Source organism: Rhodococcus opacus (assembly GCF_012396235.1).
GTDB classification, from domain to species: domain Bacteria; phylum Actinomycetota; class Actinomycetes; order Mycobacteriales; family Mycobacteriaceae; genus Rhodococcus_F; species Rhodococcus_F opacus.
Genome location: NZ_JAAXPA010000017.1, coordinates 1 through 57671, shown reverse-complemented (window position 1 = coordinate 57671; position 57671 = coordinate 1). Strand labels below are relative to the sequence as shown.

The following is a 57671-nucleotide window of genomic DNA, read 5'->3' as shown; positions in this document are numbered from 1 at the left end:
CCCCGGCAGCCCGTCGGACGAGTCGCCGCGCAGCAGGGCGAGTTCGGCGTAGGCCTCACCGGCCCGGTCGGCGGGCACCCCGTATTTGGCTGCGACCTCTTCCGGCCCGAGCAGTTCGGCCTTGGCGAGGCCGCGCACCACGTACAGCACCCGCACCGGCACGGGGTCGTCCGTGACGACCTGCAGGAGGTCGCGGTCGCCGGTGACGACGATGGTGGTGTCGCGAGTCTCGGTGGCGGCCAGGGTGCCGAGAACGTCGTCGGCCTCGAGCCCTTCCGCACCGGCGGTCGCGATTCCGGTGGCGGCCAGGACATCCAGGATCATCGGGACCTGCGGCGACAGGGTGTCGGGCACCTCTTCCTCCGCCCCGCCGGTGTCCTCGGCGACCCGGTGCGCCTTGTAGGTGGGCACGGCCTCGACGCGGAACGCGGGCCGCCAGTCGAGGTCGAGGCACACTGCGAGCCGGGTCGGTTGGTGCTTGGTGATCAGTGCGGCCACCATGTCGGTGAACCCGCGCACCGCGTTGACGGATCGACCGTCGGGTGAGGTGATCGAGTCGGGTAGCGCGTAGTACGCGCGAAACCACAGGCTGGCACCGTCGAGGAGAAGCAGAGGCCCTGTCATGACCCTCATCCTGCCAAACCGGTTTAGCCTGAAGCCATGAGTTCCCTCGGCGCATCGACTTCACGCTTCCCGACCACCATCTATGCCGACCGGATCGCTCGCGCAGGCGCACTGGCCCGCGACGCCGGACTCGACGGCCTCCTCATCACCCCGGGACCCGACCTGCGGTATCTGCTGGGTTCGCGCGCGGAGTCGTTCGAACGGCTCACCTGCCTGGTGATTCCCGCGAACGGCGACACCGCGTCCGTGGTCGTGCCGCGGCTCGAACTGGCGTCGCTCACCGAGTCGGCGGCGTCCGAGCTCGGGTTGACGATCCGTGACTGGGTCGACGGGGTCGACCCGTACGCGTTGGTGTCGGGACTGCTGCCGTCGCCTGCCCGGACCGCCGTCACCGATGCGATGCCTGCGCTGCACCTGATTCCGCTGTCGGAGGCGCTCGGTGCGCTGCCGGTCCTGGCCACCGGGGTGCTGCGGGAGTTGCGGATGGTCAAGGACCAAGCGGAGATCGACGCGTTGCGCCGGGCCGGTCAGGCCATCGACCGGGTCCACGCACGGATGGGGGAGTTCCTGAAGGTCGGCCGCACCGAGGCCGAGGTGGCGGCGGACATCACCGCCGCGATCCTGGCGGAGGGGCACACCGAGGCGGCGTTCGTCATCGTCGGCTCGGGACCGCACGGAGCCGACCCGCACCACGAGGTGTCCGAGCGGGTCGTCGAATCGGGTGACGTCGTGGTCATCGACATCGGCGGGCCCGTCGAACCCGGCTACAACTCCGACTCCACCCGCACGTACAGCATGGGTGAGCCCGATCCGGGTGTGGCAGCCAAGTTCGCGGTCCTGGAGGAGGCGCAGGCGGCGGCCGTCGACCTGGTGCGTCCCGGCGTCACCGCGGAGGCGGTCGACGCGGCCGCCCGCGACCTGCTGGCCGCGCAGGGGCTGGCCGAGGTATTCGTGCACCGGACCGGGCACGGAATCGGGTTGTCGGTGCACGAGGAGCCGTACATCGTGTCGGGTAATGCGATCGAGCTGGCCGAGGGGATGGCGTTCAGCGTGGAGCCCGGCATCTACTTCCGCGGGGAGTGGGGTGCGCGGATCGAGGACATCGTGATCGTGACCGCTGACGGCTGCGAGCCGGTCAACACCCGGCCCCACGGGCTGACGGTGCTCCCCGGCTGAGCACCGGGAGCGTGCGGGGGCGGTGCGGCGCTGGTAGTAACATCTTCCATTTGTTCACGACCGCACTCGCCGCTGCACGTCCGCGGAGAGTCGGGATCACAGATCACGCGAAGGTGTCATGGAAAGCGTCGCCCCGAAGGTAACCGTCGTCGTACCGACCTACAACGAACGCGACAACCTGCCCAAGATCGTCGAGCTTCTCGCGGCGTCGGAAATTCCGAACCTGCATGTGCTGGTCGTCGACGACAACTCGCCGGACGGCACCGGTGAGGTCGCCGACACGCTCGCGCAGAGCGGTCCTATCCCGGTCGGAGTCCTGCACCGGACCGTGAAGGACGGCCTCGGACGGGCCTACGTCGCCGGGATGACCCGGGCGCTGGCCGAGGGCGCGGACATCGTGATCCAGATGGACGCCGACCTGTCGCACCCCACCGAGGCCATCCCGCGGATGGTGCAGACCCTGGCGACGACGGATGCGGCCGTCGTCCTCGGCTCCCGCTACGTGGCCGGTGGCGCGGTCGCCAGCGACTGGCCCTGGCATCGCAAGGCGCTGTCGGCGTGGGCGAACTTCTACGTCAACGCGATCCTGCGGTTGCGCGTCAAGGACGCGACCGCCGGGTTCAAGGCGTGGCACGCGGACACCCTGCGGGCCATCGACGTCGACGGTGTGCAGAGCAACGGGTACGCGTTCCAGGTGGAGATGAACTACCGCACGGTGCAGCGCGGCATGACCATCGCGGAGGTCCCGATCCGGTTCGAGGAGCGCACCGACGGAGTGTCCAAGATGAGCCTCGCCGTGCAGATCGAGTCCGCGCTGGTCCCGTGGAAATTGCGGTTCAGTGGTGACGCAGCGCAGCCGAGCCGAGTACGCGGCTGACGGCGATCTCCACGACCACGCGGGTCGGGTTCACCCGGGGCTGGCGGTACCTCGCGGCGTAGCGGGCGACGGCGTCGGCGACGGAATCGGGGTCGGTCAGCACCCGGGCCGGGCCCTCGAGTGTCATCCAGCGCGGTCCGTCCACCTGGCTCACCGCGCCGTACCCTCCGCGTTCGGCGTTGATGGCCTTCTGCGAGGAGCCGTTGGTGATGACCCGCGCCAGCCCGTGCTCCTGATCCCAGGTGAAGCCGACGGCGACGACGTGCGGGGTGCCGTTCTTGCGGAGCGTGGTGAGCGTCCCGAGGTGGTATTCGCCGAGGAAGGTGAGCGCCGCGTCGGTCAGGCGGATCGGGGTGGAGGGGGTGCGGTCCATGCCCCGACGGTAATCCAGGACACTGGACGGGTGAGCCTGGGATCGAAGAAGAACAGCGGCAAGCCCGGCGACGACGGGGTGGTACTCCTCCTCGGTGGTCGCAGCGAGATCGGCCTCGAGATCGCCACCCGGCTCGCACCCGGTCGCACGATCGTCCTCGCCGCCCGCCGCAGCACCGAACTCGCCGCCGAACGGCAGGCGCTGCTGGACGCGGGCGCGTCCGTGGTGGACTGCGTGGAATTCGACGCCGACGACCTCGACAGCCACGAGAAGCTGCTGCGGTCCGCGGTGGACACGCACGGACCGCTGTCGGTGGCGGTGCTGGCGTTCGGCATTCTCGGCGATCAGGCGCGCGCTGAGCGGGACGCGCGGCACGCCGTTGCCGTGGTCCACACCGACTACGTCGCGCAGGTCGGTCTGCTCACGCATCTCGCGACCCTGCTCCGGGAACAGCGGTCGGGACGGATCGTCGTGTTCTCGTCCGTCGCAGGCGTGCGCGTGCGCCGCGCCAACTACGTGTACGGGTCGGCGAAGGCGGGCCTGGACGGGTTCGCCTCCGGTCTCGGCGACGCCCTCCACGGCAGCGGTGTCTCCCTCCTGCTCGTGCGGTCCGGTTTCGTGATCGGCCGGATGACCGAGGGGATGTCGCCGGCGCCGATGTCGAGCACACCGGCGCAGGTCGCGGACGCGGTCGTGCGGGGTCTGCACCGCGGTGCGAGCCGAGTGTGGGTGCCGGGACGGTTGCGCCCGGTGTTCTTCGTCATGAGGTTGCTGCCGCAGGCGGTCTGGCGCCGGATGCCGCGATGACCGACCCGATCGTCGTCGTCGGTATCGGTTCCGACGGGTGGGACGGTCTGGCGCCGTCCGCGCGACGCGCGATCGAGGGCGCCGACGTCGTGATGGGTTCGGGCCGGCAACTCGCCCTGATTCCCGAGTCGCCGGCGCTGCGGGTGGCCTGGCCGTCGCCGCTCGTCCCCGCGCTGCCGGGCTTGTTCGAACAGCACCACGGTCGGCGGGTGTGCGTCCTGGCCAGCGGAGACCCGATGTTCCACGGTATCGGCGTCACCCTCGTCGACCTGCTCGGCGCGGAGCGGGTGCGGGTGATCTCGCACCCGTCGTCGGCCACGCTGGCCTGCGCCCGGCTGGGCTGGGCGGCGCACGAGACGCCCGTGGTCAGTCTCGTGATCCGGCCGGTGGACACGCTCCTGCCTGCACTCGGCGATCACACGCGACTGCTCGTGCTGAGCCGCGACGAACACACCCCCGCCGCCGCGGCCGAACTCCTGACGAAACACGGGTTCGGGCTGTCGCGGCTCACCGTGCTCGGCGAACTGGGCGGACCCGACGAGTCGAGGCTCGACGGAACGGCGTCGGCCTGGTCGCATGATCCGGGGGCCCGGCTGAACGTGATCGCGATCGACTGCCGGGCCGACTCCGGCACCCTCCGGCTGACCCGGATGCCCGGACTGCCCGACGTCGCGTTCACGGGCGACGGGCAGATGACCAAACACGAGATCCGCGCACTGACGCTCTGCGCTCTCGCCCCCGCGGCGGGGGAGCTGCTGTGGGACGTGGGAGGCGGGTCCGGCACGGTCGCGATCGAATGGATGCGCACCCACCCCCTCTGCCGGGCTGTGACTTTCGAGCGCAGCACGGCACGTGCCGACCAGATCGAGTCGAACGCTTCGGCGCTCGGGGTGCCGTCCCTCCCAGTGTTCGGTGACGCACCCGCAGCGTTCGAGGACGTACCGCCGGAACTGTCCACCCCGAACGCGATCTTCGTCGGCGGTGGCGTCACGCAGGACGGTCTGCTCGAGGAGTGCTGGTCCCGGCTCCGAGTCGGCGGCCGGATGGTGGCCAACGCGGTGACGGCGGAATCGGAAGCACTTTTGCTGCAATGGTTCTCGAAATGCGGAGGGCAGCTCCGCAAGTTTCAGGTGTATCGCGGTGAGCCGCTCGGCGGGTTCACCGCGTGGCGGCCGCAACTGCCGGTGGCGCAGTGGTCGGTGACGAAGCAGTCGGAAGGTGATGCGACATGACGGTGAACTTCATCGGGGCAGGTCCCGGCGCGGCCGACCTGGTCACGGTCCGCGCGCAGCGGATTATCGCGGCGAGCCCCGTCTGCCTGTACGCGGGCAGCCTCGTCCCGCAGGAACTGCTGGCGGAATGCCCCGAGGGTGCGCGGGTGATCGACACGGCGCGACTGAGTCTCGACGAGATCGTCGCCCTGCTGATCGAGGCGGACGCGGCCGGTCAGGACGTCGCCCGGCTGCATTCGGGTGATCCGTCGATCTTCAGTGCCGTCGCCGAACAGGTGCGCCGGCTCGAGGCTGCCGGCGTCGCGTACACCGTGGTGCCCGGGGTTCCCGCGTTCACCGCCGCGGCGGCGTCGCTGGGGCGGGAGTTGACCGTTCCCGGTGTCTCGCAGTCGATCGTGCTGACCCGCGTGTCCACGCTGTCCACCGCGATGCCGGAGGGTGAGGACCTGCGTTCCCTCGGCCGCAGCGGTGCCACGATGGTGGTGCACCTGGGTGCGCACCGGATCGATCAGATCGCCCTGGAACTCACCGAGAACTACGGCCGCGACTGTCCCGCCGCCGTAGTCGCGTTCGCGTCGCGTCCCGACGAGATCGTGCTCCGCGGCACCCTGGCCACGATCGCCGATCAGGTGAAGGCCGCGGGCGTCACGAAGACCGCCGTGGTAATCGTCGGGAAAGTGCTTGCTGCCGAAGGATTTCCGGACAGTTACCTGTATTCCGCCACTCGCGAGCGCACCACCCACTGAGCGTGGCACGGATCCTGATCCTCGGCGGCACCGGGGAGGCGCGAGCGCTCGCCGCCGCACTCACGGACGTTCCGGGGGTCGACACCGTGTCCTCCCTCGCCGGCCGGGTCCGCGATCCGCGCATGCCCGTCGGCGACGTGCGGATCGGCGGATTCGGGGGAGCGGACGGACTCGACGAGTGGCTGCGCGCGCATCCCGTCGACGCGATCGTGGACGCGACGCATCCGTTCGCGGCGCAGATCACGAGCAACGCCGCCGACGCCGCGCACCGTCGCGGGATACCGCACGTCGTGCTGCGGCGCCCGGAATGGTCCGCACGTCCCGGCGAACGCTGGCACCGCGCCGCCGACCTCGTCGACGCGGCGGCACTGCTGCCAGACCTGGGAACGAGAGTCTTTCTCACCATCGGCAGGCAGGGTGTCGACGCGTTCGCCGGCCTGAACGCACTGTGGTTTCTGATCCGCGCGATCGATCCACCCGACGTGGCGACGCCGCCGCAGTCGACACTGCTCCTCGCCCGCGGGCCGTTCGCGGTGGCCGACGAGATCACGCTGATGCGTGAGCACCGTATCGACGTCCTGGTCACCAAGAACAGTGGCGGCGGTCAGACCGACGCGAAACTCGACGCCGCCCGCACACTGGGCGTGCCGGTGCTGATGATTCGCCGTCCACCGTTGCCGTCGGCAACGGCAACGGTGGACGACGTCGCGGGAGCAGTCGAGTGGATCGCCTCGGTCACACGATGAGGACGCGGGTGCGGTGACCCGTCAGCAGGCCGGCGCCGGCGCGTCCTCGGACAGCGGCTTGCCCTCCGGTTCCGTGTAGAACGCGAGCAACACCAGCGGTTCGGTGCCCAGATTCGAGCCCTCGTGCACGTGATCGCTTCCGTGGTCCTCGGTGATCGCCTGACCGGCTGTCGTTACCGCTTTCGTGCAGTCCTGCAGAGTGCGGGACAGCACACCGGATTCGACGAACGCGTACACCGGACCGTCGTGGAAGTGCCACCCCGTCGTGCCGCCGGGGGCGATCTCGATGCGCCGCAGCGTGAGATCCGTGCCCGCCGAACTGCCCGCGACCGCCGGAACCGTGGTCTCGAACAGCACCTGCGCGGTCACTCCCGACGACGGCGTGGCCTGGGCGGGGGACGCGGACAGTACCGCGGCGACGGCACAAGACAAGACGACCACACTCGATCTGAGGAGCATCGTGACGACCTCTCGGCGCGCTGGCCCGGCACACTGTGTGCAGGCATCCAGGGAGTGCAATTCGGCGTGTCCAGGGTAGGGCTCCGGTGAGAGCCGCCGCGGGGATATCCGCGAACCCGATCACGCGTCGACTGCCTCCGGGTGCTCTTGTCGTCCCCCTCGGCGACACTGTAGTGGCGTGCAGGTTGCGGCGATGACGTCGTGGCCGTGAGATATTCGGGGCGGACCGACGGGAAGAGTATGACGATCGAGCAGTTGCTGACCACGCACTTTCCGGACGATCCCGTCTTGGACGCGGCGCTCGCCACGGCACTTCTGCGTCGCACCGCGCGAGAGCCGAATGCCCCTGCACTGATCCGCATCTACAGTCCCGCGCGGACGCTGTCGTTCGGACGTCTGGACGCTGTCCGACCGCAGTTTCCGGCCGCCGCCGCGGCGGCGCGGCGACACGGATTCACCCCCGTCGTCCGAGGAGCCGGCGGTCGGGCGGCGGCCTACCACGAGCAGACCCTCGTCGTGGAGATGTTCTCCCGGGACACCGAGGGCATGGTCGGGGCGCGCCCCCGCTTCCAGCGCATCACCCCGCGGCTCGTCGGCGTGCTGAGGAAGCTGGGTCTCGACGCTCGCATCGGACCGGTGCCCGGTGAGTATTGCCCCGGTGATTGGACGGTGAACGGCGCAGGCCGCGTCAAGCTGGCAGGGACCGCGCAGCGAATAGTCGCCGGGGCGTGGCTCTTCGGCTTCGAACTGGTGGTCTCCGATTCCGACCCCCTGCGGGCGGTTCTCACCGATGTCAATGCAGCCCTCGAGTTGGAGTTCGACCCCGGCACCGCGGCGTCCCTGACGGACCTGAACCCGGCCGTCACGCTCGAACAGGTCCGGGCAGCGATCCTCGCCGAAATCGGCGTGGTCCGCGAACGGACCGCCGACCCCGACCTCCTGGAGGAGGCCGCGAACCTGCGCGACGCACATGTGGCGTGAGGCGTTACCGCGCCGTGCGCCAAGGACGGCAACTTCGACTTGCAACGGCAAGTCCTTCCGGGCCCAGAGCATCGAGTCCTACCCGAAGCAGCAGACAAATGGCCCTTCTGCTCCCGCTGCATGCTGTAACGAATGACGACGGCCCGGCGACGGCATCGGTGACCCCGCGGCACGCCCCAGTCGTGTCCGAGCGAACCGGATGGGTCCCCACGGGAGGTAGATCCGATGCGACGACGTACCTCGAACGTCCTACCTGGACGGGGAACTTCGGCTGCTTCTGTTCTGGTCGGACTGGGTGCTCTCTTCCTGGGTGTCGCACCCGTCGCGACCGCGGCGCCCACGGATACCGTCCTGCCGGTGCCGGTCATCGGAATCACCAATTTGCCTACCGGTTTTCTCAGTCCCGTCTATTCGCAGGTGATGGTGCGCACAGATCCCGAGGCTCCGGGTATGACCGGATTTGTCGAATATTGCGTCTGCACAGTGCATTGGCGCAATCTGACGACTGGGGCCGCCGGCGCCGTGGTCCCGTCGCGGTCCACGGGTCCCGTGCTTACGGGGTCGGGAACGGTGGTCGCCGTCCTGACCGTCAACGGCTGGTCCGACCGTCCAGGTGTCCTCACCGCACTGCCCGGCGCGGGTACCTGGAATGTTCCGTGAGGAAGGGGTCACGCAGACCGACCATCCCGGCCCGGTGATCAAGGATCGCCCACACGGCGTCCTTCGGCACGGGTTTCGTCGTACGCCCCATCGGCGCCATGGTGTTCGGCAGAATGGGGGACCGCGTCGGCCGTAAGAAGACGTTCATGACGACGTTGCTCATCATGGGCGGCGCCACCACGACGCTCGGACTGATGCCCACCTATGACCACATCGGGATTCTGGCGCCGATACTGCTGGTGACATTGCGGCTGCTGCAGGGTCTCGCGATCGGCGGAGAGTACGGGGGCGCAGTCGTCGGCACCTACTACCAGCGAGTCCTCGACGGCCACCGGATCCTGACGTCGCATTTCCGCACTATTCCGCAGGGCCCGGTGAAATCGTCAGTCCCGGCGTGTTAGATCGGGATCAAGAGGACCGATCAGGGAGGACGAACGTGTGCGGACGGTATGCCAGCACCACCACCCACAAAGAAACTCGCTCCATCTTCGAGGTCGCCGAGGTCGTCGGCGAGGAGCTGAAACCGTCCTACAGCGTCGCACCCACGCAAGAGGACCGGGTCGTCCTCGAACGAGCACCGCGGGATCAGCCGGACGCCGAAGCCAGTCGACAGATCCGGACAGTTCGATGGGGACTGGTACCCAGGAACAGACGCCCGGTGCGTTGCGTTTGAGGGGGTGACATGATGATCGATGAGCGGCGAGAGACGTTGCGGCGGAAGTATTTGAGTCTGGGCACGGGCGAGCTGGCGGCGGCGGCGGTCTTCGCCGCCGTTTCCGTCGTCGCCGTGATGCCCCGAGTGGAGATCAGGCAGGATTCCGCGGCCCTGTGGTCGGCGTTGATCCCACTGCTCGTGCTCCTCGTGCAGGCGGGCATCTATTGGTTGTCGGCACGTAGCTGGGTCGAGCGGGCACCGATGCCGGCCGCCCTCGCCGCCGCCAATCGTGTGTTCCGGATCGTCGATCCGGGCTTGCTTGTGGTCGGGCTCGTCGGAGTGCTCGTGTGGTGGCCCGATCACGTCAGCGTGGCGATAGCAGCCGTAGCCGTATGGGTCTTCGGTGTCCTGGAGTACGTCAACTACTTCGTCGTCCGCCTGTCCTATCCCGCGGGCCGGTGGTTGACCATGGTGGGGCAGTGGCGCAACCCCCGGCTCGTGCAGGACCTGAACTCGGCGACGCGATGATTCCCCTCAGCGAGATGCCCTGGCGGGTGCCCCCGGTCAGGAAACAGGCGCGAGGAGCTTGACGAGCTGAGACCGCGCCCGGTGGATCCGCGGCGTGACCGTCTGGACGCTCACGCCTTGGTGTTCGGCGATATCGGCACCCACGTCGGCCGGACGCAGCAGGCCGATCTCGTCGTAGTACCGCAACGTTCGCGGCGACCGGATGCACGGATCCGCTTCTACATAGGCCCACGACACGGCAGCACCACCCTGTACTGGACATTGGTCGTCGATGAACCGGTCCCGGACGGGGAGACGATCGTCCGCATGCGCAAGCGAGTGAACGAACTCATCAACGCGAACCTGCGATTCACGTTCGGTCAGTAGTCGCCCCCGATCAAGGATCCATCACTGGCCGCTGCCGCCTACGTTAGGCTCGCGTGATGGCCACGCCTATCACAGTCGAGCAGTCGCGGGCGATCCCGATCGCGCGCCGGCAAGCCTTCGATGTGACGCTGCCGATTCCTCTGACCGCGATCTTCTCCCGCCGCTACGCCCTGCTGCCGCCCATCAAGCAGGTCCGCGGACAGGACGGGATCTGGAGCCGGGTCGGACAGTCGCGCACAGTGGTCACCACGGACGGCGGAACGATGCGCGAGCTGCTGACGGACGTCGATGCGCCGCACTCGTTCAGTTACCGGCTCAGCAACATTACCGGCCCGATGCGGCCACTGGTCGACAGCATCGACGGAACCTGGGAGTTCGTCCCGCACGGGACCGGGACGATGATCACCTGGCGATGGACCCTGCACTCGAGGGCCCTTGGGGCACTTGTCATGCCGCTGATCACCTCGATGTGGCGTGGCTACGCACGACAGGCACTGGAGCTGCTGTCCGCGCAACTTCTCATGCCAGAGCCCACCGAGCACACACCGGACTGACGCATTCGTGACGTCGTCACTGGTGGGCAGGTGTGAGCCTGAACCTTCCAGCTGACCCGGGCGGACACACACCCTCAGTCGCAGAGGTTCAGTCCTGGATCGCTGACCGGTCGGCGGTACTCATCCGGCTATCGAATGAGGACCGCACCCGGCGGGTGCGGTCCCGCAGACTAGTTGGACAGCCCGCACATTCGTGGCCTGCGGGCCCTTCTGTCCCTGGCCCACCTCGAACTCCACACGCAGGTTCTCATCGAGCGACGTGAAACCGCTGCCCATGATTTCCGAGTAATGCACGAGGACGTCCGGAGTTCCGTCGTCGGGCGCGATGAAACCGAAGCCCTTCTCGCTGTTGAACCACTTCACAATGCCCTGCGCCATGCCGATACTCCCTGAAGTCGATCCGGGCACTCATATCGAATTCCCGATCTCGATACCAGTGATCCTGCCACCCAGACGACGGATCGGGACGACCACACTGATCTGAGGAAGCGGACATCTCGACGCCTACTGCGACTGCCGACTTCGCCGTCCGTCATCGATCAACGAGAGCCGGTCCGTCGAGCGAGCGGCCGCCGACGTGGACAGAAAAGTCGGCAGCCGGGTGTGAAATCCCTGGTCAACCGCGGCAGAATTTCTGTAGTGGTGACTGTAGACATTGAGGGGTCGCTGGTGTAATGTTCCTCTCGTCGCAAGGAAAGAGTTCACGAGGTGCGGGAGAGAATGAACTGCCCGCAGAGAAGTACCGCAAGACCAGGATGTGCCGGGTAAGGATTGACGTGAGTGTGTAAGGCCCCGGCACGTCCGGCCGGCGGCCGGGCAGCACGAAGGCCCGACAGCCGGAAGAAGTGCAGTGAACAAGGAAGTGAAACCCGCTCCGGCCCCCGGTGCCTCACGGCGCCGGGGGCCCTGTCCGTTGAAAGGTGTCACCCCCATTCAGAAAGATTCGCCCGGCCGTGACCCGGCCGGGAAGTTCGACGACGAGGACTACCCGGCCTACAGCATGGGTCACGCCGCCGAGATCCTCGGCGTGACACAGGCATTCCTGCGCAGCCTCGACGCCGCGAAGCTGCTCACCCCCGGACGCTCAGAGGGCGGCCACCGCCGCTACTCCCGATACCAGCTCCGTCTCGCGGCCCGAGCCCGCGAACTGATCGACCAGGGCACCGCACTCGATTCCGCGTGCCGCATCATCATCCTCGAAGACCAACTCGCCGAGGCCCGACGCATCAACGCTGAACTCCAGCACACCCACCGCTCCAAGTCGGATCAGCCCGGCCCCGCATCCGGCTGAAGCGGCGCGGAAGTCTGCTCGAGGTCGGCCCCGGAGTCGCCACGGTGCACACCGGTATCGCCTACGGACCGGTACGAGTCGGGGTCGAGGTCCTGGAGTCGGCGCCGCACGCTGAGGCATTCCCGGAGTGGGAAGTCATCGAGGAGGCCGACCTCGAGGTGACGACGGAACTCGTCGTCATGACCCTCACCGGTGAGCTCGCTGAGGGACTACGGGTGACACCGCAGCTTTTACCCGCCCGGTATCGGCTTCGCGCGCATGCACGGGGACGGGACGCCAATTGGGATATGGATGTCAGCGAACCGTCAGAGGACTACTGGCTGCAAGTGTGGCCTGGCACCGGCAAAAGCAGCTTCGCCCAACTCGAGAAGAAGGACTTGGTTTGGAGTGACGGCGACGAATCCACGGCGAAGGATTCGATGCCCGATCCGGCTGCTGATGCCACACCGCCGCCCCTTCGGAGTACCAGTTGGAAGCCGCCTATCCGCTCGGCGATCTGACCTCGGGCCTTTGCGAGGACGGACTGTCGCATCGGCCCAGACCACACCATGCGAGGCGGCGGCATGCGGTCCCGCTAAACCATCCGTTTTCGGAACGTATACGCCAGGTACGCCGTTAGCCTGATGCGATGACGCAATGGGGGATCGTCGGAGTCGATCACCACCAGTTCGTGATGGGAGCGCGGCAAGCTGACACCCTCGACGGTCAACTGAACTTGCGTCCGCCGGCCCCGCCACGGCGGTTCTGTCCGATCCCCATCGGAGTCTCGCTGAGAAGTTTGCCGAATGGGGTGGTCGCCCGCCCGCCGAACGATTCCGGCTATTCGACGATCGCGCCATCCGTGAGGCGGCGAAGCGACTCGCTCAACTCGACCGGGACCTCCTCGACCAGCTGATCGAACGTCCGGAATCTCGGCAGGATGCCATTGCTCGGTGGGCAGCGAAAAGTGCATACGAGCGAGCCGGCCTCGCTGATATGGGTTGGGTGGCACCCGCCCTGACCGCACTCGACAAGCATGACCCACTTCCGCCGCCCTTCGACAATGAAGCGCGTGCCCTCGAACGCCTCTCCAGAGACCCGGAGACCCCGCAACAGATCTCCCTCCACGCGGACGGGCATGAGTACGTGCAATGGATCTATGCCGCCTCCTCGATCTTCCGGGCGCTCGAGACGAAGGAACTGGCGATGCTGCAACCCCTCGTGCTCGCCGCTCTCACCTACGGAACCACCCATTACCAGGAACTATTCGACGAGTTACGGCGAACATTCGACCTTTGATCGCACCCCGCTAGCCGAACCTGCACCGGGACGAGATCGGTGAAGTGGACTGGATTGGCCACCGAGACAGACGGTCACGGCGCAGTGCCAGGTCTACTTGGCCATGCTGGCAGTAGTGTCGATGTGCGGTATCTGAGCGAGGTGTCCACAGTTGCATCTCTACTGGCTTCGCGCCCTCGGCGGAAGCCTTTCGATCACGCCGATAGTTGGTGGTCGGCGACCGGCCAGCGATCCCTCGCGGGACAGCACGTCGTCATGAATCTGTCGCATGAGGCGGTCACGATGCGCGTCGGGCGAGTATGAGTGCTCCGCGTTTGGTCAACGGCAGCGGCAGGGGGCCGCGGTCGGCCAGCACATCGGCGAGAAGCCCTGCCCGGTAGTGCGGCACCAGACGTGCCGGAAGGTAGTCCCGCACAGCGTCCCGGTCGGGCAGTGTGATGAGTGACGCGTCCCAGGCCCGGTCTCAGCCGCCCCGAAGGCGGCCGCGACCAGATGTGGAGCGTCCTCTGCATCGAACGGAGTCGGCTCCGGTTGTCAGAACGGCGCCAACTCCGGGGAATCCACCCTGGAGATCGTGCCTGCAATGAACAGCCCGTCCGGGCGCAACACACGGTAGGCCTCGTGCAGGCCCAGCGCGGGCCGGTCAAGGTGGTCCAAGACGTTGACCGCGACGACGGCGTCGGGGTCGCGGAACTTTTCGTTTGTCTCGAAGAACCCCGCACCGCTCCCATGTCGGTGCGGATCTTCGAATAGTGGGCGCGCCGGGCGTCTTGTTGTCAGGTCGGAGGGGTCGTCGGGGCAGTTTCCACTCGTGGGCGTGGACGAGAGGAACCGAGCCGGTCTCCCGCAGACGCGCGATGGCGGTGATCATTTCGTCGTCGCGGAGGGAGTGGTCGTTGCTGATCCCGGCCCGCTCGAGCATCGGCGCGGCGACCTGCCAGGTGTCGAGGTACAGCCGCCACAGTCGGTCGAGGGCGAAGCAAGCGAGGTGCTCGCGGAACGCGGGCTTGTCGGTGACCAGCTTTCCGGTCGGTTCTATCCAGCCGCGGCGCATGATCTCGCCCGCGGAGAAGTGCACTGCCCGGCTCGACGCCGCGGACAGGTAGTCATACAGCTCGCGTTGCCCGGCACGGTCGGCGACCCACATCCCCGGCGGCAGAAGGCCGCCCGTCCATCCGTACTGCTTCTTCAGCCTTCTCGGCACGGCTCTGGTTTCCTCGCTCCCGGCTACGGCCCAGTCAAGGAAAGGTTTGGGGTACGACAGCCGTGCCATCTCCGTGTCCCCGATGTAGTTGCGCTGGGCGAGCAGCGCTCGGAGGGAGTCGAAGTTGCTCATCGACGCGAACAACTCCTGGGACCGGTCCAGGTCGAGCGAGGCGAAGAACCGGAGATGCATCACGTCGTCGAGGGCGGCGCGCACAAACGCCACGGCCAGATGACCCAAGTCGTGGCGGCTGAGCAGGAGGGCAGCCCGGATGCTGTCCTGCTGGCGGCGAAGGGAACTGTTGACGGCCAGCAGCCGGTAGTCCTGCGCGACGTCGGACCATGCCGGGTCGGTGACGGTCAGCACGTGTTCGGCGCAGTCCGCGAAGCGTTCGACCGCCTCAATCCGCACGGCGAGGGGCGTCCACCGATGAATCGGTCCCGTCTCGTCATTTTCGGGCATGGCGCTCATCCCGTCCGACGCTCCGTTGCCTGCCCCATGGTGGTCGCCCATTGCCGGGCTTCGAGCGGGCATTCCGGCTCGAATCCCTGCGCGGTACAGAGCAGCTCAGGCGGGACGCACATTCTGGGCCTGCCGCCCCTTCTGTCCCCGGCCGACCTCGAACTCGACCCGCTGATTCTCCTGCAGCGATTTGTACCCGCTGCACTGAATCTCGGAGAACTGGACGAAGAGGTCCGCGCCGCCGTCATCCGGGCTGATGAACCCGAAGCACTTCTCGCCGTTGAACCACTTCACCGTGCCCTGCGCCATGGTCGCTCACTCCCTGTCCCGGCGAGCCGGACCTTCCGCCGAGGACCGACCTCGAACATCCTGACCACCCCATTACCCCGGACGGCCGAAAACCGAACGTGACTGGAGGCGGTGTCCTCGATACGAACGATCTCAGAAGACAGCGCCCCGTGAGTAGGGGCGAAGGTCCTGCATCCTGCAACTTCGCCGCGGCACGCAAGCACGGGTGGTACCCCGACGACCACGTTGAGCACGGCCGAGCATCTGCGAGCTACGACGCCTGCACCGAACAGGAGGTTCACTGATCCGCACGTTGTCGGAAGGAGAAGCAACCGTGTCAGTGGCAGGCGGGCCGCAGGCGGGCACCGCATGCCCCACCCCCAACCCACATGAGGCCCGGAAATCGGGCTATTTACGGCGCGAGTCGGAGCTGCACCGACCCGAACAGTTGGTTCGCTGTACCGGCGGCGCGCACCCTGCGCGCCGGTGCCCTGGTGGCCGCCCACCGAGCGGTGAAAGGATTGGCATATGGCCAGCTCACAGCCAACGCCCACGAAAGAAAAGGAGATGGTTGGGATGGCGGTCCATCCCCGGCCCGTATCGGCAGCGGCGGCCGCTGCGGCCGCGTTGCGTGACATCGAGGTGTTGATCGGAAAGGAGTCGGAGAGCGCGACATCGGTGCTGCCGACCGAGGAAGGCTGGACGGTCGAAGTGGAGGTGATCGACCACCGGCACATCCCCCCGACGGCGGACATGCTCGCATTCTACGAAGTGGTGCTGGACCTGGACGGCGAAATGCTGTCCTACCGCAGGACCCGCCGATACCGGCGCGGCTCCGCCCTCGTTTTGTCAGACGACGAACCCTCCGTCGACGGAGACGGACAGACCCCATCCGTGGACGGAAGCGACGGAAGCGGCTGACAGATACACACTCCGAGGTCTCTACGGTTCCTCTGGTCCGTCGAGCACGCCGGCTCTCGCCCCGCAGCAATCGAACACCACTGATAGTGCGCAGGGCGGTGCATACTTCGGTGCGCTGCGGCGCTGCACGCGAGAACTCGCCCCGCCCGCCAGTCGGACCGCATACTTCTGCCATGCAGCAACTCGTCGCCGACAACGAATTCGTCATCAGTGCCGTGATGGTCGTGGTCATCGTGGCGCTCGCCGCCGCCGCGGTCTGGGCTGCGTTCCACTGGCCACAACAGTGAGTCAGCGGGCGGTGTGAAACTCCGAAATCCGGGTGCCGCTCACCGCGGACGTGTACTCGTCCAACCAGCGACGCCTGCCGCTTTTGCGCCTGGTGAAGGTGGGTACGTAGCGGTGATTATCCAGCATCCGGCTTGGGATCGATTGGGAAACCGCAGATTACTACGACGACGTCGATGACGAGGACGCCGACTGGGACGAGTCATCCACGCCAGTGTTGTGCGACAAGAAGAGCGGGATCCTGACCTCCATCGGCAAGATCGAACAGTGGCGAGCCCACGGGGAGGTATATGTGGCGAACAAGCCCAGGATCCTGCCCGGCACCCACGCACCGATTCCGGCCGGCTACATCGCCCTCGATCTCGAACACGAGGAAGAGAAGACCACCGCGGCGGTGTGGACGTTCTGCGCTCGCGCGGTCGGAGTAGCCAATCCGCGCCAGCTCACCATCTTCGCCGACGAGACCCATCAGGCCGATCTGCTCGCCCAGTTGGCCGACTTCTTGGCGGCCTATCCTGATCTTCCCGTCATCTCGTGGAGTCAGTCTGACATCCGAGTTCTCCGAAAGGCGGTCACGGAAATTAGCGTCGAGAACCAGCTGATCGGAAACCTCACCGAGACGCGCCACCACACGGACCTGCTCGAATGGACCAAGGGTGCGATGATCCTGCCGACGAAGAGTCTGGATCTCAAGACCGTCGCTGCGTACTTCGGGATCGCGAACGACGTCCCGTCCATGAACGGCTCGGTAGGGTCCGCGCGAATGAGGGCGCACCGGAGCACGACGAATCCGTCCGTGAAAGAGGAAATTCGCGCTGAGTTGATCCGGTACGTCCGGAGCGACGTCACCCTCCTCGTTGGCGTGGCGGACCACCTGCGGTCGATCCACGACGGAATCACGCCTCCGACCGGTAGGCACGAGCCGCTCCACGCCGATGACGTCATCTACATTTAGAAGTCTGGCCAGCGAGCGGCCGCGCGGGCCCCCAATAGCGTGCTCGATCGTGAGTCGCGCGCCAGCCTTGCGTCGTGTCGGACGGTGCCAATTTTTCACGATCGGACCGAAGATCGTCGAAGCCTTCGATCGGTGCTTGTCTCACCACCGCGCGCCCCGCAGCGCAGTCAGGATCCGAACCAGACGTCGGCTGCCCACCGGTACGACCGCAGGACCACAGGGGTGGGGAAGTCGTCGAGTATCGACCGCCGGCACCTCGCCGGGCAGGGCTGGCAGGTGCTCGATGCGGACACGATCAAGGACTACCTGCTCCGCGATGCCATCGAACAGGGCGTCTACACCGACCTGCTGAGCATCGACCTTGCGGACGGGCACCGGCTGATGCCCCGCGAACTCGCCACCCTGGTGCACGCCGAGTCGACGAAACTCCTCGACATCGTCACCGAGATCTGTCTGTCCCGCGGGGAGAACCTGGTCCTCGAGGGCACGTTCAGCTGGCCGGGCCTCGGCCCGCGGCTACTGACCGACCTCGCGTACGCCGAGTACGAGAAGTTCACGATCCTCGATGTCGAAGCACCCCAGCACATCACCCGTGCCCGGGCGTTGACCAGGTGGTGGCGGGGCCGGCAGGAAGCGTTGCGGGGCGGTGACGGGTTCGGTGGCCGGTTCACCCCGGGGTTCGTCATCGACGCCCTCTACACCGGCGACTCCGAGGAGACGGTGTGCGCCCGCAACGCCCGGGCCGCGTTCGATCACCCACTGGCCGCGGAGCTTCCGATCGTCGAACTGGTCGTCGAGCATGCCGACGGCGGTGACGAGACGTGGGTGAAGGAGAACGGGTGTCGTGGTCTACCCGCAGGTTCCGGCCGACCGACCCGACCCCTGACCGTCCCGGTCTCAGGCGCAGTCGCGGCAGATCGGCTGCTGCTTGTCGGCAAGTCGGCTGCGGTGATGGACCAGGAACAACTTATGCAGGTGACTTCGTCGGATTGTTCGGAGATGACGCGGACGGTGAGTTGTTCGCCGGACAGGTCGGCGCCGGGGTAGTTCGAACGAGTCTGCGGTGTCGGTGTCTTCGACGTCCAACGGTGGGAGACTGGGTGTCTTTCCTGCTGGCGGAGAGCTGTTCGAGGGAGGTGTCCGCTGTGTCGTCGGATTCGGTGACTCGCCGGTGCGTCGTAGTCGGTGACCCTGCCTGTGCGTTCGTGCCACCGGGGATGTTGACGCGGAACCACTCGAGAGCGTAGTTTGCGGCCGGACCCGCTTCGGTGCGCCGCCGGGTGGTGTGCGTGTCCCGCTTCTGCAGTTCGGTCGCGCCGGGTTGGTAGTCGATGCGGTGCCACAGGAACATTCGGGTGACTGGGGTGGGGAGGAATTCGGGTTCAGCGCGTATCCGACCGCCGATCCCGGGCAGGGGCACGATCCGGCCGATCTGCCAGATCGCGGTGGCGGTGGCGTTGGATTGCGTGGTCGACTTCGGTGATCTCGTCGAGGTGTCGATGAACCTGGGCGGCCGTGATCGTGTCGGGGTCGTCGGTGATCATGACGGCCTCATCGGCGATGGTCGAGCCGCGGGAAGTGCGGCGGATCCGACGACCGCCCGCCGGCTGGTGACGAGGACGTCTGCGTGCAGATTCGCCGGTGGCAGCCCCCCGCACCCCGACCTGAACGCAGTGGGTGAGGGCGGCGGGGAGGTGGCGTGCGCGCGGAGGACGGCGCGGACGGCGTTGACGGCCGGGACATCCCCGGCGCCGAGCGGCAGCAGATCGGGGGCGTCGGCGTCGAGGTAGGCGATCGCCGCGTACCGCGGCGCTGTGGGGACACCGATGACGCTGACTGCGAGAGACCACACTCCACATGCGGTGGCACGGTCATGACAATGTTCTCCCGGCTGCTGGGGATGTGGCCGGCGCGCGCCTGCATCATAGGGTTCGGTACCGCTGCGACCCGAGTCCGGGAGACGCTGCACCGCCGGAATTCCCGGCACAGTCGTCGGTCGGTAGATGGTGGGCTAACGCGCACGCCCGCTCGCCACCCTGAACACAGAAGTCGCCAAAGCCGCCGCACTAAATCCCCAGCCGCCGAGACAATTCGGAAATGCGTTGGAGACTAACTCCTGCCATGGCGAGCCACGCTCGCCCTGCAAAAAGCTCGGTGAATGTGAGTTTTAGCTCCACGAGGGTCGTGTTGGTCTGCCCACATGGACAATGGCTTTAGACAATTGAAATGTGAGTTCGGGTGAGCTTCCTCATCACCGAGACGGACCTGCCGTTACTGTGTGCGGTCGACGATTGCCGATATAGAAGGAGAGCACGATGGCGGTATCACCGAGGAATTCCGAAGGTTCGGCGAAGAGGACGACCAAGGAGATCCGTGAGTGGGCGATCGGAGAGGGCCGTGAAGTGTCGCCCCGCGGTCGGATTTCGGCCGAGATCGAGCAAGCTTTCCATCACGCTCAGGCAAAAACGGCGCCGGCAAGGAAGGTAGCCGCGAAATCGTCGGCCGCGAAGAAGAAGGCGGTCGCGGAGAAGGCAGTCGCGAAGAAGGCGCCGGCGGCGAAGAAGGTGGCTGCGAAGGCTCCGGCGAAGACAACAGCGTCGAAGACGACGGCCGCGGAGAAGATAGCCGCCGCGAAGACGCCGGCGAAGAGCGCGGCGGCGGTCGGCAAGGCGCCGGCGAAGACGACGACCAACGAGATTCGCGAGTGGGCGATCGGGGAGGGCCGTGAAGTGTCGCCCCGCGGTCGGATTTCGGCCGAGATCGAGCAAGCCTTCCATGACGCTCAGGCAAAGAAGGTTCAGGCCGAGGCGGTGCCGGTGAAGAAGACGGTCGCGAAGAAGACGGTCGCGAAGAAGACGGTCGCCAAGAAGGCGGCCGCGGAGAAGGCAGTCGCCAAGAAGGCACCGGCGGCGAAGAAGATGGCTGCGAAGGCTCCGGCGAAGACAACAGCGCCGAAGACGACGGCCGCGGAGAAGATAGCCGCCGCGAAGACGTCGGCGAAGAGCGCGGCGGCGGTCGACAAGGCTCCGGCGAAGACGACGACCAAAGAGATTCGCGAGTGGGCGATCGAAGAGGGCCGTGAAGTGTCGCCCCGCGGTCGGATTTCGGCCCAGATCGAGCAAGCCTTCCATGACGCTCAGGCAAACGAGGTTCAGGCAGAAGCGGTGCCGGCGAAGAAGACGCCTGCGAAGAAGGTAGTCGCGGGGAAGGCTCCGGCGGAGACGTCGGTCGTGAAGAAGTCGGTCGCGAAGGGGGCGGCAACGAAGGCGGTGGCGGCTGTGGAGTCGGCTGCGGATGCGGCGGCCGCGGAGACGACGGCCGTGAAGAAGAAGGTCGCGAGGAAGGCTCCGGCGAAGACGTCGATGGCGAAGACGCCAGGCGCGAAGACGACGGGCGCGAAGACGACAGGTGCGAAGACGACGGGCGCGAAGACGACGGTGGCGAAGGCGGCGGCCGCGGAGAAGATGGTCGCGGGGAAGGCTCCGGCGGAGACGTCGGTCGCGAAGTCGGCGGCTGCAAAGTCGGCTGCGGAAGCGACGGCCGTGAAGAAGGCTCCGGTGACGGGAGCGGCGGCGGGCACCGCGCCGGCGAAGGCGACGACCAAGGAGATTCGTGAGTGGGCAATCGGGGAGGGCCGTAAAGTGTCCTTCCGCGGTCGGATTTCGGCCGCGATTGTGCGAGCATTCCATGACGCTGCGGCAAAGTTGCCGCTCCCGCTCGGTTGAAGCGGGTGGGGGTCCGCTGATGAGCGTGACCGACCGACTCCTGTTGCCGCGGTATGCCGTCTCGGGTGAGCCCATGTGCGGCACCGTGGAGGTCACGATCGAGCAGCTTGCTGAGTTGCTTGAACGCCAAGTCCCTCCCCGTGACCAGGATGCTGCGCCGCACTGACGGTGCCTCTCGTGTGTGTCGAGCGGCGCGCTCCGATGACCGCCCGCTCAGGGCAGGATGAGGCCGTGGGCGATAGAACCGCAGCAGACCTCGAGTGTGGACTCGCCATGCTCGCCTATATAGCCCGGCACGTCCGGTGAGGCTGGCCCGATCATCGTGTTGCGCGATGTGGTCGGCAGCCCGGCTGGGTGCGGTGGATGCGGCCTCGCATCTTCGTGGGGCGATCCTGGAAGAGGGTGGCGGCGCTAAGAGAGTGTTTGAGAACTCGCGATGGCGGCAGGTGCCTGACTGAGAACCGAAGAGGTGGGCTCCTGGTTGGGTCGGTGAGTACCAAGTCCTAGCCCACACCAGGAGCCCACAATGACATCATCGCCGATCTCGCCATGCCCGTCGTGCCCGCCCCACGCGGTGGACGGACATGGTTACGCGGTGTACCCGTCGTCGGTCACCGACGCAGAGTGGGCGATCGTCGAGCCGCTGTTGCCTGCGCCGGGCAGCATGGCAGGCCGCGGGGGACGACCCGAGAAGTATTGCCGCCGTGTGATAGTGGACGCCATCTTGTACATCGTGCGCGGTGGTTTCGCGCGGCGGCAACTGCCGGTGGAGTACCCGCCAGCCGGGACGGTGTACGCGGTCTTCGCCCGCTGGTCCCACAGCGGCGCGTGGCAGCACATCGTCGACGCGCTGCGCGACCGCCTGCGGGTGCGGGACGGGCGGGACCGGTGCCCGACCGCGGCGATCATCGACTCGCAGACGGTGCCGGCCGCGGATACCGTGCCCCGATCGAGCCGCGGCTGGGATGGCGGCACGGGAACGAACGGCGTCAAGCGACACATTGCGGTGGATGTGAACGGACTGCTGCTCGCCGTCGTCGTCACCGCTGCCTCGATCCAGGACCGCGACGCCGCGCTCCGACTCCTGACCGCACTGCGCGGCAGGTTCTCCACCATCCGGCTGGTCTGGGCCGACAGCGGTTATCCCGGACGGCGGCCCGTCTGGGCGAAAGACGTTCTCGCCCTGCCTATGCAGATCATCAAACGTATCCCCGCGCCACCGGATTCCACGTCCGACCCCTCGTGTGGGTGGTCGAGAGACGTTTCGCGTGGATCAACAAGCACCGCCGCTGCGTGCGAGACTACGAAACCAGACCCGACCACCACGAGGCCACGGTTCACATCGCGACGATCGCGACCATGACGAGGCGGCTCGCCCGAACCTGACGGTTTTCAAACGCACTCTCACGCCGCGACGGGTTCAAGAACGCAGCTGCTCGGCCAGGAACGCCAGGACCCGGTCGAGGGCGACCCGGGTCGGATGCCCCGGCTCGTCGACGAGGGAGACCGTGAGCACCGAGTGTGCCGACGGCGCGATGCCGGCGGCGTTGCCGGGGGAAGAGTCGATCTCGATCCCCTCGAAGGCGGCCCCGAGCGTCGACCGCAGGGTCTCGAAGCGCTCCGGCGGGCAACCCCGGTCGTGGGTGAACCGGAGCCCCAGCACGCGCAGCCCGTCATTCGCCCGCGCCGTGATTGTGCTGAGATCCTCAGCGTCCAGGCCCAGGGCGGCACGGCCCCGCTGCCCGATCGGCGCGGGCATGGCCGGCTGACTCATGACGGACGCGACGACCGAGGGTTCGAGCGCTGTCGCCAGCGCGAAACCTCCGGTGAAGCACATCCCGACCACGCCGACCCCGGGACCGCCACACTCACGGTAGGCCGAGGCTGCGAGTGCCCGTAGCCACCCGACGACGGGGCTCGTGCGGTCGGCCAGCTTCGTGAACTCCCTCGCGACGCAGACCCGCAGGATCGAGTGCACACTCTCGCGGCCATTCGCGGGGGTTCCGGGGCGCCCGAACAGGGACGGCAGGTACACGGTGTAGCCGGCGGCGATGAGCCGACGGGCGAAAGCGATGACGCCCGGATGCAGGCCGGGGATCTCGTGGAGCACGAGAACCGCCGGCCCCGAACCACCCTTGAAGACCTCATACGTGCGCCGGTCGTGTGTGAAGTCGAACGCTTGGAACTCCGGGCCGATCTGCCTGCCGTGGCTCATACCGACTGCTCCCATCCATGGTTCGCTCAGCATGGTCGCGGCCACCCCCGACCGCAATGGCGAGCGGAAGGCCACCAGCGAAGCACCCGGGGTGCACCTGCCCCGACTCCCGAACGCCCTCGACGGCGCTGTTCAATGACACCTGACCGTTCCGTAGCCGGATCCGCTATCGGACGACGTGTGTATCTGACCAGGTCCGGCCTCGCTGACAGCCGGAAGCGTGGCTGTGAGGCCGGTGTGTCAGAAGAGGGTGTCGCGGACCCGCAGCGGACGGTAGCCGGTGGGGCCGAGCTGGGCGAGTTCGCCCTCGATGTCGACGTCGATGGAGCCGAAGAAGTTGATGTTCGCCCTGCGCCGGCGCGATGTGGGCCAGGACCTCGTCATCGACACGTCGTCCCGCGGCGCGCATCGAGTCCAGCGCCAGCCCGTAGTACTCGGTCGTCCAGGCCACCACGGCGTTGGTGGCCATCGTCAACCGCCGGCGGGGCCACAACGCCTGCACCGACGAGTGCCGAAGGACGGCGTCGTGATGGTGGCCGGGCAGCGGTTGCGAGTCGGACGTACCCATGCCGGAACCATCATCACTGTGATGGTCGAAGACCACCACTTCCGCGTCCTCGACGGAACAACGGAACTCTCGCTGCATGCCAGAACGACCACCAAGCCAATCCGCAATTTCAACGCCCACCGACCCAGAAATCGTTAAGCATGTCCCGACTACATTTCGTCAAGCATGTCCCGAGACCACACACGTCAGCGGTCGAGGTGGCCACCGTCGATGAGGTGGGAGAGGCGGTGTTGCTGCTCGGGGACACCCAGTTCACGGAGTTTGGCGTAGACGGGATTCACCGGGAGCCGGTGGCGGGCGATGTGTGCCCAGACGTCGGTGGTGGTCCAGTTACAGATCGCGAGTCTGGTGTACGGGGTTGAAGCGGGAATTCGGGTCGGGGATGCGGTGAAGTCGATCTCGGCGGGGGATGTCCACCGGCCACTCGGTTCGTTGTGGACGGCGTCGGTGTACTCGGTCGGTGTCCCGACTGATAGTCGATGGCCGACGCGCTCATGCTTTCCTGCATATCAGGTGGATCCGCGCGGAGCTTGTACCTGCCTCGACGGTGGCTGCGTCCGCGCAGGCGCATTTAGAGGCGCATCCACTTCCTCGGTGAGTCGATCGCGTGAAGTGTATAGGCCGACAAGTGGGAGATAGAGGCTGACGATCTCTTCCACCGCCCTCATCCGTTCCAATCGACCGTCGACGATAGGTAGCGCGAAAGCTTCGACGCTTCCTAGGCCCATGCGCGCGATGGTTTGAGGCGCGGCCTGGAGATCGACTAGGCCACGACTGGCGGAATCGGCCAGATATCGCGCCGTGCGCTCGATGGTCCCCTCCCGAATTCCGCCCCAAATGCGTTTGACGTCGGTATGGCTGATGGCTTCGTGGTCCAGGAGTGCGATCAGCGTGTGATTCCGGACCACCGCGTCCAATGCTCGCTCCGTCGTGATCGTCAGTACCAGATGCACATCATCCGGGTCGAGGTCTGAGATGTCCTGGGCTGCGAGAAACTCGGCGCGGACCGACTCTGCGACAACCACGAAGACGTCCATTTTGGAAGCGAAGTAGACATAGAAGGTCGCGCGACTGACCCCGGCTTTATCGGCGATGTCAGCGATCGTCGTAAGTCGATAGCCTCGGCGCAAGAAGACCTTTCGTGCGGCGTCGACGAGTTGGTGGCGCCTTTCGGCGTCCTCCCGCGAATATGCCTCGCGCTTGGCCCAGCCAGTTCCCTTCATGTGCAGAGTCTAACCTCCGAGGCGTTGACAGTGGCGTCAACGTCAACCATTATGTTGTGACTGCATTAACAAGTGAGGTGGGTATGTGATGAAGATCCTGGTCGCTAACCGGGGCGAAGTTGCTGTGCGGGTTGTGCGGGCAGCGGCTGGCATCGGGGCATCAACCGTCGCGGTTTACACCTGCGAGGATGCGGACTCGCTTCATGTGCAGTTGGCCGATGAGTCGTCGCCGCTGCCTGGTAGTGGAGTCGCCGGCTATCTCGACGGCGACGCTATGGTCGCGGCAGCGATGCGAGCGGGCTGCACACACGTGCATCCGGGGTGGGGCTTCCTGAGTGAGGATGCACAGTTCGCGGAGTTGTGTCGCGACGCCGGTCTCGTGTTCGTAGGGCCTTCTCCTGAGGTATTGGCCCTGTTCGGGGACAAGTCACGAGCGCGTGCGCATGCGGTGTCTGTGGAGGTGCCGGTGCTCGATGCCGTGCCTGCCCCGGTCTCGCTCGAACAAGCTCGGGCGTTCCTGGCTGAAAACCCTGGCGGGATCATGGTCAAGGCCGTGGCCGGCGGCGGCGGCCGTGGGATGCGGCAGGTTGTCGATCCCGCACAGCTCGATGAGGCATTCGCTCGTAGCCGTTCGGAGGCGCGTCTGGCTTTCGGACACGACGAGCTGTACGTCGAACGCTTGATGCGTGCGGCCAAACACATCGAGATCCAGGTCGTCGGCGACGGGAGCGGCACCGTAGTTCACCTCGGCGAGCGCGAGTGCAGCGTCCAACGACGCCATCAGAAGCTGATCGAGGTGGCGCCGAGCCCGTCGCTCAACGACGACCAGCGCGCCTCGCTCGGCGCACTCGCCGTTCGTCTCACTGAATCCGTCAACTATTCAAGCCTCGGCACGGTCGAGTTCCTCGTCGACGCCGACGCGCTGAAGGACGGGAAACTCAGCGCCGCATTCATCGAGTTGAACCCACGTCTGCAGGTGGAACATACCGTGACCGAAGAGGTGACTGGAGTGGATCTGGTCGCCGCACAGCTTCGCATCGCGGCTGGGGCAACGCTTACCGAACTCGGCCTGCTCCAGGTCGACGTACCCGCGCCGACCGGGTTCGCTATCCAGAGTCGACTCAACGCAGACCGACGCGCGACCGATGGGGAAACCTACGCGGCCACCGGAACCCTGAGCCGATTTGAGCCACCCGGAGGCCCCGGGGTACGAGTCGACACTCACGCCCAGGCCGGACTCATCCTTGACGGCACCTTCGACTCCCTGCTAGCAAAGATCATCACACACACCCGGCATGGTGGTTTTCCGGCCGCGGCAGCACACGCTGACAGGGCGCTCGCGGAACTTCACGTCGAGGGAGTCGAGACCAATGCCGCAGTGCTGCAGGCGGTGCTCACCCATCCGGCATTCGTCTCGGGCGAGGTAACCACGTCGTTCATGACCGAGATCGCCGGCGAGCTTCCGGTCAACGCGTCAACCAACCCGCTCTCCGAAAAAGGTGGCGATGCAGGAGGTGTCCACGTGGTTCTGGGTGGCACCGTGGTCGCTGTCCCCGTAACGGTTGGCGACACCGTCACTGCGAAGACGCCAGTGGTCATTGTCGAGTCGATGAAAATGGAACACGTGGTCACCGCAGGTGCAGCGGGTGTCATCACGAAAGTCCTCGTCGCCCCCGGGGATCAGGTGCACGAGAGTCAGGCTGTCATTTACCTCGACGCGAGCCTCGACTCGGTCGATTCGGGGCACGAAGTCGAAGAGATCGATCCGGACCACGTTCGTCCGGATCTCGCCCACCTCTTGGATCTGCAAGCAGCGAAACTTGACGATGCTCGGCCCCAGGTCGTGCAACGCCGACACCAGACCGGCCACCGGACGATCCGGGAGAATCTCGCTGAACTTGTCGACCCCGGGTCCTTCCGCGAGTACGGCGGGCTCACCGTCGCCGCGCAGCGTAGACGGCGGTCGGTAGGCGAACTTGCGGCAGCCACACCAGCCGATGGCATCGTGCTCGGCCTTGCCACCGTCAACAGTAACGGGGTGCCCGATTTCGGGCAGTGCGTAGTGATGGGTTACGACTACACCGTCCTTGCAGGCACCCAAGGCTTTTTTGGTCACCGCAAGACTGACCGGATGTTGGCACTTGCAGAGCAGCAAGCGCTGCCCGTAATACTTTTTGCGGAGGGCGGCGGAGGGCGGCCTGGCGACGTCGACGTCGACGACATCGCATCGTCGATGTTGGATTGCGGCACGTTCGCTGCACTCGGTCGACTGAGTGGACAGGTTCCGCTTGTCGGTGTGCTGACCGGTCGCTGTTTCGCGGGAAACGCTGCCCTGCTCGGCAGCTGCGACGTCGTCATCGCGACGAAAGACTCGTCACTCGGGATGGCCGGACCGGCCATGATCGAAGGGGGTGGACTTGGCCGCTTCGCCCCAGAAGAGGTCGGTCCGATGTCGGTTCAAGTCCCTAATGGAGTTGTCGACGTGCTTGTGGAGGACGATGCGGAGGCCGTCGAGGTGGCCAAGCGCTACCTCAACTACTTCCAAGGCCCTCATGAGAAGCACACCCACGCGGACCAGCGCGTCCTACGGCACCTGGTACCGGAGAACCGGATGCGGGTCTACGACGTTCGTGAGGTTATTGACGCTCTTGCCGACACCGACTCGGTGTTGGAGCTTCGTCGAGGATTCGGGCACGGGGTCATCACAGCTCTCGTACGGATCGACGGGCGTCCGCTGGGCCTCGTGGCCAACAATCCTGGGCACCTCGGTGGCGCGATCGACGCCGACGCGGCCGACAAGTTGGCGCGCTTCCTGCAGCTGTGCGACGCGCACGGACTTCCGGTTGTATCGCTCTGTGACACACCAGGATTTATGGTCGGTCCCGAATCTGAGCGGGACGCTACCGTGCGCCACTTTTCCCGGCTATTTGTGATCGGCGCCCATCTGAGTGTCCCGATCATCGCCATCATCCTGCGGAAAGGTTACGGCCTCGGCGCCCAGGCCATGGCGGCCGGAGGTTTTAGGGAAACGCTGGCGACGATCGCGTGGCCGACTGGTGAGGTCGGCGGGATGGGACTCGAAGGAGCGGTCCAGCTCGGTTATTCCAAAGAGCTGGCAGCGATCTCCGACCGAGACGAGCGGCAGCGACGCTACGACGAATTGGTCGCAGAGCAATACGAGTCGGGCAAGGCGATCAACGCAGCCAGGGTTTTCGAACTCGACGACGTGATCGACCCAGCCGACACGCGGGGCGCCATCACTGGAGCACTCGCCGCTTGGCGGGGCCCTGACGCTGGCCGGCGACGCCGGTCCTATATCGACACTTGGTGACGAGGGTTCAAGGGGTTCAAGGAGCGCACATGGACATGAACGACTATCTAGCGGACGTGCGGGAGCGCCAGGCGATCCGCCGTCCACCGAATACGCCCGGCGAGGTGACATACCCGGTCGGGGAGATCACCATCCCAGAGCACATCGCGCATTGGGCAGAGTTGACCCCGGACCGGATTGCGATCAGTCATGAGGGTAAGGAGATGCGCTACAGCGATCTCGATGGCATACATCGGCGCGTCGCAGGCTGGCTGCGCGACGCGGGCGTGCGGCCTGGTGACCGAGTCGGCGTACACCTCGGCAATGGGCCCGAATTCGTGATCGCGTTTTTGGCGGTCCTACGCCTCGGTGCGGTACATGTTCCGATCAACCCCATGTTTCGCCCGGGCGAGTTCACGGCCGAGATCAACGATAGTGGGGCTCGAGTCGTCATCACTACGGCGGCCAGCCATGACGTTGTGGTGAACGCGTGGGAAACCATCGACATCGATCACGTGGTCGTGATTGGAGCGGTCCAGCCGGCCGGCCTTCCGGTTACGTCGTGGAAAACCGTGACGGCACACGAACCACACGACGGTTGCGAGACCGACCTCGACGCGCTGGCCGCACTCAACTACACCGGTGGCACGACCGGATTACCCAAGGGGTGTATGCACACTCAACGGCATATGCTCTACACGGCCGTGACCGGCACGGGTGGGTCGGGCATGCACGCCGGCGACGACTACGTCGCCGTGTGCTTCCTGCCGATCTTCTGGATCGGCGGAGAGAACCTGGGAATCTTGTTCCCGCTCGTTCTCGGCGGCACGGTAGTACTGATGTCGCGCTGGAACCCAACCGCCGTCATGGAGGCCATCGACCGCTACCGGGCCACCACGATGGTGGGCAACGTCGAGAACTACCTCGAATTGCTCGATCACCCAGACCGCCACCGCTATGAGTTGTCATCGTTGCGTGATCCACAAGCAGTGTCATTCGTCGGAAAGCTGACCCCCGATCTCCGCCACCGCTGGGCCAACGAGGTCGGCGGGGGTGCCCTGCGCGAGTGTGCATACGGGATGACCGAGACACACACCATGGACGTGTTGCCCTACGGGCTCGCAGACGGCGACGAAGACCTCCTCGCGGAACCGATATTTTGCGGCCTCCCCGTCCCCGGGACCGACATCGCAGTCGTCTCCTTCGAAGACGGGAAACCACTGCCGCTCGGCGAGGTGGGGGAGATCATCGTTCGCAGTCCCGCAGTGATGACGGGCTACTGGCGAAACCCGGAAGCCACCTCACAACAGCTCGTGGACGGCTGGCTGCATACCGGGGACCACGGCAGGCTCGACGATGCCGGATTTCTGCACTACTTGGGCCGCACCAAGGAAATGATCAAGGTCAAGGGAATGAGCGTCTTTCCTGCGGAGGTCGAGGTCATCCTCGGTCGGCATCCTGACATCTACGCGGTGGCCGTTGTGGCGGTCGAAGACCCAGATACGGGCCAGCGACCGCTGGCATTCGTGCAGCGCGAACGCGGCGCGTCGATTGGACCCGACGCCATACAAAGTTGGGCGCGTACGCAGATGGCGACGTACAAAGTGCCGGCCGTGAGAATGCTCGATGAGTTCCCGATGACACCCACGGGAAAGATCAGGAAAAACATTCTCCAGCAGGAGGTTACGAACAGCGGGATAGACCGCTGATCGGATCGTCGATCGGGCCGTCACCGGGGTCCCGATGACCAACTGGTCACACTTCGAGGAGGAACAATGACGCAAGACGCAGAAACGGCAACTGAGGCAGAGCCGAAGCACACCCTGGCCAAAGTTCGGGAAATGTGCACGCAGTATCGGAACTGGGGCAGGTGGGGCGCCGACGACGAAATCGGTACCTTCAACCTCGTCACCCCTGAGAAAGTGGCCGCTGCCGCGCAGTTGGTTCGCCGGGGCGTTGTGTTCTCCCTTTCCTTGCCGCTGGACGCCGAGGGCCCGATGACCGGCGCGCTGGGACGAACCAACCCTGTACATCTGATGCTGCAGGACGGAGGGGACATTGCCTCCGGAGCACAGTCCGCCATGGCTCCGCTCGGTTACACCGACGATGCGGTGTACCTGGTGTTGCAATGCGCAACTCAGTGGGACGCCCTTGCGCATGTGTTCATGGACGAGAAGATGTACAACGGTCACGGGTTGGCCTTAGTCAATAGCTCAGGCGCGGAAAAGAATTCGATCACCCGCATGAAGGACAAGATCGTAACCCGTGGGGTCCTTCTGGATATCCCTCGCTACAAGGGCAAGCCCTGGCTCGACGTAAGCGAACCGATCTCCGACGAAGATCTCGAAGGATGTGCACGACGTCAGGGCGTCGAGATCGGAGCGGGTGACATCGTCCTGGTCCGGACCGGTCGGCTCTCGTTTGTCCGCGAAAGAGGCAGCTGGGGAGACGAATACGCCGGCGGGGCGGCTCCAGGGCTCGGAGTCAGTGCAGCGAACTTCTTCTGTCCGCGTGACGTTGCCGCTGTCGCCACGGACACCTGGGGGTTCGAAGTTCAACCGAACGAGACTCTGCCCGAGATGTGGCAGCCGCTACACGCCATCATGCTCGCGAACTCCGGCATCACCATCGGAGAGATGTTCGACCTCGAAGCTCTCGCCGAAGATTGCGCGAGTGACGGCGTGTACGAGTTCATGTTCGTCGCCCCACCCTTGAACATCACCAAGGCAGTGGGCTCTCCGATCAACCCGCAGGCCATCAAATAGTTTGCCAAGGCTGCGTACCACTCAGTGACGCCGTAGTCGTTTCACAGGCTTCTCCGCGTTCACCGACTGGCGTGGTTGCCTTGACAGATGTACGTAAGCAGCGCCGTTGCACGGAGTTAGCGCAGCGGTACGCCCGAGCCGGATATCGGCTGTTAGGCGGCGGTAATGCCGTCGCAAATGCGAACCATGGAACCGCTCGCCGCCAGTCCACGCGGCTTCGGTGGCCAGATCCCCCGCTGATCTCAGCGTTCCCCAACAGGAGACCTTATGTCCGACACAAACGCGCCCGTCGGGACCACCACCGCCGGGAAGGTAGGAGGCGTCCAAACCGACGCCGTCTTGGCCAAAGTCAAACGATCGATCATACCCATTGCATTCCTGCTTTACGCATTCAACTACATGGACCGAGCGGCGATCGGCTACGCGCAGCTTGGCATGTCGACCGAACTCGGCATCAGCCTCGCGACCTACGGCACGGTAGCGGCGATCTTCTTCGTCGCCTACGCAGTGCTCGAAGTACCCAGCAACATGATCATGAACAAGGTGGGAGCTCGGATCTGGCTGGCGCGAATCGCGATCACCTGGGGCCTGATCACAATCGCCACCGGCTTTGTGCAGAACACCCCCCAGCTTTTCATCGCGCGAATCGCACTGGGTGTTGCTGAGGCCGGTCTGTTCCCCGGCCTGCTGCTCTTTCTGACCTACTGGCTGCGCACCCAGGACCGCAGTCGCGGCATCGCCGGATTCTCGCTGGCGCAGCCCATTGCGCTTCTGGTAGGTAGTTCGACTGCGGGTTTGATCCTCGATCACGTTGAATGGTTCGGTCTGAGCTCGTGGCGCTGGGTGTTCATCCTGCAGGGCATTCCGCCGGTGCTGGTGGGGATCTGGGTGCTTGTCTACCTCGCTGACCGGCCCAGCAAGGCGACCTGGCTGACGAAGGACGAGTCGGATTGGCTCGAGGGCGAGATCAGTAAGGAGTACACCGCCGAGGACGTGCACACGGAGGTCTCGCTCGCCGCCCTCAAGAACCCGCGAATCCTCTATCTGGCCGCCATCAACCTGCTCTATGCCGTCGGTCTTTACGGCATGACTTTCTTCATGCCGCAGATCATCGCCCAACTCAACCCCGGCTACTCGTCGACCAACGTCGGCTTCGTCGGCGCCGTTCCTTACATCTGCGGCGCGATCGCGATGCTGTTGGTTGCCCGGTACTCCGACCTACTTGGGAACCGTAGGGGTCTGGCCATGGGTTGCCTGGCCACCGCTGTGCTGGGTTTGAGCATCACGATGATATTCAAGGAGACCCCCAATGTAGCGCTCATCGGTCTCTGTCTTCTCGCGATCGGCGTCTTCTCCTACCTGGGTCCGTTCTGGGCATTGGCTAGCGAGGCGCTCACCAGGGCTCAATCCGCGGTTGGTCTTGCCACGATCAACGCAATCGCCGCGGCTGGTGGCTTCTTCGGTCCTTACGTCATTGGCAAGACCTCCGCAGGCAGCGATGTGATCTTCAGCTTGATCTTCCCAGCGCTCTGCATGGCAGTGGCCTGCGTGATGCTGGCATTCGTGAGGCCCGCCAAGGGCACCCCGTCCGAGATGGTCGGCAAACTCTGACCCGTTCCGACGCGATCCAGGACAGCGGCACCGTTATCGTGTGACCCCGACCGGCTTCGTCGGTCGGGGTCATCACAGTCGGCGACGATGTGAAGCCGCCTTGGTGCTGACCAGATGATCGATGACCTGTGGGCGAAATGTATTCGTACCTAATATTTTTCGTCCAGTTTCGAGGTTGACGCCTAGCCCGCAGTGATTGAGCCCAACTCTACCGACGCCCTGACAATCCGATATGAACGCCACGGCACCACTTCCGCGGATTCCTCCACCTCGCCGCGGCACTCACCTGCTTCAAGAATCTTCACATGAGTTAACGACCAGCCACGACCAGGGAGAACCATGGACACGACCACCCTACCTATCCGTCCGACCACCGCCGCGGATCTGACCGCACTCGTCGGCGAGGAACTCGGCCCCACCGAGTGGTACGAGATCACCCAGAAGCGGGTGAACGCGTTCGCCGACGCGACCGGCGACCACCAATGGATCCACGTTGACGTCGAGAAGGCCGCCGCCAGCACTCTTGGCGGCACCATCGCCCACGGTCTGTTCAGCTTGTCGCTTGGCCCGTACCTGTCGAGCCGGCTCCTCACGTTGGAAGATTTCGCGCACGGCTTGAACTACGGCTACAACAAGGTTCGCTTCCCCGCTCCGGTTCCCGTCGGGTCGCGGGTGCGGATGCGGGTCACCGTCGTGTCGGCGGAGGAACTGCCGGGTGGCATCCAAGTAACCACCGCTCAGGTGGTCGAATGCGAGGGCTCTGACAAGCCGGTGATGATCGCGGAGTCGGTAGGGCGCGTCATCCCCCATCCTGACCACACGGTGTATCCCGATCGCCCCGAACTTTGAGTGATCGGTTACCGACACACTACGAGCGTGACCGGTGCCGGCGCGTCGACCTCGGGCCCCCCGGGCATCGGCGAAGCATCTCGAACAGCCACCTTTCCAACGGATTCGACATACGCCGCGAACAGGTCGCGGAGCACGGCGAAGGTACGTTGATGAGTTTGGCCTCGTCCCGGTGATGGGATGACGCAGGCCAGCGGCCTACTCACCCTCGCCGATCAGCCCTGAGCCGACGACAAGGATCCAACGCCAGGCCGCAAGAGCGCGCCCCAGATCGGAGGCATGGTCGCCGGCGCCGAAAGCATCGCCGACCTGGCGCCTGGGCCTTCAGGCGGCGTTAGCGAGGGATCACACCTATCGCTCCGACACCATCGCACATCCGATAGACGCATCGACGAAACGTCGGGATAGTCGAGTGGTTGGCGATTGCTAGCCATTTCTGCACGCGCGTTCGAGTACCAGTCTGGAGCCCTCGCCCACCTGCAGAGTTCCGGTTGCGGCTTGACAACGCGAGACTCGGATCACATGATACTGAGTAGTATTGCTGGTCATGGAGGTTTTGATATGGATAGGTTTGCTGGACAGGTCGCGATAGTGACGGGCGCCGGTGGCGGTCTGGGGCGTGCGCATGCCCTCGCCCTCGCCGAACGCGGCGTGAAGATCATCGTGAACGACCTCGGTGACGGCTCCACGTCGGTGGTGGCCGAGATTGCCGCTCTCGGCGGCGAGGCCGTCGCTTCCGATGCCGACATCACCGACGTCGCCGCGGTGCAGGCAATGGTCGATGATGCTGTCGAGCGGTGGGGGCGGGTCGACATCGTGATCAACAACGCCGGGATCTTGCGCGACAAGACTTTCGCCAAGATGGAGCTGGCCGACTTCCGCAAGGTGATCGACGTGCATCTGATGGGTTCGGTGCACTGCACCCAAGCCGTGTGGCCGCACATGGTGGCCCAGGGCTACGGCCGGATCCTGATGACCACCTCGGCTTCCGGGATCTACGGGAACTTCGGTCAGGCGAACTACGGTGCGGCCAAGTCCGCGCTGGTCGGCCTGACCAATGTGCTCGCGATCGAAGGCGAGCGCCGGGGTATTCGAGTCAACGCCCTGGCCCCCACCGCCGCTACGCAGATGACCGACGGCCTGATTCCGGAGGAAGCGGCCGCCAAACTGGGCCCGGAGACCATCGCCCCGGGCGCGGTCTTCTTGGTTTCACCGGACGCGCCGAACGGCGTCATCCTCGGCGCCGGTGCGGGCGTCTTTGCGGTCTCGCGCATGCTGGAAGCCCGCCCGGTGTTCCTGCCCGAGGACGAACGCACCGCCGAGACGATCGCTGCGCGCTGGGACGAGATCGCCGACATGAGCGACCCGCACCCGCTGGGTTCGGCGTTCGATCAGACCAACCTGTACGTCGAGCTGTCCGGGCGCGCCAGCGCCGACACTCTTTCTTAGTCTTCTCGGAGCTGAATGCCATGTCTCTCACCACCGCGGGAAGCAGCTTGCACTCCGCTGCTACCCGGAAGGCGATGCTGCGGCTATTGCCGATCCTGTGTCTGACCTATTTCATGTCGTACGTCGATCGCACGAACATTGCCCTAGCAAAGACGCACCTCGAAGCCGACGTCGGGATCAGCGTCACGGCCTTCGGCCTCGGCGCCGGGCTGTTTTTCCTTACCTACGCTCTTCTGGAGGTCCCCAGCAACCTGATCATGTATCGGGTGGGCCCGCGGCGGTGGATCGCGCGGATCGCGATGTCGTGGGGTGCGGTCACCGCGCTTATGATGTTCGTGAACGACGAGATCACCTTCTACATAGGCCGGATGGCGCTCGGCGCAGCCGAGGCGGGGTTGTACCCGGCCATGATGTTCATGGTGACGCAGTGGTTCGCCCAGAAGGATCGGGCGACCGCGATCGGATTCATCTATCTGGCGGCTACCGTCGGGATCTTCCTCGGTGCACCGATGGGCGGCGCGCTGATGGAGTTGGACTCGCTCGGTGGACTGCACGGCTGGCAGTGGATGTTCCTGGTCGAAGGTTTGCTGACCATTATCGTGGGGTTCGTCGTCCTGTTCACCCTGCCGGATAAGCCGAAAAACGCGGCGTGGCTGACTACACAGGAGGCGGCGTCGCTGACCAGCGCGGCCACTGCCGGGACCGAGGCCCATGTTCGGCATTCACTGCGCGGCAATATGCGGGTCGCGTTCGGTCGGCCGTTCATCTTGCTCATCGCGGTGATCTATTTCCTCAACCAGATCACCATCAACGGTGTGACCTTCAACGTGCCGTCGATCATCGAGTCGATGAATGTTGAAGGTACCTTCCTGATCGGTCTGCTCAGCGGTGTCACCGGAGTCGGCGGCACTATCGGGGTCCTGGTTGTTCCGGCCATCGCACGTCGCATCCCGAACGAGTCCTTCGTGATCGGCGCGCTGGCAGTTGGCTGCGCCGCGGCGGCCGGGTTGTTTCTCGCAGCATCCTCACCCGTGATCCGAGTCATCCTGATCGGGGTGCTGGCGGCACTGATGATCGGAACGCTTCCCCTCTTCTGGTCCGTGGCCATGGCCCGGATGTCTGGCCTGATGGCCGCGGCCGGACTGGCATTCATCAACACTGTGGGTCTGACTGGAGGATTCGTCGGCCCCTACGTGTTCGGTCTCGTGGAGTCCCGTTCCGGAGACCCGGTTACCGGGTTCTACATCGTGGTCTTGGTCTCGCTTATCGGGGCCGGCCTCGCCATCGCCCTCAATCGGTCCGTAATTCGCGAGGACCGCAAGGCCGCACAGACCCAGCAGCTGTCCGGTGGCACAGGCCCAAAGTCGGATCCCGATGTGGAGGTCCAGTCATGATGTTCCATCCCGCAGACGGCTTCCCGCTGTCCGAAATCCCGAAGGCCTACGCGAGCGAAATGCCGGAGACGGTGGTGGTGCGCGCCGACGCCGACACTTTGACCTGGAGACAGCTGCATCGCGGAAGCAACCGTCTGGCCCGCGGTCTGATCGACGCGGGTGCGGAGCCGGGCCGGATCGTGACCCTGCTCATTCCCAACTCCACGGACCTGATCCTGGCCGTGTTCGCCTGCTACAAGGCCGGCGCCACACCGCAGGTCCTCTCACCTCGGATGACCCCGGCCGAGCTCGACGCGATCATCGAACTTGGCGATCCTGCAGTCGTGGTCGTCGATCCCGCCGGACCGGTCGCCGACCGCGACGGTGCCGTCACGGTCGATGCCCTCGGGCACGGACGGTCCGACGGTGACCTGCAGCCGCGGATCGCGACCTCCTGGAAGGCGCCCACCTCGGGCGGTTCCACCGGCCGACCCAAGATCATCGTGTCCGGGCGGGCGGCGGTGACCTCCGACTTCGACCCAGACATCTGGGGGATCGAGCCGCGGGAGCAGGCGCTGATCACCGCGCCGCTGCACCACAACGCGCCGTTCGGCACCGCACTGTCGACGATTTTCCTCGGTGGCACCGTGACCCTGCTGACCCGGTTCGACGCCGAACGCACCCTGTCGGTGATCGACGAGTACGGCGTGAACTGGGTGTACCTGGTGCCCACCATGATGCGCCGCATACTGGCACTGCCCCACGAGGTGCGGGCGAAGTACTCGCTGGGATCCGTCCGCTCGATCTGGCACTGCGCCGAGCCCTGCCCGGTCTGGCTCAAGAGGAAGTGGATCGAGTGGCTCGGCCCGCAGCGGATCTGGGAGCTGTACGCGGGCACCGAATCCGAGGCCGGCTGCACCCTGCGCGGCGACGAATGGCTCGGCCACGTCGGCTCGGTGGGTCAGGTCACGTGGGGTGAGATGAAGCTGCTCGACCCCGACGGCGGAGAGATCACCGAACCGGACGTCCCCGGCGAGATCTTCATGCGGGTCACCCCGGGAACCGGCGCCACCTACCGGTACATCGGCGCCGAACCGACCATCCGCGAGGGCTGGTCGTCGCTCGGTGACATGGGGCGATTCGACGCCGACGGCTACCTCTACCTGCATGATCGCCGTTCCGACATGGTCACCGTGGGCGGGGTCAACATCTACCCCGCGGAGATCGAGGCCGCTCTGGTCGAACACGAACTGGTGCTGACCGCCGTGGTCATCGGCTTGCCCGACGACGACACCGGCAACCGCCTGCACGCCATCGTCCACACCGGGCATTCCAGTGGCGTCACCGAGGCCGAGCTGCGCGAGTTCCTCGCCGGCAGGCTGTCGAAGCACAAACTGCCCGCCACCCTCGAACTGGTCCACGAGTCGCTACGCGACGACGCCGGCAAGGTCCGCCGGTCGGCGCTACGCGCGGCCCGACTACAAGGAAAACTATGATGAGAACGTCCGAACTGTTCGACATCGCCGGTAATAAGGTCCTGGTCACCGGTGGCGCCCGCGGCATCGGTTTGATGATCGCGGAGGGCCTGCTGCGCGCCGGCGCCACCGTTTTGCTCTCCACCCGCAAGCCGCAGGCCGCCGCCGACGCCACCGAGAAGCTGTCCGAACTCGGTGAGGTGCACGCGATCGCCGCCGACATAGGCACCGAGCAAGGCTGCCGGGACCTGATCGACGCGGTAGCCGAGCGGACCGACCGCCTCGACGCACTGGTCAACAATGCCGGCGCCACCTGGGGTGCACCCTTCGACGAGTTCCCCGACGCGGCCTGGGACAAGGTGCTCGGGGTGAACGTCAAGACCCCGTTCACCTTGGCCAAGCTGGCCCGCCCACTGCTCGAGGCCGGCGCGAGCGCCGACGGCGGCCCGGCCCGCATCATCAACATCGGCTCGATCGACGGCCTCGCGGTCCCGAACTACGAGAACTACTCGTACTCGGCGGCCAAGGCGGCGATCCATCACCTGACCCGGCACATGGCGGCCAACCTGGCACCGTCGATCCTGGTCAATGCGATCGCGCCGGGACCGTTCCCGACCAAGATGATGCAGTTTGTGCTCGACGAGCGCGGCGACGAGCTCGAGGGCGCCAACCCGCTCAAACGGATCGGCCGCCCGGAAGACATCACCGGCCTGGTGACCTTCCTGCTGTCCCCCGCGAGCTCGTTCATCACCGGCACCGTCATTCCACTCGACGGCGGCCTGACCTCGACGATGTCCGTCGCCCTGTTCGACCCCATCCGCCAAGGAGGCGTGATCCATGCGTGAAGCAGTAGTAGTGTCCACCGCCCGGACCCCGATCGGCCGGGCCTACAAGGGCGTCTTCAACGACACCCCGGGTCCGGCGCTGGCGGCGCACGCCATCGCCGCCGCGATAGCGCGTGCGGGCTTGGAGCCGGGCGAGATCGAGGACGTGATCCTCGGCTGCGCCATGCAGGAAGGTTCCACCGGATACAACGTGGCCCGGCAGGCCGCCCTGCGGGCCGGACTTCCGGTGACGGTGCCCGGAATGAGCGTCGACCGTCAGTGCGCATCCGGCCTGATGGCGATCGCCACCGCGGCCAAGGAGATCGTGACCGATGGCTTACAGATCGCCGTCGGCGGCGGCGTGGAGTCGATCAGCCTGGTGCAGAACGACCACCGCAACACCTTCCGGGCCCAGGACCCGTGGCTGGTCGAACACGGCCGCGACGTGTATATCTCGATGCTCGAGACGGCCGAGAACGTGGCCGAACGCTACGGCATTTCGCGGGAGGCACAGGACGAGTACGCCCTCGAATCGCAGCGGCGAACCGCAGCCGCCCAACAGGCCGGACTGTTCGACGACGAAATCGTGCCCTTCGCCGGCACCAAGCAGGTCGCCGGGGCCGACGGCGCGCCGGTCGCCGAGGAATTCAGCCTTGCCCTCGACGAGGGCAACCGCCCCTCGACCACAGCCGACGGGCTGGCCTCGCTGCGCGCGGTCCTCTCGGACCGGCCCGGTCACCCTGCGACGATCTCGGCGGGCAACGCCTCGCAGCTATCCGACGGCAGCGCGGCGGTGGTGCTGATGGAGGCCGCCGAGGCTGCTCAGCGCGGCCTCGAGCCGCTCGGCACCTACCGCGGTATCGCGGTCGCCGGCTGTGCGCCGGACGAAATGGGCATCGGGCCGGTGTTCGCCATCCCGACGCTGTTGGAGCGGCACGGGCTGCGCGTCGACGACATCGACCTGTGGGAGCTCAACGAGGCCTTCGCCTCGCAGGCGTTGTACTGCCGTGACAAGCTGGGCATCGACCCGGCGAAGTACAACGTCAACGGCGGTGCCATCGCGATTGGTCATCCCTACGGCATGAGCGGCGCCCGCATGGTCGGCCACGCACTGCGCGAGGGACGTCGCCGCTCGGCCAAGTACGTCGTGGTCACGATGTGCGTCGGCGGCGGTATGGGCGCCGCGGGGCTGTTCGAGCTCTGATCGTCGCACCTCGAAGCACGCGCATGGCCGTGTCCGCGTCTCACCGACACGGCTATGCTGCGTTCGATATCAGCCGGGAACGGCAAGGACTCGGGAAGGGCGCATGACCACCGAACGATTCGGCGTCGACCCGGCCGCGTATGACGCGGCCCGGACGATGATCCTGGACGCGGCCGCCGACGTCTTCCAACGCCAGGGCTTCGACCGCACCACCATCGACGACATCGCCGACGCGATCGGTGCCACCAAGGGACGCGTTTACTACTACTTCCGTTCGAAGTTCGATATCTACCTCGCCGTGTACGAGGAAGGCATGCGGAAAGTGTGCGAAGCCGTCGAGCCGCTGTCGACAGGACCGGGCACAGGACGGGACCGCCTGGTTGCCATGTCGGTGGCGCACGCTGAGAACTTGATGATCGACCTGCGATATCACAACACAATCCACCAAGGGATTCCTGGCCACGGCACCTCAGCTCTCAAACAGCGGCAGCGCGACGAACTGGATGCACTCAACAGGATTCGCGACGAGTACGAGCAGATGTTCCGCAAAGTGGTCGCCGACGGAATGGCGGACTCCAGCCTGCGGATCGAGGACCCGAAACTCGCCACTCGAGTTCTTCTGAGCAGCCTCAACGCCATCGACACCTGGTTCCAACCGCGTCCGGGACAATCAGTCGAGCAGATCCACGACCTTGCCCAGAGAATCGCACACCTACTCATCAACGGTCTCACGAGTCAGAAGAGTCGATAGAGCCTGGATCAGTGCAGGCGGCATGACCACCTACGTGCGGAGGCAACTTGCCATGACCGCCGAGACTTCCGCACGCCTCACCGCAAGCGCTGAGGAAGACCTCCCGTTGACACATTGTGGCTGCTCGCCGAGCGAGATCCTTGGTCGCATTGGTGTCCGTGAAGCGTCTGTTTCTTGGGGTAGCACCCAATTGTTCCTTGGGAAGGCCGCGCTTACGCGGTTCAAGATCCGCCGGCAGGGGAGTGCCTGGGTCACAGAATTAAGCCCGGCCGTGGGTCATAGAATTGGGTCGACCGGCGGACAGCGCCGAAGATCTCCCCGCAGCTGCGGTAGCCACACGGATCGCTTTGTGACGATCAATTTGTAGGAGCGAGTTCTCGGGACACGACTCCGGGTTGTCGAGATACTTCGGCGGTCCGGGCACCTACTCGCAGAAACGGGTGACAACTTCGGCGACGCAGACCGGACGATCCGACGCCGGTTGCGGGGTGGTGCTGTGGCTGTCCGGGTGGCGGGTGGCGCGGGACGAGGCGAGCGTTGATGAACGCCGTCGTCGGCGCACCTTCCTGCTCGGCCGGACCGTCGCCGCGGCCCTGGTTGGTGTCACCGTGGGGTTGTCGCCGATGCTGGTGTTGTTATATGTCGTGTTCACGGCCACTGTGGGCATCGCGGTGGAGTGGGCCTCGGTGTTGGTGCTCTATGCCGGTAGTGCGGTGCTGGCGTACGGGTGCGCATTGCTGGGTGTGTGGTGGGTGTTGGCATCGGCGGGCGATGATCGGCGCGCGGCGACCGTGCGGAGGCTTGCGGTGTTGCTGCCGGTCGGTGCGTTGACGGCGACGGCCGCGGGTGTTGGGGGCCGCTGGGATGTTCGGGTATTCCACTGTCCCTGTGACGTTCGTGTGCGTTATCGCGGTGGTGGCCGCGGTGCTGACGGCCACGGTGGCGCTGGCTCGGGTGCTGACCCGGGCCCCGGCCGTGGGCGCTGGCGCCCGGTGACCTCACCCGCGGTACACGACCCTCAAACCGGGCGCAGGAACGGTGCGCGGCCGGTCGAGAACAGGTGAGCACCCTCGCGGTGGGGGCGGGGCATCACCCGTCCCTCGATAGGTGACACCGTTGAGATTGTGGGCCCACCCATGAATCTCCTCGGCTCTACAATCGGGCGATGGACAGGACCGACCGCGCCAGCAGGGTGATCGCGGCACCACCGGCGACTGTCTACGGCGCCCTCCTCGACCGGGAGTCCCTCGAGGCCTGGTTGCCGCCGGAGGGCATGCGCGGGCGGGTCGAGCGGTGGGATCCCCGGCCTGGTGGCGGGTTCCGGATGGTCCTGACCTACCTGAACCCCGCCGGCAGCCCCGGAAAGACATCGGATGCGACGGATGTCGTCGATGTCGGATTCGCCGACCTGGTGCCGCCGGAGCGCGTGGTGCAGCGGGCGGTATTCGAATCTGACGACCCGTTGTACGCGGGCACCATGACGATGACCTGGCACCTCGCGGCCGCCGGGGACGGGACCGAGGTGACCGTCACCGCTACCGACGTGCCAGCCGGCATCGACCAAGCGGTACACGAGGCCGGGATCGCCTCCTCGCTGGCGAACCTGGCGTCGTACGTCGAAGGGACCCTCTGACGGTCGGCTGCGACCCGGGACCCGGCGTTGTGTCGAGGACGCGGTCGAACACCCACCTCGTCACCGCGAGCACCGCGGCGCTCGTCTCGACACCACCCCGCTAGCACAACTGATCACCACCCGCGACGGGCAGGATGAGGCCGTGAGTGACCGAACCGCAGCCGACCTCGAGCGTGAACTCGCCATGCTCGCCTTCGTACGTGACCCCCTGGGTCGGAGGGCGACGATTTCCGTATCCCGACCACTGCCGTTGATCAGGTTCTCGATGAGCTCAACCGTCTTCAACGATCGCCGTGGGATCCGAGCTGATTTCCGTCCGCGCATACCGGGCGAGCGCCTGTGCTTCTGAAGTGGCCGAGCGCGCTCACGCCTTTAGGCGATCGCTTCAGTGGCAGCGGCCGCGTCGACCGCCGGGTAGATGGGGTACTCCACGCCCGAGAGGTACTGGACGGTGCGAACCACCTGGCAGGAGTAGCCGAACTCGTTGTCGTACCAGACGTACAGGATGGCGGTGTCGCCGTCGACGATCGCGGCGTTCGCGTCGACGATGCATGCCGCACGCGAGCCGATGAAGTCACTCGACACGGCGTCGGTTGCCGCGGTGTAGTCGAGGTTCCGGCTCAACGATCCGGTGAGTGATTCCTGGCGAAGGTGCTCCAATACTTCATCTTTGGTGGCCTCGCGACTGAGCTGAAGGTTGAGGATCGCGACGGACACGTCCGGCGTTGGCACGCGGATCGAATTGCCGGTGATCTTGGCCTTCAGGTCGGGAAGGGCCTTCGCAATCGCGGAGGCCGCACCCGTCTCGGTGAGGACGAGGTTGAACGGCGCCGATCGGCCACGCCGGTCGGCCTTGTGGTAGTTGTCCAGCAGGTTCTGGTCGTTGGTGAACGAGTGCACAGTCTCGACGTGGCCCCGCACGACGCCGAACTCGTCGTCCATGGTCTTCAGCGGCGGGACGATGGCGTTCGTGGTGCAGGACGCGCACGACACGATGCGTTCGTTCGGATCGACGTCGCGGTGATTGACGCCGTGCACGATGTTGGGGACGTCACCCTTGCCGGGCGCGGTCAACACCACCTTCGCCACACCAGGGCGGAGGTGCTGTGACAGCCCGTGGCGGTCACGCCAGATGCCGGTGTTGTCGATCAGGATCGCATTGTCGATGCCGTACTCGGTGTAATCGACACTTGTCGGGTCGTTGCTGTGAATGAACTTGATGACGTTGCCGTTGGCGATGAGGGCGTTGTTCTTCTCGTCGACCTTGATCGTGCCGTTGAACTGACCGTGGACGGAGTCGCGGCGCAGCAGTGACGCACGCTTGACCAGGTCGTCCTTGCCGCCCTTCCTGACGACCACGGCACGCAGGTTCAGGCCGTTACCCGAACCGGCCTTCTCGATGAGCAGCCGCGCGACGAGTCGACCGATACGCCCGAATCCGTAGAGGACGACATCCTGGGGCTGCGCGGGGCTCGTCTGGGCACCACCGACCAGGTCGGCGAGGCTCTCCGCGACGAACTCGGGGATCGGCGCTCCGCCACCGTGGGCGTGGTAGGCGGTCACCAACAGGCCGAGGTCGATCTTCGACGGCCGCAGATCGAGTCCGGTCAGCGCCTCGAGGAAGGGGAACGTCTCCTCGACGGAGAGCTCGTCGCCACGGATCTGTCGGGCGAAGCGATGGGTCCGCAGGATCTTGATGACCGATTTGTTCACCAGCGAGCGACTGTGCAGCAGAATGGTCACCGAATGCCTGCGGTGCAGACCGCCGATGATCGGGATCATCGCTTCCGCGAGAGCTTCCTCGGAGTTCCACTGCGTCAGTTCCGTTGTGCTCACTGCGTTCCTCTGGCTTTCTGGCTCATTGGCGTGCTCGTGGGTCGGACGCCGGGCGGGATGAGACGCACGTCATACATCCATGTTGCGGAGAACGGCGTGCGCACCACCAAGCATATGGAAGCGCCTCCTCGCGGCGACAGGCACCGGGCACCAGGGACTCAACGGTTGCTTCGGCTACGGGTATTCCGGTTCGAGGGGGACGGTGACCGGGGGCTCGGCCGGCTCGAGGACGTGGACCGGTGGGGGAGCAGGATCTCCCACGTCACCGGTACCTCGTGCTCCGGGCTGCGCTGCGACCAAAGGCAGTGGGCGTGATACGAGGTCACCAGGGCGGTGCCGTGCGTGCGGAGCAGCTCCACGTTTGCTCGGAATCCGGTGTGAGCGGTCTCGACCTGCCAGATTTCCGCGGTTCCGGTCGGGTCGAAAGCGGTGCGGAAGGCGTGGGCCTGTTTGAGGTGAATGGATGTGCCGCGCGGACATTGGCACGAAGCACAGGCGTGCGTCCTCGGTGACCGACATGTTCATGCCGCCGTACTCCGCCGACGTCCTATCACGAGTTACTCGATATCACCCGCCTCTACCGTGCCAGCCACCCTGGCGTTCGATTGGAAATCGTGGGCCCCTACTTCGGACTAGAACTCGGCGAACGCCTTGTCCGTCGAGCAGGCTCTCGACGCCGCCTGAAGCCTGGTTGGGTCATCCGTCCGCGGTCGTGCCGGTATCCGAGTCGGACACCTCGCTGCGCTACGAACCCGGTGGACACGCACGGGCACGGGCGGAAAACCCGCTCAACGACGCCCACCGCACTCGCCCTCCCTCGAGCAGCGGGCCACGGTCGTCACCTTTGGGCAACGACGTCGCCGGGTTCGGTGCGTGGGCGGCAGCCGGAAGCCTAGAGTCCTAATGCTTCCCGCAGTCGCCGTACGCTCATCGCGCCCGGCCGTTCCTCCTGCGGGAAGGAGTCGAGCAGCCGGATCAGGTCGTCGCGGCGGGTGGGGTCGGCGGCGCACTCGCGCGGGGTGTGATCGCCGAGGGCGGGGATCGAGTCGTCGAGCCACTGTTGCTCGTATCCGCGGATGTGCTCGTAGAGTGCCGTCGCGATCGCGGGATCCTCGGGGTCGACGGGGTGTGTCGACCGAACGTTTTCCTGAGCCTGAGCCTGAGCCATCAGCTCGGCTGCCGGTGTCCGGGTCTGCTCGCGCAGTCTCGCCCCGGGATCGGCGGCGCCCACGGCGTCGACCAGCGACTCGAACCGCGGCTCGTTCATCGCCTCGACCTCGAGCACCCAGGGGTCGGTGTTCCGGGCCAGGTTCAGCACGCCGAGCACGCTGCCCTGCTCGGTCCAGGTCCACCGGTCTGCGTCGGCGGCGCCGAAGCGGCGACTGAGCCTACGTCGGATCCCGGCTGTGTCGGACACCTCGAACACGGCCCGGCACGCCACCATCGGGTGCCCGTCGGGGGTGACCAGCCGCGGCGGCGCGAACCGAGCGCTGAGGAACTCGACGAGATCCTCGGGGTCTGTGGATTCCGAATCGAGCAACTCGATCAGCCGACCACGCTGTCCGGGCTCGATCGGTTCGATGCCGCCGAAGATCTGCATCGTGGAACCGGCGGGAACGACTCGGGCGCAGAAGAAGTCGCCGGCCCGCAACTGCCTGCTGGCGGTCCCCTCGGTGACCTCCAGGCGGTCGCCGGTGCGCACGTCGCGAAGCGTCACCCCCTCGCCCGGACGCACCGCCTCCACCTCGTGCACCGACCGCTCGGCGAGCAACCACTGCTGCGCGAGGAGCAGTTCGTCCGCGGGCAGTAGCACGCCGCGCTCGGCGACGAACCGCGCGAAGGCTCCGCATTCGAACATCACCACATCCGCGACCAGCGGGTCGTCGAGCGCGTGATACAGCGCGAACGGATCGTCGTCGTGCGAGGACCGAATCTGGGCAAGCGAGATCAGCAGCGGTCGCCACTCGATGCCCTGCGCGAACGAGCCCGCCTTCTGGTACAGCCACCCAGCCCGCTGCTCGAGTGGGTGTTCGGCCTTGCCGAGGTGGCACGCCTTGTACTTGCGCCCGGATCCGCACCAGCACCGATCGTTGCGCCCCAGGTCCGGCCGGTCGACAGGAAGAAACATCTGGAGCAGGTCGTACAGGGGTTCGCGATACGCACCCTCGACCCGGTCGAGCAGCCCGATCGCCCGCACCGCGTCACCACGATCGGACGCGAAGCGGGCCAAAGCCTCGAGCGCCTCGTCCCAGCTCGGGTCCACGGACACGGCCCGCTCGTAGTGCCGCTCGGCGTCCGCGGTCCGCCCGTCGAGTTCGGCCGCCTTGCCCGCCAGCCAATGCGCGGTCGGGGCGATCTTGCGGGGACCGCGGTCGCGGAGCACCGCGGAGGCCAGGAGCAGGGTTTCGGTGCCGGCGTGGCAGGTGGCGTACGCCTCGCCGAACGCGGCGCGGGCCGCGTTCGGGCGGGCACAACGGCCACCGTTGACATCGTCGGAAGAGTAGGGACTGGCAAGGCCGCGGGTGGACCTCCGCCCCGAAGGCGACGACCATGGATCTCAGGACAAGCCCTCCCACCGTGCCACCACCCGCCCAGAAGGTAGGAAACAACATGGCTGCCGACCGTCCGATCGTCGTCGGAACAGACGGATCACCGTCATCGCTGCAGGCAGTATCGTGGGCCGCGAAGGAAGCGGCACTGCGGAACTCTCCGTTGACGGTGCTCACCACGATGCTCCGTCCGGGCGTCTACGGCGCACCCGTCGGCCTTCCGGCCAGCTTCTTCGAAGAAGAGGAACTCGAAGCCAAGAAGAGGTTGGACAGGGCTTCCGAGGTCGCAGCCGACGCGGTACCCGGTCACTCGCTCGAAATCCACACCGTCCTCGGCACCGAGACACCGGCCGGTGAACTTCTCGAGCATGCGAAAACTGCGCGCATGGTCGTCGTCGGGGCGAACCGGCAAGGAATCATCGAAAGGATGTTCCTGGGCTCGGTCAGCTCTGCCGTCGCCACCCACGCACAGTGCCCCGTCGCCGTCATCCGCGCCGCGCCCGACGCCGACATCAACGCGCTCGCAGGATCCGTCGTCGTCGGCGTCGACGGATCCGCGCACACTGAACCAGCTGTCTCCATGGCATTCGAGGAAGCCGCATTGCGGCAGACCGAACTCGTGGCCGTCCACGCCTGGTCCGACGTCAACATCCCCTTCGCCTTCGAGGACGGCGACCCCGTGTGGGTGCAGATCGTCAAGGACGAAACAGCCCAGTTGTGGAAGTACCTCGCCGGCCATGCCGAGAAATACCCGGACGTGACGATACGCCCGGTCGTCGTCATGGACGAACCCGCACACGGCCTGCGTGAGGAAGCCGAAAATGCGCAGTTGCTCGTCGTCGGCAGCCGCGGGCGGGGCGGGTTCGCGAGCATGCTGTTGGGATCGGCCACCAGGGCACTGATGAACTCGGTCAACCGCCCACTCCTCATCGTCCGATAGCCGCCCCGCCCGCGGCCCATTGCCGGCACAAGTTTCGAGGTGAGTGGTGGTGGTGTTCGACAAGTTCGCCGACCAGGCACGCAGAGCAGTTGTGACCACATCCGCGAAGATTTCAGCGGCGTGTGTTTCAGCCATGAAGACTCCTTCTCATAATTTCGTCAACCGGCGGCGGGCTCGCTCAGTTGTTGTCTACGTGAATGCTCAGGCCGGATTCCTACGGCGCGAGGGGGCTAGTCACCGCGGGTTTTGATGCCGAAACTTGTGGCGAGTGACCCGGCGGAAGATTGCGCGAGCCTCATTTGCGCCGTGGCTTGTGCGGATCAGCATTGACCGCCCCGGCCGGAACGCCGGTTTGGACCGCCGCGCAACACCCTTCTTTCGTTGTTCCGATCGCTTTCCGTTGTACCGCCCCATACGCCGTGCTCTTGGTACGTCAGCGCATGGGATGCGCAATCCTGGCGTACTGGGCAAGGTCCGCATATCGCGCGAGCAGCCCGCTCCCGCCGAATCTTTTCTCCTGTGGTCTCGCCATCATCTGCGAAGAATGTGTCCGGACCGAGGAACCGGCATCTTGCAGACAGTTGCCACTCCCACTAGAACCAGCGGGACAGGTTTATGAAGATTCACGACACCCTCGGTCGTGATCGTCGACTTCCGGCGTCGAGACACCGGATGTCTGGACCGATGAGCCTGCGCCGAGGAGGTCACAGGTGAATGCCGAAGGTGTCGATCTTTCGATAGAGCGACGACCGGGCGATCCCCAGTGATTTCGCGGCTGCCACGCGGTTGCCGCCGGATTCGCGGAGCGCCACCACGATGGCATCGCGTTCGGCGCTCTCCATCGTCGTCATCGTTCGCCGAGGCGCCGAATTGAGTGCGGGTGGCAGGTCGACTGCGGTGATCACCCCCGCCGGCTTGGCGCGGAGTGCGTGCTTGAGCGTGTCCACGAGTTCGGTGATGTTGCCCGGCCAGTGGTATTTCTTCAGCACCCGTAACACGTCGTCGGGGATGTCGGCGTCGCGGTGAGGTGCGAGCTGCCCCAAGCACATTCGAATGATTGCCGGTACGTCGCCGGGATGGTGTCGCAACGCGGGGACATCGATTGTCGTGGTGAAGTGTCGAGCAAGGGCGGAGTGCAGGAGCCGATCTCCGTCGGTGGACGAGGTGGCAACGATCCACCGTGCCGGATAGCTGCGCTGATCGGCGGACACCACATCGGAGACGGCCTGGTCCAGGCGTGCGTCGAGCAGGTCGATATCGCGGAGAACGACGGTGGTGGCGGCGGAATCCAGCGCGCTTCTCAGGCGTTCCTCGACGGATTCCGTGGGGTGACAGTCCACGACGGCAATCGGTGCTTGGGGGTTCTTGTACAGATGTGCCCCGCGCGCAAGGGTGAGCCTGCCGCTTCCACCTTCTCCCCTCAGGATCGTGTTGGCATCGGTGGATGCGAGTGACATCAGCTCCCTGCTGCACCGGGTCCATTGCGGTGAGGATCCGGTCGATCCGGGCAGCGCAGGAACCCTGCGGTGGTGCGTGATCGAGGACCTGGGGTGCGGAGACCGTTCGACTTCGAGGATCACTCCCGCGACCTCGGCACCGTCCTCGACGAGGTTGCGCTTGACCGTGATGGTGCCGCCCGAAGGGAGGTGAAGGGCGAGCTCGGTGATCCGCGAAGGACCGAGCAGCGAATGCGCTTCCTCGCGGAGAAACGCCTCGTCGATCGGATCGAGCAGACGAGAGCCGATCGAGTTCGACATGAAGACACCACAGCTCAGTGAGTACACCGCGACCTGCCGACGCCGACATGCTGCCAGGAACTCTCCCAGCACGACCTGTTGCTTCGCCGATCCGGTCGACCGGAGTGCGGACTCGATGTCCCGGGCAGCTCCGAGGGCGAGTTGACGGATCAGCGGGTTCGCCTCTCGGGCGAGACCGGTGATGTCGATCAATCCTTCGACCCGTCCGAGGATCGGATTGTGGATGGGTGCGCCGGCACAGGTGAAATCGTGGATGGCCTCGTGAAAGTGTTCGCGGCCGTCGACATAGACGGCCATGCCGGTCTCGAGGGCGGTGCCGACACCATTGGTGCCGATGACTTCCTCGGAGTAGCTGAACCCCGGCGCGAAAAAGACACTGTCCAGCTTCGCGGCAAGGGCAGGATCGTTGTCGCGGCGCAACATGACCTGGGCGTGCTCGTCGGTCAGCGCGACGCTCAGCGACATTCCGGACAGGTCGTCATGGAGGCGATCGAGGATCGGTGAGGCGCATTGCACTAGCCGACGACGCAGGTCGAGGTCCTCGACGAACTGGAGACGAGGAGGACTCGACCCGTCCGGCACCACCCCCGCCCGGCGCGATCGCTGCCACGACTGGGCGATGAAGGTCGAGACTTCGTCCGTTGCGGACAGGGATGAAGTGGGGCGACGATCGGTAGTCACTCGCCGCCGCCGGTGGTCGCTGTCCATCAAATCTCCGTCCTGGTGTCTCCGACGCACCCCACTACTGTGTCGCAGGTCACTTTCCCTGAGTGTCCCAGAATAGGACATCGGAAACCTGCGTCGACCCGCGACCGACCGTCCGGGCGGATGCCGGCACTGCGGATTCGCAGCGCCGAGCTATTCGCCGCGGAGCGCCGGTCTCAGCGCGTCGAGCACCGCAGGGTCCTCGATGGTGGAAGGGACCGGCTCGTCGTGGCCGTCGGCGATGGCCCGCATCGACTTGCGGAGGATCTTGCCCGACCGCGTTTTCGGCAGTGCCTCCACGATGGTCACCTGCCGGAAGGCTGCCACGGCGCCGATGTCTCGACGCATCGCGGTGATCAACTCGCCCCGCAGCGTGTCGTGGTCGATGTCGATTCCATCCTTGAGTACCACGAACCCGCGCGGCAGTTGACCCTTCAGCCGGTCGGCCACGCCGATCACCGCGCACTCGGCCACCGCCGGGTGCGCCGCCAGCACCGCCTCCATCGACCCCGGGGACAGCCGGTGCCCGGCGACGTTGATCACGTCGTCGGTGCGTCCCATCACGAACAGGTAGCCGTCCTCATCGAGGTATCCGCCGTCACCGGTGAGGTAGTAGCCAGGGAACCGCGTCAGGTAGGACGCGACATACCGTTCGTCGGCGCCCCACAGGGTGGGCAAGGTGCCCGGCGGCATCGGCAGCTTCAGACTGACCGCGCCTTCCTGACCGGGCCCCATCTCGGTGCCGTCCTCGTCCAGAATCCGCACGTCGTACCCGGGCACCGGCACCGACGGTGAACCGGCCTTGATCGGCATCGGTTCCAACCCGCGCAGGTTCGCCGCGATCGGCCATCCGGTCTCGGTCTGCCACCAGTGGTCGACCACCGGTACGCCCAGCTTGGCCTGCGCTCACCGGTAGGTCTCGGGATCGAGTCGCTCACCGGCAAGGAACAACGACCGGAACTTCGACAGATCGTAGTGCGCCACCTCGGCCACCTCGGGATCCACCTTCATGACTGCGCGCAGCGCGGTAGGGGCGGTGAACAGGGCTTTCGCTCCGTATTCGGAAATGACCCGCCAGAGGGCGCCGCCGTCGGGGGTGCCCACCGGCTTGCCCTCGTAGAGCACCGTGGTCGCACCCACCAGCAGCGGCGCGTACACGATGTAGGAGTGGCCGACCACCCATCCCACATCCGACGCCGTGAACCACACGTCACCGGCATCGATGTCGTAGATGTGGCGCATCGACCACGTCAGCGCCACCGCGTGGCCACCGTTGTCCCTGACCACCCCCTTGGGTTGCCGGTGGTGCCAGAGGTGTACAGCACGTACAACGGGTCGGTTGCCGCGACATCCACACAGTCCGCCGGCTCGCTGCCCGCCATCAGTTCGCCCCAGTCGATGTCCCGCTCGGTCATCGTCGCCCGGGCCTGTTTGCGCTGGAACACCACGACATGCCGAGGCGGGGTTGCCACCGCCGCCATCGCGTCGTCCACGATCGGCTTGTACTCCACCACGCGTGAGGGCTCGATGCCGCACGAGGCGCACACCAGCACCGTCGGCTCGGCGTCGGCGATCCGCGCCGCCAACTCCTTCGCACCGAATCCGCCGAACACCACCGAGTGCACCGCACCGAGCCGGGCGCAGGCCAGCATGGCTATCGCCACCTGCGGCACCATCGGCATGTAAATGACCACCCGGTCGCCCTTGCCGACCCCGAGACCCGCCAATGCACTAGCGAAACGTGCTACTTCGCTCGTGAGTTCGGCGTAGCTGTACCGCATCCGCTCGTCAGCAACGGGGGAGTCGTAGATCAGTGCCGGCTGCTCACCCCGGCCGGCCTCGACGTGCCGATCCAGCGCGTTGTGGCAGGTGTTCATGACCCCATCGGGAAACCACCGGTAGAACGGGCGGCTGGCGCCGTCGAGCGCCCGGGTCGGTGCGTGCGACCAGTCGATCGCGCCGGCGGCATCGAGCCAGAACTGCTCTGGATCGGACAGGCTCGCGGCGTAGGTATCGGCGTAGGTGTGGCCCATCTCGGGCACCTCCTCGTCATCGTCGCCGACTCGCGCAAAGCGTGAACGGAGCTCGTGGAGCGGCAACTTGGGAGCGGACATTGCGTGTGACGGGTGGTGGCGGAGCCACCGAACGGCGCATCCCGGACCGCGGGGCGTTCACGGTCCGGGATGTGCGCCGCCTCAAGTCAGGCGGAGGGGATGAAGTCGTCGGTGACGAACAGGGTGGCTCCGCCGGTGGCGAAGTTTCCGATGTCGGCGGCGGCGGCCTGCCCTTCGGGTGAGGCGAGTCCGTCGTCGAGTGCCTGCCGGGAGTCGAAGCTCAAGACGGCAACGAGGTGGTAGGGCGCCTGCGACTGGTCGAGGGCGCTGACCTTGCCGGCGTGCCAGGTGCGAACACCGGGGATCTTGTCGGCCAGTGGGCGATGGGTGGTGCTGTAGTACTGGTCGAAGGACGCGGGTTCGTCCGGGTGGCCGTAACAGACGATCAGATGATGCATCGATTTTCTCCGAAAGGGTTGTCAGACAGCAGGATTATTGGACTCGGGCGACCGGGTGGTTCGCGGCGGATGAGCTGGCTGTGTCGATCAAGCTCGACGCCGCGCCCGGCCCGGCTTCAGACCTCGATGTCGAGGAGGTCCCCGAGGTGCCGGTCGATCTGGGGCATGTAGGTCGTGGATACACCGAACAGACCCAAGTGGCCAAGGGTGTCCTCGACGACCCGCAGTTCGCTGTTCTTGATCAATTCCTGCTCCGGGGCACAGTCCCGGACCGGGAACAGTTGATCCTCGTCGATGGGAATGACGAAGGTCTTGGCGGTGATGCGGCCGAGTGCTGCCGCCAGGTCACCGCCGGTATGTCGGGCGACGTCACCGCGCTGCCACGCCCACGACTGCGTGAGGAGCGCGTTGGGGTCCATCGCAGTGAAGTAGGGCTCGAGGAATCCGCTGAGGAACGCCTCCTTGGAGTCGAACTCCATCGCCCGCCACACCTCGTGCTTCCAGAACTCGGTGGAGAATCCGACGATGGCCCAGATGTGGGCCTGCCGGATGAGCCCGTCGACGACCTGTCCGTTGGAGGTGTATTCCCCCCCGTTCCAGCCCGGACTCGACTGGATCGCTTCGCGCATCGCCTCGGCGATCAGGAAGTCGCCCGGCGTGTTCTGTGCCGTGCCCGCAATCGGCGCGGCGCGCAGCACCTTGTCGGGGAAGCGCACCGCCCACTCATAGGTCTGCTGGGCGCCCATCGACCCGCCGGTCACCAGCGCGAGGCGTTCGATGCCGAAGTGCTCACGCAGCAGTCGCTCCTGCGCGACCACGTTGTCACCGATGCGGACGTGCGGGAACTTCGACATCGCAATACCGGCGTTGGCGCCGGCGGCATTGTGCGGTGAGACCGACAGCCCGCTGCCGATCTGGTCGATGCAGACGATGAAGTACTTCTCCGGATTGAGCGCGTGGTCGGGACCGATATAGACATCCCGCCAGATCTGGTGCGTACCCGAATACCACGTCGGGATGAGGATCGCGTTGTCCTTGGCCTCGTTCAGAGCGCCGAAGGTTGCCACCGCCAGCTGGCAGTCGGGGATGGAACCGCCTTCCTCCAAGTCGAGTCGTCCGATGCCGATCACTTCGTAATCGCCATGAAATTCACTTGTGTAGTACGGGTTCTCGATCACTGTCGTCCTCCTATGGGCCGATGAAGTGGGTGTCGGATCAGCTCAGTTGAAAACCCTTGTACCCGGCGGCTGCCGCGGCGAGGGTCTTCTCCCGGTAGACGCCGACTCCGCCGATGTAGGACAACACTCGCCGCGGCTTGCCCGGGACGTTGGCGCCGTTGTACCAAGAGTTCGTCTTCGAGACCAGCGTGGCGTTCGCGGTCTCGTCGTGATGGGCGACCCACTCGTCTTCACCGGCCAGCGTCGGCTCGATGACGGTGTGGTCGTGCGCCCGCATGTACCGAATGCATTCGGCGATCCACTCGGTCTGTTGCTGCAGGCAGGTGGTCATATTGCACAGTGCCGCGGAAGGCGCCAGAGGGGCACCGGTCGTGAGCATGTTGGGGTAGCCGTGAACCATCAAGCCCATGGTCGTGCGGATGTCGCGATTCCAGTCGTCCTTCAGTGCCCGGCCGCCGCGCCCGCGGATGTCGATCCGCGTCAAAGATCCGGTGCCGGCGTCGAAGCCCGTGGCCATCACGATGACGTCGACCTCGTGCAGCGTTCCGTCGGCCAGGACCAAGCCCTGGGGCACGATCCGGGTGATCGGGTTGTCGCGGACTCCGATGGCCTCGACGTTCGGCCGGTGATAGGTCTCGAGGTAGTTCGTTTCCAACGGCACACGATGTGTTCCGAAGCCGTAGTCGGTGGGGATGAGCAGGTCGCACAGGTGGGGATCCTGGAGCCGTGCGCGCATCTTGCGTCGAACGAACTCCGAGATCTCTTCGCTGATCTCCTCGTGGTAGAACATCTCACCGAACGAGGCGAGCCACAGCTTCAACGAGCCGTTCTCGTAGATCTCCTCGAGTACATCGTTGCGCTGCTCCGGTGTCAAATCCGCCCACACGTGCTCGAAGTCGTACTCGAAGCCGCTGAACGTATTCGGCAATGTTTCTTTCAGCTCGGCGAACCGGCTCTTGTACGCCGCCACGTCTGACTCGTCGAAGGTGGGGTTCTTCATCGGGAGGGCGTACTGAGGTGTGCGGATGAAGACCTTGAGATGTTCGACCTTGTCGGCCACGGTCTGGATCACCTGGATGCCGGTGGCACCGACGCCGATGACGGCGACACGTTTGCCGTCGAGATCGGCGCCCTCTTTCGGCCAGCGGGAGGTGTGGAAGATCGGCCCGTTGAATTCTTCCTGGCCCTCGAACAGGTACGACATCGGAGCCGAGAGCATTCCGCTGCAGGTGACCAGGAACCGGGTGGTGATCGTCTCGCCGCGATCGGTCCGCACGATCCACTTGTCGGCCCGCTCGTCGTAGTGCGCACTGGTGATCATGGTGGACAGTTGGATGTCGCGGCGAAGGTCGAGGGTGTCTGCGACGTAATGCATCCAGCGCTCGATCTCCGGTTGGCCGGGGAAACGCTGGCTCCAACTCCAGTTCTTGTACAGCTCTTCCGAGAACAGGTACTGGTAGATGTACGCCTCGGAATCGAAGCGGGCACCGGGATAGCGGTTCCAGTACCACGTGCCGCCGACGTCGCCGGCGGTGTCGTAGGCCCGCACTCGCAGACCCTGTTCGCGGAGCTGGTGCAGCTGGTACAGACCGGCAACCCCCGCGCCGATGATCAGCGCATCCAGTTCGAGCGATTCCGTTGCCGAAGTTTCCGTGGGCGCAGAAGCCGTAGTCGACATCTCATACCTTTCTGTGGTTCAGGTCACTGAGAAGTCATTTTTGTGACAACCGCCGCCGCCAGCTGTCCCAGCTTCGGACAGTTTCCAGGCGGTGTGCCAAAAGGAGTGTGGACCTAGACCGTCGCTTCGCGACCCAACCTTCGAACCCGCAGGGAACCAGCAGTGTGACGCCATCCTCGTCGGGTTTTTCGAGACGGGGCGACGGGAAGCGAGTGATCGCGGAGCGCTTGTGGCCTTCAGCCGATCTGGTCGACGAACACATCCGGAGCGATCTATCCGAGTTCTCCGGGGTCACACACCAGGAGGGACGAAACAACCGACGAGATGTCGGCGGGGGTGACGTACGTCGACGCCGTTGCTCGGTCCCTCGGCAACGCGCTGAGGCGTGATTCCCGCGTCCTTCTGCTCGGCGAGGACGTCCATTGCCTGAACGGCGGGATCAACGGGGCGACGCGCGCGGCCTTTCCGAGCAGTCCAACCGCATAATCGGCACACCGATCAGTGGGAACGGTTTGTGGGTGCCGCTGGAGGGCTCGCGATGATGGGTCGATACCTGTTGCCGGCGCGGCGCTCGGTGAGCTGCTATAAGAGCGCGGCAACTTGGACAACGCCGAACACCTCCTTGACGAAAGCCATCAACTCGGCTCCGAAGGCGGGGTTGTGGACATCATGCTGATCACCTACGGAACCGGGGCACGGATAAAGGCGCTACGCGGCGACATCGACGCCGCCGCACGACGCCTCGACGAGGGAGCCGGAATTTCTGCGTCGCTTTCGCTCCCGCGCCTTGCAGCGCGGATCGAGAACGAACGAATTCGGTGTGGCCTTGTCGATGCCTCCGGCAGTTTCGCCGTGCGAACCCGCAGCGAATCCGCCGATGCCCAATCTCGATCACACCCCGCAACACGATGGCATCGTCGTGATCACCGAGGAACTTCGAGAAGACTCCTCGATACGTCTACTGCTTCACGACGGATCCCCGCAACAGGTGGCTCTCGCGTGTACCCGCGCGGCGGCACACGCGCAGCGAATCCCGCACGAACGGCGTAGAGCGCGTCTCCAGGCCCAAATACTGCTCGCTTCCTGCCTTTTCGCGGCGGGCGATCGATTCAGCCAAGGAAGTCGTTGCACCTGCGGTGAGCAAATCCGCCGAACTTGGGCTCAAACAGTTCCTCATTGAGGGCGGACCACAGATGCCCGCACTCGCAAGGAACCTACTGACGGACAAAGAGCGCAACCCGTCGGCATGGCCCCAACTCGACACCGCATTTCTATCGGAAGTGTCCAAACGGTCAACAATCGGATGACCGCCCATACTTAGACCGTATGTGGTGACTAGGGACCGTCAGAAGAACGGTTGATCCGGATCTGGCCGACACGCCGAGCTAGCTGGGCGAGAAGGCAAGACAATGACCGAAACACTTGAACCTATGGATCAGCTGAAGATTGACCATCAGCAGTTGGCTCAGCAACTGCTCGCGCAGGCAAAAGCCGAAGGTGTGGAGCTGGTTGGCCCGAACGGACTGCTCAACCGGCTCACAGCGAACGTTCTGGAAACGGCGCTGGAAGCCGAGATGGATGAGCACCTCGGATACGAGAAGCACCAGGTCGAGGGGAGAAATGGAGGGAACTCCCGCAACGGGCGACGAGCGAACACGGTGCTCACAGAGATCGGGCCAGTCGAGATCGAGGTCCCGCGAGACACCGACGCCTCCTTCGAACCGCAGATCGTCAAGAAACGGCAGCGACGCCTGACCGGCGTCGACGAAATCATTCTGTCCCTCTCGGCGAAGGGCCTGACCACAGGCGAAATCGCCGCCCACTTCGACGACGTATACGGCGCATCGGTCTCGAAAGAGACGATCAGCAAGATCACCGACAAGGTCCTCACGGAGATGACCGACTGGTCTGTCCGCCCCCTCGACTCGGTGTATCCGGTGGGGGTCCCTCCCTGCACGTAGCCGGCTATAGGTGTTGTCAAGCGGGGCTCTGGCATGACTTCACGCCGCTCGGTCGAAATGCGAGCGTATTGGTGTGCGGCCTGGGCCGACCGGTGGTCGTGCTGTTAAACGG

51 protein-coding genes and 7 pseudogenes (1 of these 58 running past the window's edge) are annotated in these 57671 nt (G+C 65.6%); 37 read left to right on the top strand and 21 right to left on the bottom strand.

Annotation, left to right across the window (positions count from 1 at the left end; all coding sequences use genetic code 11):
* Positions 1-624: the 5' portion of a 5'-3' exonuclease gene (locus tag HGB39_RS22280; RefSeq protein ID WP_005564283.1), read on the bottom strand. It extends 333 nt beyond the left edge of the window; only the first 624 of its 957 coding nucleotides appear in the window; it begins with the start codon at positions 622-624; its stop codon lies off the left edge, out of view.
* Positions 625-660: 36 nt separating this feature from the next.
* Here HGB39_RS22280 and HGB39_RS22275 point away from each other — a divergent pair, with 36 nt between their 5' ends.
* Entirely contained in the window at positions 661-1800 is a 1140-nt protein-coding gene (locus HGB39_RS22275; RefSeq protein WP_005256261.1) for a M24 family metallopeptidase, read from the top strand.
* Positions 1801-1918: 118 nt separating this feature from the next.
* Positions 1919-2677, top strand: a complete 759-nt coding sequence (locus tag HGB39_RS22270; RefSeq protein WP_005256260.1) for a polyprenol monophosphomannose synthase — start codon at positions 1919-1921, stop codon at positions 2675-2677.
* Here the strand turns inward: HGB39_RS22270 and HGB39_RS22265 are convergent.
* On the bottom strand, positions 2637-3050 hold the full coding sequence (locus HGB39_RS22265; protein WP_005564285.1) for a TIGR03618 family F420-dependent PPOX class oxidoreductase: 414 nt from the start codon (positions 3048-3050) through the stop codon (positions 2637-2639). The two genes, HGB39_RS22270 and HGB39_RS22265, sit on opposite strands and share 41 nt — an antisense overlap.
* A gap of 30 nt (positions 3051-3080) precedes the next feature.
* On the opposite strand from HGB39_RS22265, the gene dprE2 reads away from it, so the two are divergent.
* From dprE2 to HGB39_RS22245, 4 genes are read left to right on the top strand one after another with little or no spacing between them, the layout of a single operon-like run.
* Entirely contained in the window at positions 3081-3857 is a 777-nt protein-coding gene (gene dprE2 / locus HGB39_RS22260; protein ID WP_005564287.1) for a decaprenylphospho-beta-D-erythro-pentofuranosid-2-ulose 2-reductase, read from the top strand.
* Positions 3854-5089 (top strand): bifunctional cobalt-precorrin-7 (C(5))-methyltransferase/cobalt-precorrin-6B (C(15))-methyltransferase, encoded by a 1236-nt coding sequence (locus HGB39_RS22255; RefSeq protein WP_005564289.1) that lies wholly within the window; start codon positions 3854-3856, stop codon positions 5087-5089. Before dprE2 ends, HGB39_RS22255 begins: the two co-directional genes overlap by 4 nt.
* Complete coding sequence (cobM, locus tag HGB39_RS22250; protein ID WP_005564291.1) at positions 5086-5835, top strand: precorrin-4 C(11)-methyltransferase; 750 nt, start codon at positions 5086-5088, stop codon at positions 5833-5835. Before HGB39_RS22255 ends, cobM begins: the two co-directional genes overlap by 4 nt.
* 2 nt (positions 5836-5837) lie before the next feature.
* Entirely contained in the window at positions 5838-6581 is a 744-nt protein-coding gene (locus HGB39_RS22245; RefSeq protein WP_005564293.1) for a cobalt-precorrin-6A reductase, read from the top strand.
* Positions 6582-6602: 21 nt separating this feature from the next.
* Here the strand turns inward: HGB39_RS22245 and HGB39_RS22240 are convergent, their stop codons facing one another.
* Positions 6603-7040, bottom strand: coding sequence for a cupin domain-containing protein (locus HGB39_RS22240; RefSeq protein WP_005564295.1), 438 nt, complete (start codon positions 7038-7040; stop codon positions 6603-6605).
* Positions 7041-7280: 240 nt separating this feature from the next.
* On the opposite strand from HGB39_RS22240, the gene HGB39_RS22235 reads away from it, so the two are divergent.
* From HGB39_RS22235 to HGB39_RS22205, 7 genes and pseudogenes are all read left to right on the top strand, one after another.
* Positions 7281-8021 carry a lipoate--protein ligase family protein gene (locus tag HGB39_RS22235; RefSeq protein ID WP_005564297.1) on the top strand — a complete coding sequence of 247 codons (741 nt, stop codon included), beginning with the start codon at positions 7281-7283 and terminating at the stop codon, positions 8019-8021.
* A gap of 225 nt (positions 8022-8246) precedes the next feature.
* Positions 8247-8681, top strand: a complete 435-nt coding sequence (locus tag HGB39_RS22230; RefSeq protein ID WP_043788538.1) for a hypothetical protein — start codon at positions 8247-8249, stop codon at positions 8679-8681.
* A 56-nt stretch (positions 8682-8737) separates the two neighbouring features.
* Positions 8738-8984, top strand: a pseudogene (locus HGB39_RS22225) (MFS transporter); the annotation flags it as partial.
* Positions 8985-9075: 91 nt separating this feature from the next.
* Complete coding sequence (locus tag HGB39_RS22220; protein ID WP_307866352.1) at positions 9076-9354, top strand: SOS response-associated peptidase family protein; 279 nt, start codon at positions 9076-9078, stop codon at positions 9352-9354.
* 9 nt (positions 9355-9363) lie between these two features.
* Complete coding sequence (locus HGB39_RS22215; RefSeq protein ID WP_005564303.1) at positions 9364-9864, top strand: hypothetical protein; 501 nt, start codon at positions 9364-9366, stop codon at positions 9862-9864.
* 120 nt (positions 9865-9984) lie between these two features.
* The gene (locus HGB39_RS22210) at positions 9985-10230 is read left to right on the top strand and encodes a hypothetical protein (protein WP_248949590.1); all 246 of its coding nucleotides are present in this window, start codon (positions 9985-9987) and stop codon (positions 10228-10230) included.
* A 56-nt stretch (positions 10231-10286) separates the two neighbouring features.
* Positions 10287-10784, top strand: coding sequence for an SRPBCC family protein (locus tag HGB39_RS22205; protein ID WP_005564305.1), 498 nt, complete (start codon positions 10287-10289; stop codon positions 10782-10784).
* Positions 10785-10961: 177 nt separating this feature from the next.
* Here the strand turns inward: HGB39_RS22205 and HGB39_RS22200 are convergent.
* Positions 10962-11162, bottom strand: a pseudogene (locus HGB39_RS22200) (cold-shock protein); the annotation flags it as partial.
* Positions 11163-11634: 472 nt separating this feature from the next.
* Between HGB39_RS22200 and HGB39_RS22195 the strand changes: the two are divergent.
* The 3 genes from HGB39_RS22195 to HGB39_RS22185 all read left to right on the top strand — a co-directional run bounded on the left by HGB39_RS22195 (position 11635) and on the right by HGB39_RS22185 (position 13353).
* Positions 11635-12075, top strand: a complete 441-nt coding sequence (locus HGB39_RS22195) for a MerR family transcriptional regulator (RefSeq protein WP_248949585.1) — start codon at positions 11635-11637, stop codon at positions 12073-12075.
* A 158-nt stretch (positions 12076-12233) separates the two neighbouring features.
* On the top strand, positions 12234-12575 hold the full coding sequence (locus HGB39_RS22190) for a hypothetical protein (protein ID WP_210752913.1): 342 nt from the start codon (positions 12234-12236) through the stop codon (positions 12573-12575).
* A 484-nt stretch (positions 12576-13059) separates the two neighbouring features.
* Positions 13060-13353, top strand: coding sequence for a hypothetical protein (locus HGB39_RS22185; RefSeq protein WP_155755949.1), 294 nt, complete (start codon positions 13060-13062; stop codon positions 13351-13353).
* A gap of 534 nt (positions 13354-13887) precedes the next feature.
* On the opposite strand, the gene HGB39_RS40260 is transcribed toward HGB39_RS22185, so the two are convergent.
* Genes HGB39_RS40260 through HGB39_RS22170 form a run of 3 tightly spaced genes read right to left on the bottom strand, consistent with a single transcriptional unit; the run spans position 13888 to position 15328 of the window.
* A complete protein-coding gene (locus tag HGB39_RS40260) occupies positions 13888-14010 on the bottom strand; it encodes a class I SAM-dependent methyltransferase (protein ID WP_162276220.1) in 123 nt (40 codons plus the stop codon).
* Positions 13997-15091 carry a hypothetical protein gene (locus tag HGB39_RS22175; protein ID WP_205627339.1) on the bottom strand — a complete coding sequence of 365 codons (1095 nt, stop codon included), beginning with the start codon at positions 15089-15091 and terminating at the stop codon, positions 13997-13999. The genes HGB39_RS40260 and HGB39_RS22175 overlap by 14 nt, the downstream gene beginning before the upstream one ends.
* A gap of 33 nt (positions 15092-15124) precedes the next feature.
* Entirely contained in the window at positions 15125-15328 is a 204-nt protein-coding gene (locus HGB39_RS22170) for a cold-shock protein (RefSeq protein ID WP_005564311.1), read from the bottom strand.
* A gap of 507 nt (positions 15329-15835) precedes the next feature.
* On the opposite strand from HGB39_RS22170, the gene gvpO reads away from it, so the two are divergent.
* The 3 genes from gvpO (at position 15836) to HGB39_RS40255 (ending at position 18515) form a co-directional block, all read left to right on the top strand.
* Complete coding sequence (gene gvpO / locus HGB39_RS22165) at positions 15836-16228, top strand: gas vesicle protein GvpO (RefSeq protein ID WP_375154201.1); 393 nt, start codon at positions 15836-15838, stop codon at positions 16226-16228.
* A gap of 577 nt (positions 16229-16805) precedes the next feature.
* Entirely contained in the window at positions 16806-17468 is a 663-nt protein-coding gene (locus HGB39_RS22160; protein ID WP_231137652.1) for a ribonuclease H-like domain-containing protein, read from the top strand.
* A gap of 132 nt (positions 17469-17600) precedes the next feature.
* Entirely contained in the window at positions 17601-18515 is a 915-nt protein-coding gene (locus HGB39_RS40255) for a hypothetical protein (RefSeq protein WP_368681081.1), read from the top strand.
* Here HGB39_RS40255 and HGB39_RS40250 read toward each other — a convergent pair.
* The 3 genes and pseudogenes from HGB39_RS40250 to HGB39_RS22140 all read right to left on the bottom strand — a co-directional run.
* Positions 18491-18703, bottom strand: a pseudogene (locus tag HGB39_RS40250) (hypothetical protein); the annotation flags it as partial. The gene HGB39_RS40255 and the pseudogene HGB39_RS40250 overlap by 25 nt on opposite strands.
* A gap of 147 nt (positions 18704-18850) precedes the next feature.
* Positions 18851-19012 (bottom strand): hypothetical protein, encoded by a 162-nt coding sequence (locus HGB39_RS22145; RefSeq protein ID WP_155755948.1) that lies wholly within the window; start codon positions 19010-19012, stop codon positions 18851-18853.
* The gene (locus HGB39_RS22140) at positions 19009-19320 is read right to left on the bottom strand and encodes a hypothetical protein (RefSeq protein ID WP_005262256.1); all 312 of its coding nucleotides are present in this window, start codon (positions 19318-19320) and stop codon (positions 19009-19011) included. Before HGB39_RS22140 ends, HGB39_RS22145 begins: the two co-directional genes overlap by 4 nt.
* Positions 19321-19783: 463 nt before the next feature.
* Here HGB39_RS22140 and HGB39_RS22135 point away from each other — a divergent pair, with 463 nt between their 5' ends.
* Positions 19784-21193, top strand: coding sequence for an Lsr2 family DNA-binding protein (locus HGB39_RS22135; RefSeq protein WP_168442942.1), 1410 nt, complete (start codon positions 19784-19786; stop codon positions 21191-21193).
* 526 nt (positions 21194-21719) lie between these two features.
* The gene (locus tag HGB39_RS22130) at positions 21720-22556 is read left to right on the top strand and encodes an IS5 family transposase (RefSeq protein ID WP_240482759.1); all 837 of its coding nucleotides are present in this window, start codon (positions 21720-21722) and stop codon (positions 22554-22556) included.
* 57 nt (positions 22557-22613) lie between these two features.
* On the opposite strand, the gene HGB39_RS22125 is transcribed toward HGB39_RS22130, so the two are convergent.
* The 3 genes and pseudogenes from HGB39_RS22125 to HGB39_RS22110 all read right to left on the bottom strand — a co-directional run bounded on the left by HGB39_RS22125 (position 22614) and on the right by HGB39_RS22110 (position 25199).
* Positions 22614-23441 carry a dienelactone hydrolase family protein gene (locus HGB39_RS22125; RefSeq protein ID WP_312029805.1) on the bottom strand — a complete coding sequence of 276 codons (828 nt, stop codon included), beginning with the start codon at positions 23439-23441 and terminating at the stop codon, positions 22614-22616.
* 207 nt (positions 23442-23648) lie between these two features.
* A pseudogene (locus tag HGB39_RS39930) lies at positions 23649-23883 on the bottom strand (Tn3 family transposase); the annotation flags it as partial.
* A gap of 602 nt (positions 23884-24485) precedes the next feature.
* Positions 24486-25199, bottom strand: coding sequence for a TetR/AcrR family transcriptional regulator (locus tag HGB39_RS22110; RefSeq protein ID WP_005572039.1), 714 nt, complete (start codon positions 25197-25199; stop codon positions 24486-24488).
* 88 nt (positions 25200-25287) lie between these two features.
* On the opposite strand from HGB39_RS22110, the gene HGB39_RS22105 reads away from it, so the two are divergent.
* The 14 genes and pseudogenes from HGB39_RS22105 to HGB39_RS22045 all read left to right on the top strand — a co-directional run bounded on the left by HGB39_RS22105 (position 25288) and on the right by HGB39_RS22045 (position 42443).
* On the top strand, positions 25288-28530 hold the full coding sequence (locus tag HGB39_RS22105; protein ID WP_043792881.1) for an acetyl-CoA carboxylase family protein: 3243 nt from the start codon (positions 25288-25290) through the stop codon (positions 28528-28530).
* A gap of 29 nt (positions 28531-28559) precedes the next feature.
* On the top strand, positions 28560-30218 hold the full coding sequence (locus HGB39_RS22100) for an AMP-binding protein (RefSeq protein WP_005572037.1): 1659 nt from the start codon (positions 28560-28562) through the stop codon (positions 30216-30218).
* Between the two features lie 66 nt (positions 30219-30284).
* Positions 30285-31274 carry a cyclase family protein gene (locus HGB39_RS22095; protein WP_005572036.1) on the top strand — a complete coding sequence of 330 codons (990 nt, stop codon included), beginning with the start codon at positions 30285-30287 and terminating at the stop codon, positions 31272-31274.
* A 267-nt stretch (positions 31275-31541) separates the two neighbouring features.
* Entirely contained in the window at positions 31542-32885 is a 1344-nt protein-coding gene (locus HGB39_RS22090; RefSeq protein ID WP_005572035.1) for an MFS transporter, read from the top strand.
* A gap of 339 nt (positions 32886-33224) precedes the next feature.
* Positions 33225-33734 (top strand): MaoC family dehydratase, encoded by a 510-nt coding sequence (locus tag HGB39_RS22085; RefSeq protein WP_005572033.1) that lies wholly within the window; start codon positions 33225-33227, stop codon positions 33732-33734.
* Positions 33735-33894: 160 nt separating this feature from the next.
* A pseudogene (locus tag HGB39_RS38925) lies at positions 33895-34049 on the top strand (IS1380 family transposase); the annotation flags it as partial.
* A 246-nt stretch (positions 34050-34295) separates the two neighbouring features.
* Complete coding sequence (locus HGB39_RS22080; RefSeq protein ID WP_043792878.1) at positions 34296-35183, top strand: SDR family NAD(P)-dependent oxidoreductase; 888 nt, start codon at positions 34296-34298, stop codon at positions 35181-35183.
* A 20-nt stretch (positions 35184-35203) separates the two neighbouring features.
* On the top strand, positions 35204-36577 hold the full coding sequence (locus HGB39_RS22075; protein WP_052024058.1) for an MFS transporter: 1374 nt from the start codon (positions 35204-35206) through the stop codon (positions 36575-36577).
* On the top strand, positions 36574-38052 hold the full coding sequence (locus HGB39_RS22070) for an AMP-binding protein (RefSeq protein WP_005572029.1): 1479 nt from the start codon (positions 36574-36576) through the stop codon (positions 38050-38052). Before HGB39_RS22075 ends, HGB39_RS22070 begins: the two co-directional genes overlap by 4 nt.
* Positions 38049-38876 (top strand): SDR family oxidoreductase, encoded by an 828-nt coding sequence (locus HGB39_RS22065; protein WP_005572028.1) that lies wholly within the window; start codon positions 38049-38051, stop codon positions 38874-38876. Before HGB39_RS22070 ends, HGB39_RS22065 begins: the two co-directional genes overlap by 4 nt.
* Positions 38869-40059: an acetyl-CoA C-acyltransferase gene (locus HGB39_RS22060; RefSeq protein WP_054246114.1), complete on the top strand. Its 1191-nt coding sequence runs from the start codon at positions 38869-38871 to the stop codon at positions 40057-40059. Before HGB39_RS22065 ends, HGB39_RS22060 begins: the two co-directional genes overlap by 8 nt.
* A 103-nt stretch (positions 40060-40162) precedes the next feature.
* On the top strand, positions 40163-40810 hold the full coding sequence (locus tag HGB39_RS22055) for a TetR/AcrR family transcriptional regulator (RefSeq protein WP_005572026.1): 648 nt from the start codon (positions 40163-40165) through the stop codon (positions 40808-40810).
* Between the two features lie 440 nt (positions 40811-41250).
* Complete coding sequence (locus HGB39_RS22050; RefSeq protein WP_168442941.1) at positions 41251-41874, top strand: hypothetical protein; 624 nt, start codon at positions 41251-41253, stop codon at positions 41872-41874.
* Positions 41875-41975: 101 nt separating this feature from the next.
* Positions 41976-42443 (top strand): SRPBCC family protein, encoded by a 468-nt coding sequence (locus tag HGB39_RS22045; protein ID WP_005572025.1) that lies wholly within the window; start codon positions 41976-41978, stop codon positions 42441-42443.
* 372 nt (positions 42444-42815) lie between these two features.
* Here the strand turns inward: HGB39_RS22045 and HGB39_RS22040 are convergent, their stop codons facing one another.
* Complete coding sequence (locus HGB39_RS22040; RefSeq protein ID WP_005572024.1) at positions 42816-44279, bottom strand: glyceraldehyde-3-phosphate dehydrogenase; 1464 nt, start codon at positions 44277-44279, stop codon at positions 42816-42818.
* 892 nt (positions 44280-45171) lie between these two features.
* Positions 45172-46662: an SEC-C domain-containing protein gene (locus HGB39_RS22035; RefSeq protein WP_005572023.1), complete on the bottom strand. Its 1491-nt coding sequence runs from the start codon at positions 46660-46662 to the stop codon at positions 45172-45174.
* A 227-nt stretch (positions 46663-46889) separates the two neighbouring features.
* Between HGB39_RS22035 and HGB39_RS22030 the strand changes: the two genes are divergently transcribed.
* Complete coding sequence (locus tag HGB39_RS22030; protein ID WP_168442940.1) at positions 46890-47768, top strand: universal stress protein; 879 nt, start codon at positions 46890-46892, stop codon at positions 47766-47768.
* A 320-nt stretch (positions 47769-48088) separates the two neighbouring features.
* Here HGB39_RS22030 and HGB39_RS22025 read toward each other — a convergent pair whose 3' ends face one another.
* From HGB39_RS22025 to HGB39_RS22000, 6 genes and pseudogenes are all read right to left on the bottom strand, one after another.
* Positions 48089-48349 (bottom strand): WhiB family transcriptional regulator, encoded by a 261-nt coding sequence (locus HGB39_RS22025; RefSeq protein WP_081276435.1) that lies wholly within the window; start codon positions 48347-48349, stop codon positions 48089-48091.
* 123 nt (positions 48350-48472) lie between these two features.
* Complete coding sequence (locus HGB39_RS22020; protein WP_248949583.1) at positions 48473-50206, bottom strand: sigma-54-dependent Fis family transcriptional regulator; 1734 nt, start codon at positions 50204-50206, stop codon at positions 48473-48475.
* Between the two features lie 177 nt (positions 50207-50383).
* Positions 50384-52263 (bottom strand): annotated as a pseudogene (locus tag HGB39_RS22015) (propionyl-CoA synthetase).
* A gap of 167 nt (positions 52264-52430) precedes the next feature.
* Positions 52431-52742, bottom strand: coding sequence for an EthD family reductase (locus HGB39_RS22010; protein ID WP_005564687.1), 312 nt, complete (start codon positions 52740-52742; stop codon positions 52431-52433).
* Positions 52743-52858: 116 nt separating this feature from the next.
* On the bottom strand, positions 52859-53920 hold the full coding sequence (locus tag HGB39_RS22005; protein ID WP_005564689.1) for an alpha/beta fold hydrolase: 1062 nt from the start codon (positions 53918-53920) through the stop codon (positions 52859-52861).
* 37 nt (positions 53921-53957) lie between these two features.
* Positions 53958-55598 carry a flavin-containing monooxygenase gene (locus tag HGB39_RS22000; protein ID WP_005564691.1) on the bottom strand — a complete coding sequence of 547 codons (1641 nt, stop codon included), beginning with the start codon at positions 55596-55598 and terminating at the stop codon, positions 53958-53960.
* A gap of 1409 nt (positions 55599-57007) precedes the next feature.
* Here HGB39_RS22000 and HGB39_RS21995 point away from each other — a divergent pair.
* Positions 57008-57532, top strand: a pseudogene (locus tag HGB39_RS21995) (transposase); the annotation flags it as partial.
* Positions 57533-57671 lie beyond the last annotated feature (139 nt).

Bases quoted from the DNA above. Each gene is read 5' to 3' on its own strand.
- HGB39_RS22070 (WP_005572029.1), top strand. From the start codon at position 36,574: ATGATGTTCCATCCCGCAGACGGCTTCCCGCTGTCCGAAATCCCGAAG.
- HGB39_RS22270 (WP_005256260.1), top strand. From the start codon at position 1,919: ATGGAAAGCGTCGCCCCGAAGGTAACCGTCGTCGTACCGACCTACAAC.
- HGB39_RS22100 (WP_005572037.1), top strand. From the start codon at position 28,560: ATGGACATGAACGACTATCTAGCGGACGTGCGGGAGCGCCAGGCGATC.
- HGB39_RS22030 (WP_168442940.1), top strand. From the start codon at position 46,890: ATGGCTGCCGACCGTCCGATCGTCGTCGGAACAGACGGATCACCGTCA.
- HGB39_RS22075 (WP_052024058.1), top strand. From the start codon at position 35,204: ATGTCTCTCACCACCGCGGGAAGCAGCTTGCACTCCGCTGCTACCCGG.
- HGB39_RS22110 (WP_005572039.1), bottom strand. From the start codon at position 25,199: ATGAAGGGAACTGGCTGGGCCAAGCGCGAGGCATATTCGCGGGAGGAC.
- HGB39_RS22170 (WP_005564311.1), bottom strand. From the start codon at position 15,328: ATGGCGCAGGGCACGGTGAAGTGGTTCAACGGCGAGAAGTGCTTCGGG.
- HGB39_RS22235 (WP_005564297.1), top strand. From the start codon at position 7,281: ATGACGATCGAGCAGTTGCTGACCACGCACTTTCCGGACGATCCCGTC.
- HGB39_RS22000 (WP_005564691.1), bottom strand. From the start codon at position 55,598: ATGTCGACTACGGCTTCTGCGCCCACGGAAACTTCGGCAACGGAATCG.
- HGB39_RS22060 (WP_054246114.1), top strand. From the start codon at position 38,869: ATGCGTGAAGCAGTAGTAGTGTCCACCGCCCGGACCCCGATCGGCCGG.
- HGB39_RS22230 (WP_043788538.1), top strand. From the start codon at position 8,247: ATGCGACGACGTACCTCGAACGTCCTACCTGGACGGGGAACTTCGGCT.
- HGB39_RS22145 (WP_155755948.1), bottom strand. From the start codon at position 19,012: ATGATCACCGACGACCCCGACACGATCACGGCCGCCCAGGTTCATCGA.
- HGB39_RS22095 (WP_005572036.1), top strand. From the start codon at position 30,285: ATGACGCAAGACGCAGAAACGGCAACTGAGGCAGAGCCGAAGCACACC.
- HGB39_RS22175 (WP_205627339.1), bottom strand. From the start codon at position 15,091: ATGCCCGCTCGAAGCCCGGCAATGGGCGACCACCATGGGGCAGGCAAC.
- HGB39_RS22010 (WP_005564687.1), bottom strand. From the start codon at position 52,742: ATGCATCATCTGATCGTCTGTTACGGCCACCCGGACGAACCCGCGTCC.
- HGB39_RS22215 (WP_005564303.1), top strand. From the start codon at position 9,364: ATGATGATCGATGAGCGGCGAGAGACGTTGCGGCGGAAGTATTTGAGT.
- cobM (WP_005564291.1), top strand. From the start codon at position 5,086: ATGACGGTGAACTTCATCGGGGCAGGTCCCGGCGCGGCCGACCTGGTC.
- HGB39_RS22255 (WP_005564289.1), top strand. From the start codon at position 3,854: ATGACCGACCCGATCGTCGTCGTCGGTATCGGTTCCGACGGGTGGGAC.
- HGB39_RS22135 (WP_168442942.1), top strand. From the start codon at position 19,784: ATGGCGGTATCACCGAGGAATTCCGAAGGTTCGGCGAAGAGGACGACC.
- HGB39_RS22130 (WP_240482759.1), top strand. From the start codon at position 21,720: ATGACATCATCGCCGATCTCGCCATGCCCGTCGTGCCCGCCCCACGCG.
- gvpO (WP_375154201.1), top strand. From the start codon at position 15,836: ATGGCCAGCTCACAGCCAACGCCCACGAAAGAAAAGGAGATGGTTGGG.
- HGB39_RS22090 (WP_005572035.1), top strand. From the start codon at position 31,542: ATGTCCGACACAAACGCGCCCGTCGGGACCACCACCGCCGGGAAGGTA.
- HGB39_RS22055 (WP_005572026.1), top strand. From the start codon at position 40,163: ATGACCACCGAACGATTCGGCGTCGACCCGGCCGCGTATGACGCGGCC.
- HGB39_RS22265 (WP_005564285.1), bottom strand. From the start codon at position 3,050: ATGGACCGCACCCCCTCCACCCCGATCCGCCTGACCGACGCGGCGCTC.
- HGB39_RS22275 (WP_005256261.1), top strand. From the start codon at position 661: ATGAGTTCCCTCGGCGCATCGACTTCACGCTTCCCGACCACCATCTAT.
- HGB39_RS22240 (WP_005564295.1), bottom strand. From the start codon at position 7,040: ATGCTCCTCAGATCGAGTGTGGTCGTCTTGTCTTGTGCCGTCGCCGCG.
- HGB39_RS22085 (WP_005572033.1), top strand. From the start codon at position 33,225: ATGGACACGACCACCCTACCTATCCGTCCGACCACCGCCGCGGATCTG.
- HGB39_RS22125 (WP_312029805.1), bottom strand. From the start codon at position 23,441: ATGCTGAGCGAACCATGGATGGGAGCAGTCGGTATGAGCCACGGCAGG.
- HGB39_RS22080 (WP_043792878.1), top strand. From the start codon at position 34,296: ATGGATAGGTTTGCTGGACAGGTCGCGATAGTGACGGGCGCCGGTGGC.
- HGB39_RS22045 (WP_005572025.1), top strand. From the start codon at position 41,976: ATGGACAGGACCGACCGCGCCAGCAGGGTGATCGCGGCACCACCGGCG.
- HGB39_RS22065 (WP_005572028.1), top strand. From the start codon at position 38,049: ATGATGAGAACGTCCGAACTGTTCGACATCGCCGGTAATAAGGTCCTG.
- HGB39_RS22105 (WP_043792881.1), top strand. From the start codon at position 25,288: ATGAAGATCCTGGTCGCTAACCGGGGCGAAGTTGCTGTGCGGGTTGTG.
- HGB39_RS22205 (WP_005564305.1), top strand. From the start codon at position 10,287: ATGGCCACGCCTATCACAGTCGAGCAGTCGCGGGCGATCCCGATCGCG.